The following is a 57671-nucleotide window of genomic DNA, read 5'->3' on the forward strand; positions in this document are numbered from 1 at the left end:
GGCGTCTCTCGCGAGCCCGTAAGAAGCGCGACTACTACGTCCGCTCGCCGTCGGGAGCGCGGACGTTCGACTTGGCGCTGGGGCCGCTCGAGATGGCGTTCCTGGGCACGCTTCCCGGCCGCTCCGCCGACGAGACAGTTCGGGAAGCCGCGCGGCTCGCGGAGGCTGATGGGGGTGGGTGGCCAGCCGAGTGGCTCCGGCTCTGCGGACTCGACGCCGAAGCCACCGCGCTCGACCAGTCGTACCCCACGCCCCCCGAGCCGCTTACCCCGACGACGCCGTCTTGATCACCGCGCGTACCGTCGCCGCGAACGGCGAGAGTGCGGCCTCACCGCCGTGTCCGTCGAGCCGAGGCGCCTCTGGCGCCACCAAACGGAGGGCTCGGGCGTAGCGCTCCGCGAGATCGCGAGCCTTCGATGAGGCCACGTAGTCCGACCATGCCTCGGCGCCCCGCCCCCACTCTGAGACGGCGAGCAGCACTCCAAGCGTCTCGGCCCAGTAGCCCCAGCGGGGACGTGGACCGCCTGCGAGGAGCCCAGACCACCGCGCCGCGTCGGCCACGCGGTACATGGCTGGGGAAGCCCCCGTGGACTCGGCGACTCGGGCCAACACCATCTCGCCCAGCGCGACGCGGACGGCCACGGTCGAATACCCCGACGCCTCCGCCAAATCGCGGACCGTCTGGGGCCGCTCGTTCCCGAGAAGGATGGCGAAAAGGTCGGCCTTCGCGCTCACCCCGAACGCAGCCCGGAGCCGGAGCACGAGCGCCGACGGGTCCGAGAGGTCCGGGCGGGCGGCGCCCTTCCCCGGCCGCGCGTCGAGCCCCTCCGGCCCCGCCAGCCGCTTCCACCGGCGGTCACCGGCCTCGACCGCCGAAGCCGCGAACGCGCCCAACCCGTCGGTGGTCACGGGCTCGGCGGCCCCCTTCGAGAGGGACCGCACGCGCTGGACGCTGAGCAGCGGCGCCCCAACGGACGCCCACCACAGCAGCACATCGCCGAGGCGGCGCTCGTAGGGGACGAGCGCGAGTGAAGCGAGCACGAGCGCCTCGGGGTCGAGGATTGTTCGGGGCCGCGACCCTCCCACCGACGCGCCGAGAGCACCCCACTGGCGCCACACGGCGTCGAGGGCAGCGTCCCGTGCCTGCTGGACGAAGTCGAAGGGGCTGTCGGTACTGGTCACCCGCGTGGGAAAGATTGTCTTTCGACATGAGCAGGATAATCGTTCCTCACCTATGACCCACGGCCTCTTAACATTCCCGCTAAACGCTCTTTCCGGTGCCATTCGCGATGATCGAAGCGAGCGCGAGCGGTGATGATCGGAGGTTCTACGGGTGGAAGTTCCACAGGGGGAACGTGGGCTCTGCGTGTGCACGTGAGCCGCCAGGGGCCGGTACCGCGCTCTTCGGGTGACGCCACTTCCACGAGCCCCCATAAATCATGCTCCGCCCCAGCCTGTCCCTCCGCCTCGCGCGCATCCTCCGCCTCCGGCGCTCCGTCGGACTGGCGGGGCTCCTGGCCCTCGTCGCGTTCGCGCCCGCCCAGGAGGCGAAGGCGCAGTGGGCCGTCGTCGACCCGGCGCACATCGCGAAGTCGGTCATGAACGGCCGCCAGATCGTCCAGCAGCTCCGCGCCCAGCGCGACCAGCTCGTCGCCTTCCGCGACAACGTCCGCAAGCTGCGCTCCTACAACGTCCGCGACGTGACGGGCTTCATGTCGCACCTCGACCGGACGATCTCGTCCGGCGGCCAGCTCGCCTACTCGTCGGCCAACCTCGGGCGCGAGTTCGACCAGGCCTACCGCTCGTTCGACCTCGCCGACCCGACGGCCGAGATCGGGCGGGTGCTCGAGAACCAGCTCTCGGGCTCGCTCAACACACTCCGAGCACTCCGCGAGCACGCGACGCAGCTCCAGACGTCGCGCCGCGACCTCCAGGGGTTCCAGACCCAGGTTCGCTCGGCGACGAGCGCGCAGCAGGTCGCCGAGCTCCAGGGGACCATCCAGGCGTACCAGGCGCAGGAGACCCAGATGCTCCGGCAGGTCATGATGCTCCAGGTCGACCAGTCGGCGCGGGCCGAGGCGAGCGAGGCAGCCGTGCAGGCCTACGCCCGCGAGGTCGGCAAGGCGCAGACGGCGCGGAGCCGCGCGTACGCCCGCCGGATGGGCGGACGCGACTACGGCCGCGGCCCGGTCATCGAGTAGCGCCTGCCCCGAGGACCCGCAACGAGAGAGCCGTCCCCGCTTGGCGGAGGCGGCTCTCTCGCTTCAGGTCCACGGACCTGTCTCCCATGCCACCCAGACGTCGTCCAGACCGCCGAGCATCCCGTGACTCTCCACCGACTCCGCGACTCCGCCTCTCAGCAACCCGACCGACGCAGGGTCCTCACGCGCCGCGTGCTCGGTGGGGCAGGGCTAACCGCGCTGGCGCTCGGCCTCGTCCCCGATGCGGCGGCGCAGCTCCCGCCCCCGGAGGTGCTCGACACGATCGTCGAGGACTTCCGCACGGCGGCCGACTCGGCACGTCCGGCGCTGCTCGCCATCGCGCGAGGGACGTTCGGCGTGTTGGCCATCATCGAGATCGCGCTCAGCGGGCTCTTCTGGACGCTCCGCGCCGAGGGACCGTACAAGGTGCTCACCGGCCTCGTCGTCAAGCTGGGGTGGCTCGCGTTCGCCTTCGGGCTCATCGCGACGTTCGACCGGTGGTTTCCGCCCATCATCAACGGCTTCCTCGCGGCGGGGCAATCGGCTTCGCCCGGCACGTTCAGCCCCGGCGAGGTGCTGGGGCTCGGCGTCCAGATCTCGACGTCGATGGTGGGGGCCATGTTCGAGGAGCTGTCGCTGCTCGACATCGACGGCCCGACGCTGACCAACATCGTGCTTGTCGCGATCGCGGCGCTCGTGATGGAGATCCTCTTCGCCGTCATTGCGGGGATGGTCGTCCTAGTGCTCGTCGAGTCGTTCCTCGTCCTGGCGTGCGGGTCCCTCGTGCTCGGGTTCGCGGCGTTCCGGGGGACGGCGTCGCTGGCGGACCGGTTCGTGGCCTACGTGTTCGCGGTCGGGATCAAGCTGTTCTTGCTCTTCCTGCTGGTCTCGGTCGGGATGGACATCGCCCAGGCGTGGCTCCCCATCATCGAGTCCAATCCAGGCGACGTGGCGCCGATGCTCGCGGTCCTGGGTGGGGCGATCACGTTCGCGCTGCTCGTGATCGTGCTGCCGTCGAAGGCGGCCTCGTTCTTGACACGCGACTTCCAGCCGGGCTTCGTCAAGGCGCTCTCCGCTGTGTAACTGAACCCCTCGCTTTTGCCTCCAGAGGACTGACGAGGGGAAGACAAGGAAGTCGATGTGTCCCAGACTCTCAGGAAAGCTGTCTCGTGAAGCGACTTTCCTGTTCGGGGCCGTTTTCCTGTACAGGAAAACACGGTCTATATGGAAAATGGGATCGAATGGCCTTCACATCCGAGAGTTGGATGAGATAGGGGCTGGATCACGGCACAGCGACGAAGAGCCGAAGCCACGCAGCGAAGAAGGGGTCCTCGAGGCGCACCCGTATGCCACCCTGGTGCTCCTCCTCACGCGCCACACCAGCCTTGACGAGCGCGCCGATGGCCGTCTGCATGGTGCTGGGTGATGCGAGGTTGTAGGCGCGGAGGAGATCGCCCGCGTAGAGGCCTGTCCCGCCCTCGCGAGCAACGGCGAGGAGGGCTTGCTTCTGGGTACGACTGAGCCCGTTCCAGGTCTGGGTGTAGAACGGGTCGTCCCGGCTCACGAGCCGGTCGAGCGTGGCTTGAACGCGCTCGGGTGCGACGAGCTCGCCCTCAGCGAGAGCCTCCGCCCAGGACTCGTGGGCGAGGCGCTGGACGTTGTACGGAACATCCTCGGCGAGGTCGAGGATAGCCTCGACGGCCTCGTCCGATATGGTGAGGCCTGCGTCTCGGAAACCGTTCGCGAGCGCGGGCCGGAAGTCGTCGCGGGGGACGGGACCGACAAAAAGTCGCGCCCCGAGCCGGTAGAAGGGCCGCGACTCGTCGCCGGTCATCTCGGCCAGCATCCGCGTCTTGGAGCCCGCGAAGACGTAGCCCAGGTGGTCGTGGGCCTGGACGGCTGCGCGGACCTCGCCCTCGGCCTTGATGCCGCCGTCCTCCACCACGCGCTGGAACTCGTCGATGACGACGGCGACAGGCTTGCCCGCCGTGGCCGCCAGCGCATCGAGGCCGGAGAGCGCGTCGGCGATGAGTGCGGGCTCCGACGCGCTGGCGGCGGCCGTGAGCGAGGCTGAGAAGGTGTCGGCGAGCGGGCTGTAGGTGAGTTGGGGGCGAAGCGTGCCGAACGCCTCTTGGATCTTCTTCCCTGCCTTCTGGACGGGTCCCGTCAACCGCTTCGCCGCGTCGGCGACGATCCGCTCAGCGAGCGCCGTGAGCGAAGGGTACGCCTCGGCGTTGTAGCGCAAGACAATGGCGCCTGCGGCCTCAGCCCGCTCGGTGGCGGCGCGGAGGATGGAGGTCTTCCCGAACCGGCGGGGGCCGATCAGGAAGAGGCGCTCGCGCCCGCGGAGCGCTCGGACGACAAGGTCGACCTCGTCGGTGCGGTCGACAATCTCGGTGTCGGAGAGCTCGCGGCCGAACTCGAAGGGGTTGGTCATCTCGTTACGTCGATTTACGTTACCCCAATCTACGCAATGCATAGTAGTTGCCCCTGCCGCGCATGCCGCCGTCGAAGGTGACTTCCGTTCTCGCACACGACCTCCAGCCGAGCTTCGTCCACGGGCTGTCGGCCGTGTACGTGTTCTCAAAAGCGTAGGGTCGGAAAGTCCGGATCGGCGACGAGATCGGCGAAAATGGTCCGGTCGAGGTCGCGTGCATTCGCCAAGCCCGTCCCGATGAGAACATCGGAAGGTGACCGGAGCTTGGACTGCGTGAACTGCCAGGTTGCCTGCGTGAAGCGGAGCCACTGAGCGTAGTTGATGGCGAGCGGGTTCCCAGCGTAGACCGCCACCTTTCCCACGTTCGCCGCCGCCGCAATCGCGTGTGCCGTCAGCGCCAGCGCCTGAAACCGGGGGTGCTCGCCCACCTTTTCGGCGCCAGCTATCTCCGCCTGCCGCTGCACGTCCTCGTCGTAGGACCCATCGAGCCGCCGCCGGAGCGCGAAGTAGCCGCGGATTACGGTCTCAGCCGCTGCCACCGATGTGCTCATCGTCAGAAAGTGTCGACTGTCGTACCCCTTGAGGTACATGAACCGCGCGAGCTCGCCGACCGTCCGGTCCTTCTCACCGAAGCTTCCGACGTTGAGAGCCTGGAGGAGCGTGAATCCCGGCGGCTGCACACCCATTGCCGTTGGGAAGTCGGAGAGGATGTGCCCGACGGTCCAGACGAACGCCTCGAGTGGGTTGTACGTCCCTGGCCCGAGGTCCGAGAGGTAGACCGGCATCCCGTCGCGAGAGATCGCCGTGAGCCCCCCCCGCATCACGTCAATCGTCCCTACCGCGAGTCCGATCAGTGGGTCGTGCCCAGGCGTCTGGAGTCTGTGCGTCTTCCCGCCGAACCCCTCGATGTGCTCGGCCACGTCGCCCACCCGGTCAAACGTCACCTTGCACGTCTTCTCCAGCGCCTTGCCTGCCTTCGCCAACCAGTGCTGGCTCGGGTCCTTCTGGCTGTGGAGCCACTCCGTGAGCGGGCTCCCCGTCTGGATGTGCTCCCCGAGGTACGTCATCCCCTTCGGGATGCGTACGATAGTGGAGTCCACGATCGCCGCCGTCACGCCAGCCGCAACGGCGGCGATCACGTCGTACCGGTCAAGGTCGGCCGCGAGCGTGAATCCGCCCCGGTACCGGCGTTCCAGTCGCTCGAGGGTCTCGGCTGGCAGCAGGTCGTCCAAGCTCACCGTCGCAGGGTCGATCCCACGCGCACGAAGCCGCTCCTCGGCACCGCGGTGGACCTCTGCCAACGAAGGGAGTGGGACTTGATCGGCAGCGGACCCTGAGAGTTCCACTCGGCGAAGCGGAGTTGTGGTCCGTTGCGTATCTGGTTCGACGCCCGTCTCAGCTACGAGGCGCTGGACCCGCGAGTTCAGATCGTCGAGGCGGTCAGACGTTTCCCGAGCAGAGCCGAGGTCGGCTCGCGCCTTGGCCCGCTGGCGGTCCGTCTCAGCGTGAAGGTCTACGAGGGAAAGCGTCAGTCCGTCGCTCATGCCGCCTTCTCGCTTTTCATCCACTTGATGGCGTTATCCAGCGCCTCGACCGTCGCCTCCAGATCCTTCAGGCGGGCCGAGTTCTTCTCGTTCAGCTTCTGCTCCTTGTCCAGCGTTTCCTGGACCTCCTGGCGGTCCTTCTCGAGCGCACGGATCGCCTCGCTCGCCTTCTTCGTGTGCAGTTGATTGTGGAGTAGAACCTCGCGGTAAGAGGTCTGGAGCTTGACGAGTTCGGCCTTCGCCCCAGCCGCGCCGAGTTGGATGAGGAAGGCCCCGCCGCCCATCGCCGTTCCTCCCACGGCAATCGCGGTGCCCGTGACGAGGTAAAGCCCGCCAGCCATTCCAGCGCCGCCAGCCGCCAGCGTTCCGCCGCCCAGAAGCGCAAGGCCGTGCGCCGTTGCCGCAGCTCCGGAGAGGCCTGCGGCGGCCCCCAGCTTGGCCGCGAGGATGGGCGCAGCTGCGTAACCGCCGATGCCTACGAGCACGGCTCCGCCGATCCCGATTGCCAGGACCTTGCCGACGTTGAGATTCCGGTGGGCCTTGAGCGCTTCCTTCTTCGTCTTCAAGACGTCATCCACCCGCTCGGTCGGCACCCCGACGCGCTTGGACACCGTCTTGAGCGCATCGCAGAAATTGGAGTCTCCGAACTTCAGCTCGTACGGAGCGAATGGGTTGGAGAACGCAAGATCGATGAGAAGGGTCGTCCTGTGATCGTCCGGTAGGTCTGTTGGCATCCGGCCAACAATCTGCGAGAGCGTCTGAGCGCCGTCGGTCTCCTCAGGGAACGCCTCCCGGATCAGATCTCGCTTGAGCCGTACGACCCTGCCCTTCTTTTTCCGGCGGTCGTCGTTCGTTTCCGCCTTGGCCAGTTCGTTGGCGAGGGAGAGGCCACCTACTGCGATGGCGAATGAGTAGACGTGATCTTCGGCCGAAGGCTTCGCTTGCATGATCGATTGGTTGGACGACTTCGAGAGATGGGCGGGGATGATAATCCCCTTCGCGAGAATCAAGGGGGTCACGCTGGCCGCACCAAGATGAGCCTCGGGAAGGTCCGAGCGCGCTCAGGGAGGAGAAGCCATCCGGGGCGTACTCCCCACTGCCCGTGCCCCTTCCGAGTCTCCGTCGCCGCCCCTCATCCACGAACGGGACCGCCTCGCTGTCGCGGCAGGGCTCGAAACCCGAGGGGTGGGACTACGACGGGAAGACTCCGCCGGAGGTGCTCTGCGGACGGTCCGAGTTCCACCGGGCGTTCTCCGGTCTCGCGCGCGGCAAGCGGAACTGGCAGCTCGCTGCCTTCTTCGCCTTCGCCATGCTCGCGCTCGCTGTCGCCGGGCTGGTGACGCTCGCGGCCCAGAGCCGGGTCGTCCCGTACGTCGTCGAGGTCGACCGGTTGGGCCGGGCGTCCGCGATCGCGCCCGCCGAGGCGGTCCCGGCCGTAGCCGACCGCGTCGTGATCGCGGCGCTCTCGGCGTTCGTCTCCAACATCCGGACGGTCTACGCCGACCCTGTCGCGCAGCGCGACGCCGTCTACCGGGCCTACGCCTACGTCGGCGGCGACGCTCGGGGCTTCCTGGAAGCCTACTTCTCCGACCCGCAGAACGACCCGCGGCGCCTGGGCACGGGCGCCCGACGCAGCGTCGAGGTCGTCGCCGTGATCCCCGTTCCGGGGGCGGCCTCTGGCGCCCGGACCTACCGCGTGACGTGGAACGAGACCGAGTCGTCGCCCCAGCGCGGCGACACCGAGCGGGCGTGGGAAGGCTACCTGTCCGTCGTGGTCGCCCCGCCGACGACGACCGAGGGCATCGAGCGCAACCCGCTGGGCGTGTTCGTGACCGACCTCTCGTGGAGCCCGCTCGCGGGCGCCACCGAGGTGGAGGAGCCCGAGACGCCAGAGGCCGAGCCCGACGAGGCGCCCGCGCTCCGAGGCGTCCTCGCGCGACCGACGCCCGAGGCCCAACCGACCGCACGTCCAGACACTCTCCGCCCCTAGTCACCTAGGGTCTAGGCCCTAGCCAACGCTCCGCTCCATGTCCACCCGATTTCCCCTTCTCGCCGCCCTCCTCGTGTTCGCCGCCTCGGCGTCGGCGCAGCCGTTGCCCGAGGCTACCCCAGACGTTCAGACCGTGGTAGACCTGAGCGTCGCCCCGGCCTCTGGCGTCGCCGAGCGGGCCGTCGGCCGTCCCGTCGGCGACGGGTTCGACGGCGGCGCCGTCGTCGTGACGGCGGGCGAGATGGAGGAGGCGCTCGGCGAGCTCGTCCGCGAGTACCAGCGGACAGGCCGCGCGGGCGTGCTCCGCCAGTCGGCCGTGTGGGTCTTCCCGTTCGGCCACACCCAGCCGGTCCTCGCCTGCGCGCCGCTCCGGGCGTCGGTCGTCGAGCTCGAAGAGGGCGAGACGGTCCTGGGCGTCGTCGCCGGCGACACCGAGCGGTTCGCCATCGACCTCACCACGACGGGGCCGGGCGGGCGGACGCCGCTCGTCGTCGTGAAGCCGCTGGCGTACGACGTGACGACGAACGTCGTGGTCTCGACCGACCGCCGGGTCTACCACGTCACGCTGGACTCGGCACCCCGGCCGAGCAGGGGAGGGGAGCTCAACCCCCAGTCGCGCTACGCCCGCCACGTCCGGTTCTACTACCCCGACGACGCGCTCGCCGCGCTTGCGGCGGCCGAGAGCGGAGCGCCCATGCCAACGGCGCCGCCGTCCTCTGGCGACGGCGTCTCGCTCGACGACTTGTCGTTCGGCTACGAGTGGTCGGGCTCGCCCGAACTCCGCGATCGGCTCGAGCGCGTGTTCGACGACGGCGTCCACACCTACCTCCAGCTCTCGGCCGACCCGAGCGGGGAGGCCCCGGTGCTCTACGTGATCGGCCCAGACGGCTCGCGCGAGATCGTCAACTACGCCTACCGCCCCGGTCGCGCGGGCGCTGGGACCTACGTAGCCGACCGGGTGCTCGACCGCGCCGACCTCGTCGTCGGGGCGACGGTCAAGAAGGGGCCGTTCGGGCTCTTCGGCCGCCGCCAGGTCGAGCGCTTCGTCCGCATCGCTCGCGTCCCTCGGTCCCGCTAGCCGGTGCCGTCCACTCAACCGCTCCCCCCCGATGGCCCACGACCCTTTCGACGACCTCGACGGCTCCTCCCTCGACGGCACGCCCGACGACGCCCCTCGCCACCCGCCCTTGGGCGAGTTCGAGCTGGCGGACACGGCTCCGCCGAGCTCCGACGAGCCGTTTTCCTTCGACGCCGACAAGCCCGAGGCTCCGCGCGGCGACTTCCTTGGCACCGACGACGGCCGCTACGAGCCCGTCCGCGTCAACCGCCGCCTCGTTCTCGGCGGGCTCCTGATCGCAGCCGCGGCCGTGCTCTTGGGCCTCCTCGTGCTCTCGGGCGACTCGGCCACACCCGACGCCGACCTCACGGTCGAGCGGCCCGAGGCGGCGCCCCCGGAGTTCTTGGAGCGGGGCGACCCGTACGCGGCCGACGGCGGCGCCGGGCTCGCGGCCGAGCCGGACGTCGTCTATGCCGACCCGTACGCGGACCCTTACGGCGCGGCCTACGTGACCCCGCCCTACGCGCCGGACTACGGCTCCACAGCCGCTGTCGGCCCGACGGCGTCTGCTCCCTCGTACACGTCACCCTCGTACGCTTCGGCCCCAAGAAACGGAATGACGATGGGGGAGGTCGCGACGCCAGAGGCCGACGCCTTCGAGCGCGCGCTGCTCTCGCCCGTCGTCGCGCGAGCGGGCGAGCTCACGCTCGATACAACCTCGCCGTTCGGTGGGCCGCCGCCAGAGGTCTCGCCCCTCGACCCCGAGCTCCAGCGCGAGGTCGACGAGATCCGCCTGATCGCCGAGCAGTTCGCGCCGCCCGGCGCCGCGCCAGAGGCCCAGGAGCGTGCGCCTCTGGCGACAGTGTCCGCTCCCCCGACCGCGAGCCCATCAGGCGGCCTCGTCGCGCCAGAGGCGCCGCGTAGGGCCTCTGGCGACGCGCCCGGACCCGAGAGCCGCCGGGCGTTCGCGGCGCGCACGTCAACGCTCGGAAAGGGCCGCTACGGCGTCCGCGTCCAGTCGCCCGAGACGCCGTTCGTGTTGCAGGCCGGGACGGTCATCCCGGCCGCGCTCGTGACCGGCCTCGACTCCGAGCTACCCGGCGCCGTCACGGGCCAGGTCACGCGCGACGTGTACGACAGCCGCTCGCAGCGCCACGTGCTCGTCCCGAAGGGGAGCCGCCTCATCGGCGAGTACGACGACCAAATCGCGTACGGCCAGAACCGGGCGCTCGTGGCCTGGACCCGGCTCATCTTCCCCGACGGCCGCTCGGTCGCGCTCCCCGGCCTCGACGCGAAGGACCTCCGGGGCTACTCCGGGCTCCGAGGCCGTGTGGACCGCCACTTTATGCAGACGTTCGGCTCGGCCGTGCTGCTCGCGACCGTCGGCGCGGGAGCCCAGCTCGCACAGCCTGACGGCGGCGGAAACGACTTCGCGCAGAGCCCCCAGGAGGTGATCGCGGGTCAGATCGCGCTCGAGCTCTCGCGCGTGGCCTCGAAGGTCGTCGAGCGCGGCCTCGACGTGCAGCCGACGCTCCGCATCTCGCCCGGCCACCGGTTCACGGTCCTCTTGGCGCGCGACCTCGCCTTCGCCGGTCCGTACAAGACGCCTCCGGCGGAGCTCCGCTTCGTGCGCCCATCGGTGCCACGCCGCAGGTAGCGTGGAGGCGCAGGACACCGTCCCCGGCTCGCGCCCCGGCGGCGCCCTGCTGGCGCTCTTAGCGGTCCCCGTCGGCGTCGCGTCCATCGTCGCGACGCACGCGCTGGCGTGGTACGCCGAGTTCCACCCAGCGCTCGGTGACCCGCTCCACGACCCCGCCCCGCCAGTCGTCGTCGTTGTGTGGGCGCTCACGGCCGCAGCCTTCGGCGGGATCGGCCACACGCTCCTGGTGGACCGCAACCGGGGCGGGTGGGCGCTCGTGCTCCTGGTGATGGTGATGGCCCCGGTCCTGGTCGGGCCGCTCTACCAACCGTCGGACGGAGCGCGCTGGATCGCACAGGCCGTCCGCACGGTCGGAGCGGGTTCGCCGCCCGTCCAGGTAGCCGGGTGGTCGTTCGCGGTGTCGTGGCTCGTCGCGCTCGTGGCGATGGTCGTCCTGACGAGGCCCGAGCCACGCGAGACCTCGTCGAGCCACGGCTCCGCGTCGTGGGGCGACGGGGCCGCGCTGGCGGACGCCACAGGCGGCGTGCTCGTCGGCCGAGGTCAGCCGAAGCACAGTAAGAAGCCGGGGCCGGTCTTGCGCTACGACGGGCCAGGCCACTTGCTCACCGTCGCCCCAACGCGGGCAGGCAAGGGCGTCGGCGCCGTCGTCCCGAACCTCTTGAACCACGGCGGCTCAGTTGTCGTGACCGACCCGAAGGGCGAGAATTTCGCGCTCACGGCGGTGCACCGGCGCCAGAGGCTCGGCCAGCGCGTCGTCGGGCTCGACCCGTTCGGACTGGCGGGCCGCCTGGGCCTCCCCGAGTCCGAGGTCGAGGCGGCGCGGGGCGCGCTCAACCCGCTCGACTTGATCGACTCTGCCAGCCCGGACGCGGCCGACGACGCGGCGATGATCGCCGACATGTTGGTCGTGCCCCAGCCGGGCGGTGGGGCCGGTGCGTTCTGGGACGAGGAGGCGAAGGCGCTCCTGGCGGGGCTCGTGCTCTACGTCGCGCTCTCGCGCGTTAGCGCGGAGCGGTCGCTCCCCCACGTCCGAGAACTCTTGACGCTCGCGCCAGAGGCCTTCGACGACCTGCTCGTCACGATGGGCGGACACCCCGACGCGACCGTGCAGCGGACCTCCAACCGGCTCCGCCAGAAGGCCGACCGTGAACGCTCCGGCGTCGTCTCGTCGGCCCAGAGCCACACACACTTCCTCGACTCGCCCCGGATGCTGGCTGTGCTAGGCGAGAGCACGTTCGACCCGGCAGATCTCGCCAGAGGCGAATTGTCCATCTACCTCATGGTGCCACCAGACCGGCTCGACACGTTCTCGCGGTGGCTCCGGTTGGTCGTCGCGACCTCGCTCGTCGCCGTGACGCGGGCGCGGCCGATCACGGTCGGCGGTGGGGGAGGCCCCGGCGGCAAGGGACCGGGCCGCGTGCTCTTCCTCCTCGACGAGTTCGCCCAGCTTGGCCCGATGGCGCCCGTCCGCCGGGCCGTCTCGCTCATGGCGGGCTACGGCGTCCAGGTGTGGCCCTTCTTGCAGGACCTCGGCCAGCTCAAGCAGACCTACCCGAAGGACTGGGAGACGTTCGTGGCGAACACCGATGTGGTCCAGGCCTTCGGGACGACGGACCAGTTCACAGCCGAGTACCTCTCGAAGATGGCGGGCACGCGGACCGTGTTCTCGCACGGGGCTACGACGGGGAAGAGCCGGAGCCGGGGCAAGAGTCGGTCGTCGGGCCGGAGCGAGGGGGCGTCGCTCAGCGAGCACGGGCGCCCACTCGTGATGCCGGACGAGCTCCGGCTGATGGACGAGGCCGAGCAGCTCCTCCTGGTCCGGGGCCACCGGCCCGTCCGATGCCGGAAGCTCCGGTTCTACGAGGACGCCGAGTTCGAGGGGCTTACACCGTGACACTCAGCACCTCCGGTAACGGCGCTTCCCTCACCTGGCGCCAGGTGCTCAGTACGGGTTGCTGGTGAACACCTCGAACCCCGCAGCCTGCGCGGCCTGGCCGAGCTCGCTGCGGGCGACGACCTCGGCGAGCACGTTGGGGGGCAGGACATCGATTGAACTGTCGGGGCGGCGGTGCCACACGAAGACATTGGCGAGCCGCTGGACGGCATCGGCGCGGAGGTAGAGCCTCCCGTCGCGGAGGCGGGTCTCGGGGCCGGTGAGCATCGTCAGCGCGGGCTGGCCGAGGGCGTCGGCGATGAGCACGGCGTCGAGCCAGACGGCGCCGTCGGCGGGGAAGGCCGCCACGTCGGCGTCGGTGCCGATGCGGCGGTACGAGAACCCGAGGTCGTCCACGGGCGGGACGTCCACGTGGGCCAGGCGGAGGGCGAGCGAGCCGGGGGGCGGGGTGGAGCCGGGGGCGGTGGACGGATCGACCCGGAGCGCGGCGGCGATCCAGTACGGTCCGGGGCACCCGGCGGGGACGGGCGTGGCGAGGCCCTGTGGCTCGGTGCTGGTTTCTCCGCCGGACAGGAAGATCGGGACGCCCTGGCCGGCGACGAAGCCGGTCCGGGCGTCGGCGACGCGGTTGTGCACCGGGTCGAACGCGACGTGGGCGGGCCAGACGACGAGGTAGCTCTCGGACGGCGCGCCCTCGACGTCGGTTTGGAACCGGAGGCACGGGCCGTCCACGGCCAGGACGCCCGCTGCGAGGGCTTCCCCCTCGTCCGCGATCCCGCGAGGGAGCTGGGGGAAGGCGACTGCGCCGGGAGGGGCGGGCTCGGGAGACGGCTGGCACCCGGCGAGGAGCGCGAGGGCGACGAAGGCGAGGCGGGTCATGGGCTCGGGGGGCGGGTGAAGACGGCCCGGCCGCCGTCGCGGCCGTAGGCGACGAACTGGTCGTCGGTGACCTCGATCTCGCCCGTCACGAGCGGAAAGCCGACGTCGGGCGGGGCGCCGTCGGGGCAGGCGGATGCTCAGACCGGTGTGTGGGAGGGGCCGAGTTGGGCGTCAGGTACGGACGACGAGTCGGTGGAGACGCGAGCCGAGGAGTCGGATAGGGCCTCGCGGGGACGGGCGTCGGCGCGCGGTTCCGGGGCGGGTTGCGAGGGGCCGCACGAGGCGAGGGCGAGCGCGACGAGGAAGGCCGTGAGGCGCATGGGGTCAGGGGGCGAGGCGGTGGAGGAACCCGTCGCGGCCGAGCCACCGGCCGTCGGGCGAGAATGCGAGCCAGCCCGAGGCGTCGATCTCGCCGGGCACGTCGGCCACAACGACCGGCGCCGCCAGCGGGCCGCCGGGGACGGGGCGGGTCCAGACGTAGAGCCGCGTCCGGGCGTGGCGGTCGCCCTCGACCCCGCGCGTCGTCGCGGCCACGACGACGGCCGCGGCGACGCGCCGACCGTCGGCGCTCACGGAGACCTGGGACGGCGGCTCGGCGGCGGGGACGGCGAGCCCGACCGGCTGGCGGGTCCCGTCGGCGCCCACAGTCTCGACCCAGGCCGTGCCGTCGGCGAAGGCCCCGACGGCCAGGCGGGGGGCATCGGGGCCGCTCGGCGTCGGCTCCCACCAGAGCCCGACCGGCGCGGCGTACGGCCCCCAGGGTGCCTCCGGGTAGGGCAGGAGCCGGCGCGGCGAGCCCGGCCGCCCGTCGGCGCCCAGCGGGACGGCCCAGACGCCTGCCCGGCGCGGGTCGCCGGAGTCCGGCCCGGCAATGCCATCGACGCCCGCCACGACGGTGCGGCCGTCGGGCGCGAACGCGAGGGGGCCGACCGTCCGTCCGACCAGCCCGAGCGGCCAGGCGCGCCCGGTCTCGACGTCGGCTAGCGCGAGGACGCCCTCGGCGAACTCGCCGCGCTCGTAGGCGACGTACCGGCCGTCGGCCGAGGCGGCGACGCGGAGCCCGGCCACGTCGCGGGCGACGGTCGTGGGCGGGCCGGCGGCGCCGTCCGGCCCGAGCGTGACGCGGACGAGGTGGGCGGGCCACCCGGTCGGCCCGCCGACCAGGAGCGTCGCCGAAGCGGGCGGGCCTGGCGAGACGGCGAGGTCGCTCGCGCCGGTGTTCTGAGCCGAGAGGCCGGCGACGGGGCGGACGGTGAGCGTCGTCGTGTCGGCGGCGACCAGGCGGAGGTCGCGGGGGCCGAGGAACTCGACGCCGTAGACCGTGCGGCCGTTGGGACCCCACGCCGGGTCGGTCCGGATCGGGAGCCGGTCGCCGTAGACGGGCCGCGGGGGCGCGACCGGGCTCGGGCCGGGGTCGCCCCACCCGGCGTACCCGGCGAGTTCGAGGCGGACGGGGAGCCCCGGCAGTCCCAACGGCTCCAGGGCCGCGCGGGCGCGCCGGACGGCGGCCTCGGTGGCGTAGCCGTGGACGGCCTGGCCGGCCTGCTCGTCGAGCCACGACGACGACGACCCGGCGAGCTGCCACAGGACGGCCGAGCGGTCGCGGACGCTGGCGAGCGTCTCGGCCGTGACCGGCGCGCGCTCGACGCGCGTGGGGCGGCCCGCGAACCGCTCCATGCCCTCGCGGGCGAGGACGGCCTGGACGGCGGCCTCTTCGGCCTGGGGGTCGCCGATCCCCGGTGGCCCGAGGAGCACGACGAGCGTGTCGCCGTCCACGGTTACGCCCGCGAAGCCGGGGACGACGTCGCGGGCGAACGCGGCGTCGAGGTCGTCGCGCGACGGGCCGACGTTGGTGTAAGGCGGGGCGGGCGCCCGGTCGGCGACGAGGTCGAGCGTGCCCGCCTCGCCCGCGAGGGTGGGGTCGGCCGCGTCCGCCGCCCGCCCGCCGAGCGCGAGCGCGCGGGGGACGAACCGCTGGGCCTGTGGGTCCCAGACGACGGCGACCAAGCAGTTCGGGGCGGGGGACTCGAGGTCGCTGGCTGGCGGGTCCGTAAGGGCAGCGCGGTAGCGGCCGTTGGCGTCGGCGGAGACGAGGGTGGCGGCGAGGAGGTCGAGCGGCGTGCCGGCGCAGGCGCCTCGGGACTCGGGGTCAGGGGCGTAGCGGAGGCCGACCAGGACCCCGGCGCCCGGCGTGGGCTCGCCGTCGGACGTCGTGACGCGGCCCGTGACCGTCCACGTCTGGGGAGCCGACGGGTCTGGGGGAGCGTCGGCCCCCGCGACCTCAGCGACGGGAGGCGCGGTGGAGGGCGCCGCCGGGGGAGCCGACGACGCGCACCCGGCGAGGGCGGCGGCGAGCGCGAGGAGGGCGGGGCGGGTCATGGGGCGTCGAGGACGGCGTCGAGGTCGCGCTCCCACGTCCGGTACTGCGGTCCGCCCACGCGGAGGCGGAGCCCCGGGCGGTGGGGGACGGCGAGCGAGAACCGGCCGTCGAGGCCGGTCGTGGTACCGGCGACGAGCGCGCCTTCGGCGTCGAGGACGGAGACCTGGACGGCGGGCATCGGGCCGTTGAGGACGCGGGCCTCGCCGGCGACGGAGGCGACGCCGTCGGCCAGGAGGGTGTCGGAGACGACGACCTCGACGGCCATCGGGCCGGAGATCGTTTCGTCGAAGAACACGGCCGGCTGCGGAGCGCAGCCCGCGGCAAGCACGAGCGCGGCGAGGAGGAGGCGTCGGATGGAGGCGGGGGTCAGGGGCGGACGAACACGACACGGCCGCCGTGCTGGGCGTAGAGGGTGAGCCGGTCGTCGGAGACCTCGATCTCGCCCTCGCCGAGCCCGATGAACGCGGGAGCGTGGCGATCGGGGCAGGCTGAGTCGTCGCGGGACGTGGCCGGGAGGCGGAGGTCGTCGCCGCGGACGACGTACTCGCCCGTGAACACGACGCACCCGGCCTCGGCCCGGAACGTCCCGTCGGGCCGGAACTGGACAACGGTCTCGGCGGGTGCGAGGGCTGGGTCCTCCTGCGGGACGGGCGGGGCGGGCGGCAGCGGCCGGGCGGGCAGCAGCTCCCGGGTGGGCGGGGGCGGGGGTGGGGGCGGGGGTGGCGGCGGGGCAGGCGGCGGTGGGCCGGGGTCGTACGGCGGGGCCTGGACCGACCCGAGCCGCCAGCGGCCCCGCGTGAGCGCGGCCCGGTCCACCGGCCGCTCGGGGTTCCGGCCGAAGGCGAGCGTCACGGCGCCGGACGAGTCGAGGAGAGCGAGGCCGCCGTCGGCCAGCCGGAGCCGGACGGCGGAGGCGAGGGCGCCCGTGTAGGCGTCGGCCTGGTCGCCGACCGTGCGGCCGCACCCCTGGAGTGTCTGGATCATGTCGCCGTCGAGCCGGAACCGGGCCTCGGGCAGGGCGCCCCGGGCGGGCTCGACGCGGTACCCGACGCCGAACGTGTTGCACCCGTCGTAGCCGCCCAGTTGGCCGAGGCCGGGCTCGCGCGCGACGCCGGGCGGGGTCGGGCCGAAGGCGAGCGTGAGGCGCGTCCCGTCGATGACGCGCTGGCCGCTGATCTCGGCGAGGTCCCACTCGGACCCGGCCAACCCGCCGAGCGTGTCGGGCGCGGCTACGCGAGCGCCGTCGCCGAGAGGGGGCTCGCTGCTCCCGGCGTCGGGCGTGGGGCCGTCGGCACACGAGGCGAGGGCGACCAGTAGGAAGGCGAGGCGCATGAGCGGAGGGGCCGGGGAGCGGAGAACGCCCGAAGGAGGAGAACCGATGCGCGCGGTCGAGTTGCCCGGCGGGCGGCAGGGTCATATTCGTGCTGACGTTGCCGCTGGAGGCCACCGAGGACCCGCTGTAACGCCGTGGACCGTCGCGGCGGCCCACGAAGCGGAAGCACGGCAGACAGCAGCGGTCGTCCGCGTCGTGAAACGCTCCGTCGCCCGCGGTGTATTCGCGCCCGCTGACGACGTCCTCCCCTCGTTCGCCTGCGGGCAACACCCGACCGTGCCGACCCCCGCCGTTCTCCGTGTCCTCGTCGCGCTCGCGCTGGCGGTCGTCGCCATTGGGGCCTCGGCCCGATGGGACCGCGTGTCCGGCGAGCGGATCGTCTACAACAACGAGTGCGCGTCCGGGCCGGACCCCGCCGCGTGTCTCGAGCCGCGCGAGGTGGCCGGGTTCCCGTTCGCGTTCGTGTTCGACACGCCCGGGCTCACGGTCGAGCACGACGCCCACCCGTACGACGATGAGGTCCGGGCGCTCCCGTACCTCGCGGGCGTGGCGGGCGTCGCGGGGGTCGTGCTCGCGCTCTGGGCCGGGTGGCGTCGGCTCCGGCCGCGCCGTGCTCGGGTCCCGTCCCGCCGCGCGCTGGTCGGAGGCACGGCCGTGGGACTGGCGGTTCAGGGGGCGGCCCTGGCCGTCCGCCAGCCGATCCTGGACCGGGGGGGCTGGACGGGCGCCGAGCGGGCTGCCTACGAGGTCGCCGACGCCGTGCTGTGGCCGTCGTTCGTGGCAGGCTCGGCCGTGTTCGGGGTCGTGGGGATGGCGCTGTCGGCCGTCGCGCTCGCGCTGGGCGCTGGGGCTGGGCTCGCGCTCGGACGCGCGAGACGGGCTGCTCCGGACGTTCCCTGACGAGGCTCCACCTGCTCGGCGCGCTCTCCTCGGCGCGCCCTCCGTCGTCCGTCGTCGTTGCCCCTCGGTCCCCCTCGCCATGCGCTCGCTGTGCTGATCCTGGCCGGGTGCCGCTCCGCAGGCCCCGTGTTCGTGTGCCCGGTCGGGGAGGCCGGGTGGAACGAGGGGCGGCTGGCGGTCGAGGTGGTCTAGGCGACGCCGAAGGTCGGCGGGACGCGACTCGTGGTCATCGTGCGCGACGCCGAGTCCGCGAACGCGCTCCCGGGTGTGAACGCGCTCGTCGTCGGGGCGGAGCGGGGGGCGGCCACGGACGCCGAGGGGCGCTTGGTGCTGGACGGGCTCGGACTCGACCAGCGGATCCTGTTCTCGTACGCCGGCTACGCGCGCTACGAGTTGGCCGTCGCCGAGCTGGCGGAGGCCGCGCGCTAGCTCGCAGATGGAACTGGCGATCCGCGCGTTCTCGCCGTCCACCCGCCCACCGCCCGCATGTCACACGGCTTCGTCTTCTCCTCCCTCGTCCTCGCCCTCGTCGCCAGCGGCTGCACGCGGCACTCCACGGCCGAGGCGAGCGGTGCCTACTGGCCGCCCATCGACCCGGAGGGTCCGCCCTTGGAGGAGTCGGTCGCGTGGCCGGTGCAGCGGGGCCTGACGGCCGACCTCGACGGCGACGGCGTGGACGAGCGGCTGGTCGTCGCCTCCGACGTGACGGTGGGAGCGGACGGCGAGCCGCTGTACGAGGACGGGCACCGGTGGGCCGTGTGGGTCGTCGAGCCCGAGGCCGCGGGCGACTCGGTGCGGACGCAGCTCTACGGCGCGTTCGTCCCGATGGGGCGGGCGGACGTGTACCTGACGGCGCCCTCGGTGGGCGAGTCGCCGAGCGTGCTCGTGTTGGAGCGGGGGGGGACCCAGGTCCAGACGAACGACGTGCGCTACCATGGGCCGGGCGACGCGCGGTCGGTGAGCGGGGGCACCTACCCGGTCCAGCGCGGGGTGGCCTACCCGTGAGGGGGCCTCTTCTGACGCTGGCGCTGCTCCTCGCGTCCTGCGCAGCGCGCACTCCCGAAGGCTGGACGCGCTACGACCTCGCGGACGGGGCGTATTCGCTCGCGGTCCCGCCCGAGGCGGAGCGCGAGGCCGTCCAGGGGATCGACTCCCAGGTGGACCAGTTCACCCTGCCCGGCCTCCGGCTCGACCTCGACTACGGGGCGCACGGGGGAGCGCCCCCGGAGGGCGGGGAGACGGAGCGCGTCGGCGGGCGCACGGTCGTCGTCGCGCGTGAGCCCGGCGGGGTGGGGGCGTGGTTCGAGGTCGAGCCGGTGGACCACGGCGACGGGACGGTCTCGCCGTCCCCGGCGCTCACGGTCCATGCGGTCTGCGAGACGGAGGCGGCGTGCGAGACGGCCCGGCGGATCGTTCGGACGGTCCGGTTCTAACCTCCTGCCCGCAGCGACGGCTGCCCGACATGCGCTACCTGCCCCTCGTGCTCTGTGCCTTCTCTCTCGGCGCGTGCGGCGGCGCCGAGCCCGTCGTCGAGGAGGGCGTGATCCGGCAGGTGACCGTCGTCGAGGTCGAGTACGCCGAGGCCCCGACGGCGTCGGCCGGCCGAGCGACCTACGCACCGGGCGATACGGTCCGGGTCACGGTCGAGAACCGGACGCGCGACGCCGCTCGCTACGCGCCGGGTGGCGGGCGGATCGAGCGCCGGGTCGGGGGGGAGTGGCGGACGTGGGCGCCGGTGTGCCCGCGGCCTGGCGTCCCCGTCGCGCCGGGCGAGACGGTCGGCGCGTGCCTCGACGCGGCGCCACTGCTGCTCCGCGAGGTCGGCTGGCAGGAGCGCTACCGGTTCCGGGTGCCGCCAGCGGCGCCATCGGGGACGTACCGCTACGCCGTGACGGTCACACGGTCGGACCGCTACCCCGAGAGCCCGAGCGGGCTCCCGACGCGCCGGGAGACCGTCGCGACGGCGCCGTTCGAGGTCGTCGGCGATGTCGGGGCAGTGGCCGGGTTCGCCGTCCCGCGGTACCGGTCCGGCCACGGGGGACGCGACGCCCGCGTCTCCGGTTCGCTCGTGGCCGACGGCCCGTGCCTCCGCCTGGCGGGGGGGGACGTGCTCTGGACCGTCGTGTGGCCGACGGGCACGACGGACGCCAGCGCGCCCGGTCGGCGGGCGGTCCGGCTCCCCGGCGGGCACCTGCTGGGCGAGGGCGACCTCCTGGTCGGGGGCGGGTCTTACGACGAGCGCGGGGCGGCCGGCTACCTCCCCTCGTTGGAGGAGCCGGTGCCGACGGCGTGCGACGGCCCGGCCGTGCTCATGGGCGAGGTCGAGGACGCCGGGCTCGTCGTGCCCCGGTTCACGCCGGATCCTGGGCGGTTCTACCCCGAAACGTTCATCGGGGGCCGGATCGTCCGCGACGGCCCGTGCTTGCGGCTCGACGCCAGCCCCCCGTTCACCTACGTCGTGGTGTGGCCGCCCGGAACGACCGCCAGCGCCGACGGCGCCCGGCTGGCCGACGGCCGCGTCGTGCGCGAGGGCGATTTCGTGACGGGCGGGGGCGGGTTCGGCGGCGACGGCGGGCTCGTCGCGTTCCGAAGCGACTACGAGGTCCAAGTCCCGGCCGGATGTCCCGGCCCGTCCGCCGTGCTCGTCCCGGTCGATGAGGTCCGGCCCGGGGACGGCGCGACGGACTACGGCGGGCTGTACTTCCCCCAGCGCACGGTGCCGGGGCCGTCGGCGTCAGCGCGGCTCGAAGGGCGGCTCGTCCAGCACGGGCCGTGCCTCTACGTCGAGGCCGCGGGGTGGGACGAGACCTACCTCGTCGTGTGGGCGGCCGGGTTCATGCCTGAGGGGCGGGCCGAAGGGGGCGGCCCGCTCCGGGTCCGCGACGTCCGTGACGGGCGGGCGGCGGACGTGGGCGGTCCGGTCGTGCTGGGGGGGCGCGAGGCTGGCCGCGACGAGGGGGACCTGCGCTCGCCGTTGCCAGCCGCGTGCCCCGGCCCCGCCTGGACAGCGGGCGAGTTCGGCGAGCCGGTGGTCGGGGAATGATGCGGGCCGTCCTCTACGCCGTCGCGTTCCTGATCGTGGGCGTGCTCGTGACCAAGCTGACGACCCCGAGCGGGGTCGGCGGGTACGAGGGGCGCGAGCGGGCGCTGGCCGAGCAAGCGCTCGACGCGAGCCGGATCGCGACGGGCAACCCGCTCCTGACGACCGCCATCGTAGCGCGGCGCGTGGTGGCTGTCGAGGCCGAGGCGCCCGGCGAGTGCACGGAGCCGGGGTTTGAGGTGAACGGGGCGTACCCCGGCTACCGGGCCACGGTCCGAGCCTACACGCTCTTCCGAGTGCCCATCGCGGGCATCGACGTCACGTGCGGTGGGGCGGTGTGGGGCGTGACGATGGGGCTCAGCGCGTGAGGGCTACCGGCTGGCAGGGGGGCCACCCGTCCAGGCGACGGAAGAGTGGGGGTCGCCGAGATGGGCGGACGGGCGGCGCGTCAAGGTCGCATGGCATCGGGTCCGCCCTGATGGGTGTGCTACCGGGCGTCGAGAGGTCACACAACGGCAACGTGGGGGCGGGATCCCGCGTCGGCGGGGGCGTTGGAGGGCGGTCCCCTCCCACACGCCAGTGGCTCTCGTCACCGACCGGCCCGTCTCGACCCTCGACGTCCCCGCCCCCGACACGTTCGCGGGCCTGGTGCAGGACCACGGCCGGTTCGCGCTCTTCGTCGCCGTCGCGCTGCTGGCCGCCGCCGGGGCGACGCCGTACCCCGACGTCGCCCGGTGGCTCGGGTTCGCGCTCGCCGCGTACGCCGTCGTCGCCAACGACTCGATCCAGACCGTCGGCACGTTCATCGCCTCCAACGAGCGGCGACCGTGGTGGGCGCTGTGGCTGTTCATCGGCGGGGTGTTCCTGGCGACGATCGCCTACGGGTGGGCCACCGCCGAGCCCGTCGGCGACGTCTCGTTCGGGAGGCTGGCGTCGAAGGGGTTCGCCGTCGCGCCGCAGTCGTTCTCGTTCTTGCAGATCGCCGCGCCCGTCGCGCTCCTGGTGCTGACCCGGTTCCGGATGCCGGTCTCGACCACGTTCCTGGTCCTGTCGTGCTTCGCGACCGAGGCCGACGGGCTGACCGCCGTGCTGGCGAAGAGCCTGTGGGGCTACGCCGTCGCGTTCGCGTTCGGGGCCGTCGTGTTCGCCGCGACGGCGCGGGCGTTCCGGCGCTTTGCGGACCGCCCGGCGAGCCGGTGGTGGGGACCCGCGCAGTGGCTCTCGACCGGCGTGCTGTGGTCGAGCTGGGTGATGCAGGACATGGCGAACCTCGCCGTCTATCTCCCGCGCCAGCTGAGCGTCGTCGAGGTCGTGGTGTTCGCCGCGACCCTCTTCTTCGGGTTGGGCGTGCTGTTCTACTTGCGCGGCGACCGCATCCAGCGCGTCGTGTCCGAGAAGTCGTCCGTCGTCGACGTCCGCGCGGCCACGGTCGTGGACCTCGTCTACGCGCTGATCCTGTTCGGCTTTATGGGCGTCTCGACGGTGCCCATGTCGACGACGTGGGTGTTCATCGGACTCCTGGCCGGGCGCGAGTTGGCGCTGATCTGGATGCGGGCCGCGGACCGCTCGCTGAGGGAGGGGCTCCGGTTGGTGGGCCGCGACGTGGGGCTCGCCACGGCGGGGCTCGTCGTCTCGATCCTCATCGCGATGGCGGCCAACCCCGTCGTTCGCGCCGCGATCCTAGGCTAGATGGTTCTCCGGGGTCGTTGCCGTGACCGTCCCCGGCGGCGCGGAGAGCCAGCGGCCACGTCTTCTGGTCCGCCGCGACCTGCTTGCCCGTCTCACGCAACGCGACATCAACGACGGCCTCGAACGTGTACCGCCCCCCGGCCACGTCGGGCGCCGCCCGGATCTGGTCGGCAACGTCGACTGAGAGCAGACGAGGGTCCGCTTACGGCTGCGCCAAGTGAGTGATCAAATCGTCACCGACAGCGGCGTTCTACATCCAGGAACTCGGCTGGCTGTCTACGCCCGGCAACCCCTTCGACGTCGTCTTTCCGCTCGTGTGGATACAGAGGTCAGCGATGCGAAGACCAGGGCCACAGGCAGTAGGTGTTGGCAAGCGCGCTGACGGCGGTGCTAAGTGCGGTCGACATCAGCCGCTGCACGGACACCCGCTCCGGCCGCACGTTCAAAGGGGTCTGCCGCTTCCTCGGGCGGACGGGTCCCACCAGGGGCTGACCACCCATGCCGGAACGTTCGCTCTCACGGTGTGAGCGCGTCAGGGCCGAGGCCGAACATCGCCTCCACCGATACGTGGACGGCCTCGCCCGCCTCGACGCGCGCCTCCGCCCGAGCGTCCAGCCCGCCCGCCGTGAACAGCACGGGCGTCACGCGCTCGACGCCCCCGGCCTCGGCCGCCACGAGCGCCCCGCGCCGGACCAGCGTGTCGAGGTCGCGCCCGTCGGCCCGGCCCCACTTGCACTCGCCGACCAGGAGCCCGCCCTTCCCGTCGAGCGCGACCACGTCGACCTCCTCGGCCGAGTCGCCCGTCCACCAGCTCCCCACCTGCATCGGCGCGAAGGGGAGGAGGGAGAGCGCGCCGTCGTCCCGGACGGCCCTCCGTGCGACCCACTGGCGGCACACGTCCTCGAACACGCCCGCCACGTGGGTCTCGTCCAGCCGGGGCTCGACGGTTTGCTCCCACAGCGCCTCTGGCGGGACGAGAGACGCGAGGCCCTGCCCCCGTACGTCGGCCACGAACCGATGCCAAAACGCGAGGTAGGGGTCGGAGAGCCGGTACTGGACCCGCTTCGGGTTCGGGCGGGGGTACTCCGTGATCGGCGCCATGCGCTCGACGACGCCCATGCCGAGGAGCCAGTCGAGCGGGCGCTTCAGCGCGCTCGTCTGCTTGCCGACCCGGCTCGTGATCCGGCTCCACCGCCGCTCGCCCGAGGCGACGGCCTCGACGACGGAGTAGTGGACGGCGGCGTCGGAGAGGAAGGCGTCGAAGGCGTGGGCGGCCTCGTCGTAGAGCCGCCCCGAGGTGTCGAGCACGTGCCGCGCGACGTTCTCGCCCAGCGTCCGCCCGGGGTCGACGAGCGCGAGGTGGCCGGGGAGCCCGCCGAACACGGCGTAGAGCCGGACCTTGTCGCGGGCGCTCCAGTCCGGCGCGAAGCGGGCCGCGTCGAGGGCGTCGAACGCCCGGACGTCGACGCGCGCTGTGCAGCGGCCGTAGAGGGGCTGGTCGGCCCCGACGAGCCGGTTCATCGCGCTCACGTGGCTTCCGCTCAGCACGAGCGTGACGCGCGTGTCGGTCGCCTGGTGGTCCCACCACGCCTGGAGGATGGACGGGAGGGCGGGGGCGGCGCCCGCGAGGTAGGGGAACTCATCGAGGACGAACGCGAACGGCTCGCCCGCGGCCCGCTCGACGACGTACTCGAGGACGGCTTCCCAGTCGGGCAGCGAGACGCGGCGGAGCGCGGCGTCGTCGAACCGCTCGCCGAGCGCGCGGCTCACGTCGAGGAGCTGCTCGCGCTCGGTCTTCCGCGTGGCCTGGACGTAGAGGCCGCCCACGGCGCGGGCGAACCGCGTGAGCAGGAAGCTCTTCCCGGCCCGCCGACGACCGACGACGAGGACGAGCCCCGGCCCCCGCTCCTCGACGGCCCGGACGAGTTGGGACCACTCGCGGTCGCGGTCGAGGACGTCGGAGGGCTTGGCGATCATCGGGACGTGAGAGCGTCATTCAATGTACTTCCATCGCTGTTACTAACACGGGAGGGACCGTATGGGTCGCTCCAAATCGGCGCAGCCGTCAATCCCCCCGCCCCAACGACTTCGCGGCCGTCTTCGCCGCAGCCTTCGCAGCGGACAGGCCGACCGACCCCACGCGGGCGCCGAGCGCCTTCCCTGCCGCGCCGTCCAGTCGGGCGGGTGTGATCCTGACGCCGGGCGTGCGGGCTGAGCGTTCGCGGAGAGTCTCGCCGAGCCGTTCGAGCCGCGCTCTCACAGCGGCCGGTCCGAACTCGTCGATACCCACCCTCTGAGCTGGCGGCCGGACCCCAGACAGCTCGGACGACACCGCACGGTGGACCTCTCCGGCCCACTTCACCTCGGCCTCGGCCTTCCGGACGGTCTGCCGGGCCACGACGAACGCGCGCCCGTGCTCCGCTGCCAGCGGCGCAGCGGTGCGCGCGGGCTCCGTCGTCGTTCCTCGGGTGAGGCTGTAGCGCGACGTGGCGGGCGTCGCCTTGAGCGCCCCGTATCGCTCGGGGTCGACGGCCGTCCGCTGGGCAGTTCGGTCCACGCCGTTAGACTGGACGTCGCTCAGGAAAGCCTGCGCCGCCTCTGACGGCTTCGCGTAGGTCTCCGCCATTGAGGCCCCGAACGCTCGCTTTGCCTCGGACGCGCGCGCCTGGGCGTCGCCGAGTCCTTTCTGGGCGGCTGAGAGGGCGCTCGCTGCGTTCTCCTCAATCCGGGCGACCGCCTGGAGCGCCTTCTCGCGCTCGGCCACCAGCCGGGCTGTTCGGGCGTGCTCTGTGACCGCGCGTTCCATCCGGTCGAGCCGCCCACCCCGACGGGCATCGCGTGCTCGCGACCGGGCCTCGAACGTGTGGCTCGCGTGGGACGCACTCCTTCGTTCCGCTCGGCCCTTTCCCGCCTCGCCAGAGGCCCTCGCCTCTTTCCGACTGGCGGCGCGCATGGCGGCGCGGCTCCCCGTTCTCAGAACGGTCCGGGCGAACACCTCGTCCGCGTCGCGCTCCCCGTCGGCGACGACCGACCGCCCGACGGCACGGCCCACTCGGCGCGTTCGGAGGGCGCTCCGCTTCAGCACACCCCGCCGCCTCTGGCGAATGCGGCTTCGCGCCCGTTCGGACACCGAGGGAGTCCGACTCACCTGAGGCCTCTGGCGTCCGCTCTGTCGCGCCCCGTGCTCTTGCGGGGACACGGACCGAGACTGGACGCGGCCGGAGCGCTGGTGGGCCGTGAGGCTCCCGAGACGGGCTTCTAACCGAGGGCGGCCCACCGTCCGGCTCACCGACGACAGTTTCGCCTCGCGCTTCCCGTCCGTCACGACGGCCCCTCGGCCGCGCCGCTCGATGCGGAGCCCCTTCGCCTGCAACCGGGCGTCGAGGTCGGCCCACGTCGGTGCCTCCTTGAAGTCGCCGAGCGCGCGGTCGCGGACCTCGCGCGCGAACCCCCGGTCGGTCTGGCCTCTAGCGCCAGCGGCGCGGGCGTTCCGGCCCGTCCACCTCAGCCCGAGCTCTCGCTCCTGGCGCTCGACCGACGCCCGGAGCCGACGCCGGTCGTTGGACGTGGACCACGCGCGTCCGTCCGGCCCGACGCGGTTGACCATCACGTGGACGTGGGCGTGCTCGCGGTCCACGTGCCGCACGACGAGGGCCTGGTGGTCCTCCAGCCCGACGTCGCGGAGCGTGCGGTCGACCGCCGCCCGGACTTCGGCCTCGGTCGGGTTGTCGGACGGATCGAACGCGATCGTGAGGTGGTAGACCGGCTTCTGGGTTTGGGCCGAGAGCCCGGCCTGCTCGCTCATCTCGGCGACCACGCCGGGCACGTCGTCCGCGAACACGTTCCGCGTCTCGATCCACCCGACGCGCTCCTCGCCCCCGCCGAGGTAGCCCGACAGTTTCGAGAAGCTAGCCTGGGTACTGGCGCTCGCGACCACGGCTTACTCGAGACCTGTCAACACTCGGCGGAGGTGGTCGAGCGAGTCCGCGAGCTCGGCTTCTGGCGGCGCCGCGCCCGACGTGTTCGCGGTCCGCGCGAGTTGGTTGAGGTTGACCCCGATCCGCCGAAGGAGCACGCGCGTCTCGCGGTCGGCCCGCGCCGTGACCGGGCGGCCGAGAGAGCGTCGGCGAACGTACTCGGAGACGGTGATCCCGGCCTCGGTCGCGGCGGCCCGGAGGTCGGCTTTCTCGGCCCCGCTCACGCGGACCTCAACCTTCTCGCCACGACGGACGCCCGGCGGTCGGCCACCTTTTTTGCGAGGCTTCCGAGCGGTGGTGGGGGCGGTCTCGGGAGGGGGAGAGGTGCTGGCGCCGTCCGTCATCGCGCCTCCTGGTCTCGACTCCTTGAGCCCGCCGGGAACGGCGGTGCGAATGCGGCCCGAGCCCGTGGTAGGAGACCTACGCGCGACCTGGCCGGTCGGGGTTCTCGTCCTGACGAGAACATAACTTGCCAGGAACCATCGGCCTCCCGCGTGTGGCGCTCGCCAGCGCGGAGGAAAACGGCCGGATCGAGCGGTCGGCCCGAGGCGTCGCGGACCTCGAAGTGGAGGTGGGGACCGGTCGAGGTGCCGTCTCGTCCTGGCACGCCACCGCTGGCCCCGAGCGGCTGGCCGCGCCGAACTCGGACCCCTCGCCGGAGCCCCCGACTCGTCGAGGACAGGTGCGCGTAGAGGCTCCGCCGATGGACCGTTCCGAGGGCTCCCGTGTGGTCGACCTCGACGACGAGCCCGTACCCGGACCGCCTGCCCACGGAGCGAACGACGCCAGAGGTCACGGCCCGAACGGTCGTGCCGAGGGGGACTGCCAGATCGACGCCGTCGTGGTGCCGGGTCCGACCGGAAACCGGGTGCCGTCGCCATCCGAACGGCGAGCTGACGGGGCCTCTGACGGGAGGCGAGATCGACGCCACCGGGCGCCGCGTGACCCGCTGGACCGGAGGGGCCACTCGGCGCGGGACGGTGAGATGCTCCGGGCGTCGCGAGTCCTGCTCGGGAGCCTCGATCTCAGTCAGACCCAGAGCCGCCGTGACGGGCGCGAGCTGGCGGAGGGCCTCGCCGTTCGGTGAGCTGGCGAGTGGGACGGCCACCGCTGCGACGAAGACCGCGAGGTGGGCGATTCGCCGGAGCCGCTGGCCGGAAGGGGGGCGGGGTGGAAGCACGGAGACCGGGCGTCATGACACGTCACCTCGCACAGCGCGCCCGAGCTTCGGGGCGGCTCACGTGCCCTGACGAAAACTGCTCTCGGGCGTAGCGGGCCGCGCTCGACACGCGGATTTGACGTCTGAGCGTTTCTCCACCCGTTCCAGACACCGACGGCGGCGGTTCCTCGCGCCTCAGCGAGACCAAAGGCACCCCTTTCCAGGGCGAAGGGTACCAGTTTACAGGGCGCCCCTCCGAGACCATCGGGATCGCGCCGTCCGGCACCGGGAAGGCCGATCCTCTGACCTCGCCCAAAGGCGTCGGGGTTGAGAGGTACCGGTTTGCGGGGCCAAAGGTACCCGTTTACAGGATGGTGTCTCCAAAGGCACCGGTTTACGGGGGCAGACCAGCTCAGACGCTGCCGTAGTGAGCGCTCGACCCTCGAAAGGTCCCCGTTTACAGGAGAGTGCTCGGGAAGCACTCGTAGCCAGGGCGACGCACCGGCTACGTCGGAAGACGTACGGTCTTCCCCGCAAACGTCCACCTATCGGGCGGGGACCCGGATACGGTGCCCGTCGGAACCGTCGTCGACGGCCTCTGGCGTCCAGGTCTCGGATGCTGAGGCGGCGGCACGCGCCCGTCCCCGGTCAGGGGTTGGGGGACACGACAGTCGATTTCCGGCATCGACGGTAGCCGTCGGAATGGTGGAGTCCGGACTGACCAGCGTGAGCCTCCGGCGGGTCGGGATGCGCTCTGGACGTGGGGGCCTTTGCCTTTCTCCACTCTCATCCTCAACGAACGCGACCCCGCGTCGTCGTTTAATAACCTTTAGAAGATGTTTAATACGTTTAGGGGTGCTCATCCTGTTGCGGCGCAACGAGATCCGGGGGCAAAGGTGGACGTTTGCGGGGTGATAGGTGGACACCTGCGGGGCGTTAGGTGGACGTTTGCGGGGCGACAGGTGGACGGATGCGGGGAGATAGGTGGACGTTTGCGGGGAGCGGCGCTGTCCGCGCTGGGTCGCGTACAAAAGGACGTGGAATCGGCCCTGATAGCACCTGTGGGCCGATCTATCGGAAAGCGTCTCCGTTCGCGTTTGTGGCCCCGAGAGATAGGTGGACGTTTGCGGGGCGTTAGGTGGACGTTTGCAGGGAGCGGGGTCTGGTTATGACGAGCGCTTTCTCCCAAATCGCCCCGCATGAGGCCTTAAAGACCGATTCTAGCCGCGTCGGTGGCTCGCGTTGTCAGGACTCCGCAGTGTCCGTACCCTGCAAGCGTCCACCCGTCCGATCCAAGGGGGCCGACCGCCTCCGGAGCCTTCTAGCCGGTCACGTGAACGGAGCCGAAATCAAGAAACACGTCGGGGCCGTCCACGTCCGCGGTGCGCTCTCGCTCCTCGAGCGGAAGGTCTCGAACGTCCTGCTGCTCAACGCCTACGACGAGCTCGACGACCCGACGGTGGCTGAGCACTCGATCAACTTGCCCGTGCTGGCCGACGTCGTCGGGTTCGACTCGAAGGACTCGAAGAAGCTCAAGAACGCCCTCCGCGCGCTCGTCGATTACAAGATCGAGTGGGACGTGCTGGGCGAGGGCGACGACGAGGGCGAGTGGGGCGTGAGCTCGTTCCTGGCCTCGGCCCGCGTCGAGCGCCGGACCGGCGTGTGCACGTACTCGTACCCGGCCCCGCTCCGGCGGCGGCTGGCGAACCCCCAGATCTACGCCCGGATCAACCTCTCGGTCCAGACCCGGTTCGCGAGCACGTACGCGCTCGCGCTTTACGAGAACTGCCTCCGGTTCCGGAAAGTGGGCTCGACGGGCTTCCTCGCGCTCGAGACGTGGCGGGGGCTCCTGGGCGTCGAGGAGGGCGAGTACGAGGAGTACAAGTACTTCAACAAGCGCGTGCTCAAGCCCGCCGTGTCCGGGGTGAACGCGCACTCCGACATCCGCGTCGAGATGGTGACCCGGAAGGAGGGGCGCCGGATCGTCGCCGTCAAGTTCCTGGTGTCCGAGGCGCCGGAGGGGCTCTCGGGCGACCCGTCCGACGTGGCCGAGGCGCTCGGGGCGGCGGTGCTCCCCGACCCCCGCGAGCTGGCGCCGGAGCCCGCCGAGCTGCTGGCGCCGGTCCAGCTCAAGCTCGTCGAGTTCGGGCTCTCCGACGCCCAGGCGCTCGACCTCTCGACGGAGTTCGACGCCGACCGTGTCGAGCGCAACCTGGGCTACGTCGAGGCCAAGCTGGCCGCGGGCGACGACGTCAAGAACTTGGCCGCGTACACGGTCGCCGCCGTCCGCGGCGACTACGAGCGCGGCGACCGCGCGGCCCGGCGGAAGCGGGGGGAGGCCAAGGCGAAGGGTCCGAAGGCGTCCGATCAGCCGGGGCTCTTCCCCACGGCCGAGGTCGTCGCCGTCCGCTCCCTCGGGGAAGAGGACGCCGCCGAGGGCCGCCAACTCGACGCGGCCATCGCCGCGCTCTCGGACGCCGACCGGGCGGTGCTCGACACCGAGGCGGTTGCCCTGCTCCGGGAGCAGGGGAGCGGGTGGTGGCGCGAGGTTGAGGGGGCCGTGGAGTCGGGGGAGACGGAAGGGCTTGGCATCGCCGTCCGGTCCGTGCTCCGGGTGGCGCGCCGGGACGTGATGCGGGAGCGGGCCGCGTGAGACCGACCCCGCGCGTGCCGGTCCGAGAGGCGTTCCCGGAGCTCGGGTACGGCGTAGCCGACACGGTCCGAGCGCTGAGGGATGGGCTCCCAGCCTCGCGCGCTGACGCATTGGCGTCGGCGTTGGATCTCCCGGTGTCGCGAGTCGCCGAGCTCCTCGGGGTGTCCGCCTCGACGCTCTCCCGACGCCGACGCTCGGGGCGGCTGGGCCGGTCCGAGAGCGAGCGGGTCTACCGCTTCGGGCAGCTCGTCGAACGAGCGGCGGAGGCGTTCGGGACGATGGAGGTCGGTTCCGAATGGCTGAAGCGGCCGAACTGGGCGCTCGGCCGTGAGGCGCCTATCGAGTACGCCGACACAGAGCCCGGCGCGCTCCAGGTCGACCGCGTGATCGGCCGGATCGAGCATGGGATTCCCCCGTAGCGGGTGTCGACCCGCACGGCGAGTGGCCGCACCGGGTATTCCACCCTGGGGTGATGTTTCACCGTGCGGTGAAACCTGTCAGCGGGCAGAAAACGGTGGTCGGGACTTGCAGACGATGTGGCTCACCGTCAAGTCGTGCGCTCGGAGGCGCGCAGGCAGGACCGGGCGGCCTACTTTCGCACCGTGTACGACGACGAGAACCGAGCCACCGACGCGGCGTGCCGCGAGCTCCTGGACCACCTGCTCCAAGACGAGCGAGCGTGGATGGACGAGATGGCGCCGGGTGGCGTCCCGTCCCACGGCTTGGCCGCGCTCATCAATCGAGGTTCGCCCGAGTTCTCGGGCCGTCCGCTCCGGGTCCGGTGGCTCGGGCTCCTGGGCGAGGTCTTGTGGGACGTGTTCTCCGACAACCACGACGTGGTCGGGCCGGACGGCGAACTCTATGATCTTGGCTCGTTCCGCGGGAGCGCGGATTTCATCGCCGACGTCGTGAACGACCGGCTCCCAGACGACCTCCGGGCCGGGCCGTCTCGGAGCGAGAGGGGATGGGGAGTCCGGGGCGTGGGCGCGTTCGTCTACCTCGACTTCTACATGGGGACGCTCGGCGCAGACAAGGACCGAGTCCGCCCGTTCTACGTCCGCGTGTTCGAGCGCCTTCGGGAGCGGGGGTGCGACTGGCGGTACGCCTCGCCGTCACTCAGAGCGGTTCGGCTGACCCCAGCGGACTCCGACGACGATCCCGCGACCTACGACCCGCTGGCTGCTCTCGCTGAGGCGGCTACCCGTTCTGAGAAAGACGCCGCATTCGAGAAGCTGTCTCGGGACCTTGCCGAGGCCAATGCCGAGGCGTTCGAGAAGTCCGTCCGTGATCCGCCGCCAGTCGTCCGGTCCTACATAGAGGTGTTCGGTGAGCGTCCGCGATACGTTCGTCGCTGACAGCACCGGCGTATTCGATCCATCGACCCCTTCAGCCTCATGCACTCGACGACTTACACGGCGAGGCTCGACGCGGAGCGTCGGCTCCCGCTTCGCGGAGACGCCCTCCACGCCCGATACTGGGTCCACCACCGCGTTGACGGCGTGATCGAGCTCCGCCCGGAGGTCGACGGCTCGCAGGTCTCCGCCCGCACGCTCCAGACCATTGGGCGGTCGGTGGAGTCGCTCGGCAGGGGAGAGGCGTCGGAGCCCGTCGATCTCGGTGAGGTGTTTCCCGACGACGGGGGGCACGGCTCCCTTCCTCCCAGCATCGCTCATCCGGAGGTCTCTCCCGGAGCTCGCCCTCACGAAGACATCGCCCAATGCGTGCTCGCCGCGCTCCATCGGTCCGCCGCGCGAGCCCGCCGTGTCGCGGCTCAGACCGGGACCCGACTCGTTGTCGTCCGCGACGGCGAACTTGTCATTGAGCTTGTCGAGGCGAAACTCGTCGGGGTCCGTAAGGGCGAAACCGCTTCGCCACCAGGGCACACGACGGATTCCTGAACTCGTCGGCCAGCACGAACCTACGTCCCTCGCACGCTCCTCCTCCGACATGGTCTTGCTCCGAGGGACTCGCCGACTGCTGAAAGGAGCCAGCGCTCTTCTCAGCGATGGACCGTTGCCAGAGGTAGGACCGCTGACGACGTGGTACGCCAACGTCGTCCCACTCCCGTACCCGGGACGCTCGCTCGTCCTCTTCACGGCCGCAGACACGATGCTGAGCGTCGTGGCCTCGGGCCGGTCGCTCCGGACGACGATCCCCGTCTTTCAACGTCGGGTCCCGATCCTTCTCCTGCGCCTGGGCCTTCCTGGAGCGTGGATCCAAGCGCGAGCGGACAACCTCGCTGACGTCTACATCGCCCGCGCAGGAGCCCAGACGCTCGACCGGACCGTGCTCGGGACGATGACCGACGCGAGCTACCAGATCTGGGCCGAAGCTGAGGCGGTAGGGACGTTCGACGAGCTCGACCTCGACCGCGTCGAAGACAGACTGGCCCAGGTCCCACTCGGCGCGCTTCGGTCGGAGCGGTCGTCGCTTGGGTCTCCAGCAGACGCCGTCGCTGAACTGGCCAGAGCGTGACGGTCGGGCAAAGCCCTCCGCCCAACGGCGGGATTTTTACACGGACCTGCTCACGGAGTCTGGGCGCGTGCTCCCCGATACCGCGCGCTTCTGTTTCGATTGTGCAGAAGGGTCCGGTTGAGGCCGTACTGGCTGCCGAAGAGGAGTAGAGAGGTTTGCAAGGTGGTAGTGTGGGACGCTGCAGATCGGTAGCGTAGCCTCCAGCCATTAACCGTCCTCTCCATGCTTGAGCCCCGCCGCGACGACGAACGCGCCGAGCTCGTCCCACTATCGCAGGTGTTACGTTACGTCGGCACTAAGGAGGGATAGCCGACGTATCGTGACACACGCTGACCGCCTTCTCGACCTCGCCCGCACGCGCAGCGTTCTTCGCTCGAAGGACCTCGGGCCTCTCGGCATCCCTCGCCAGACGCTCGCCCGGCTCCACAGGCGGGGTGACCTCGAGCGTGTCGGTCGCGGACTCTACGTCCTCGCCGGTGCTGACGTGACCGAGCGCCACACGCTCGTTACCGCCGCGCGCCGCGTGCCCCACGGCGTCGCCTGCCTGCTCTCGGCGCTCCGGTTCCACGACCTCACAACGCAGGCTCCCTTCGAGGTGTGGTTCGCCATCGAAGGCAAAGCGCGTCGGCCGAAACAGGAGGCGATCCCCCTTCGTGTGGTGTACATGTCCGGCGGGGCGTTCACCGAAGGCATCGAAACACACGAGCTGGAGGGGATCGAGGTCCGGGTGTTCAGCGCGGCGAAGACGGTCGCCGACTGCTTCAAGTACCGGAACCGGGTCGGACTCGGCGTCGCCATCGAGGCCCTCAAGGACTACCGCTGGAGCCCGACATTCGACGCCGACGCGCTCTGGCATTTTGCTCAGGTCTGCCGCGTCTCGACGGTCATGCGTCCGTACCTCGAAGCCGTAGTGTAGCTCGCGCCGAGCGGTGTAGCGGCTTGCCTAGGAGGGTGCTTGCTAGTACAATGGCATGCCACCGTACAGGCAAGCATGGCTCTCCCCATCGTCAACCGCTCCGCCGAGCTCTCCCGGCTCCATGCCCTGGCCGACGCCAGCGAGCACCGCCTAGCCCTCGTCACCGGTCGGCGTCGCGTGGGCAAGACGTACCTGCTCGCCAATGGGTGGGACGACCGGGCGGTCTTCTTCTTCACGGCATCCAAGACGACGCCCGAACTCAACCGCCGTCAGCTCGTCGAGGCCGTTGCGGTGTGGAGTGGCGAGAACGTCCGTCCCGAGGACTACCCTACGTGGCGGACCGTCTTCCGGCTCCTCCTAGAGCTCCGGGCTCCGCAGCCTCTCGTCGTGGTGCTCGACGAGTTCCAGTACCTCGGCGACGACGAGGCTGGGGCGGTTGAGGTGGCCTCGGAGCTCAACGCGGTCTGGGAGGCGCCCAGGCCCGAGCGGTCGTTCTTGATGGTCCTCTCGGGCTCGGCCGTCGGCACGATGGGCGCGCTCGCGTCTGGCGGCGGCCCGCTCTACGGCCGGTTCCAGTGGCAAGGCAAGCTGCGGCCGTTCGGGTACTGGCACGCCGCCGAGCTCGCGGGCCTGCGCGACCTCCGCGAGCGGGCGCTCGTTTACGGCGTGTTCGGCGGGACGCCGCGCTACCTCGCCGACATCGACCCGGCGCAGAGTGTCGCTGAGAACGCGACGCGCCTGCTCCTCGACCCCGGCGGGGAGGTCCGGCTCCTGGTCGAGACGGCGCTCGAACAGGAGGAAGGCCTGCGCGACGTCGCCAAGTACCGGGCGATCCTGCACGCGGTCGCGAGCGGGCAAACGAAGCGGAACGAGATCGCCGCCCGGGCCGGGCTCCCCGTCGACGGCGCGCTCCGGGACAAGCTCGACCGGCTCGTCGACCTCGGCTACCTCGAGACGCGCCGGAACGTCGACGCCAAGCCGAACGCGGCGGCTCGCTACGGCGTCGCGGATGCTGCGTTCCGGTTCTACGAGCGGTTCGTGGAGGCCAACCGCTCCCGGCTGGAGCGGCTCCCGGCCGCTCAGGTATGGGACGAGTCGGTCGCCCCACAGCTCGACGTGTACATGGGCCACGAGTTCGAGCGCGTCGCGGTGCAGGCGTACGACCGTCGGGCGGCGTCGCTCGGTCTGCCGACGGTGGCGGAGTGGGGCCGGTGGGAAGGGACGGATCGAGACCGGCGTCCCATCGAGGTCGACGTCGTGGCCCCGCTCTTGGGCGGAGGCGTCCTGACAGGCGAGGTCAAGTGGAACCGGGAGCCTGTCGGGGTTGGGGTCCACACGGGTCACCTCGACAAGCTGCGTCGGATGGCCGAGGCGGGCCGGGCGTGGGCGCACCAAGCGCTCGGCCCGGACGGCTTGCTTTTGTACGTTTCGGCGAGCGGGTTCGCCGATGGGTTCCAGGAACGCGCCGAAGAAGACGGCCACCGGGTGGTGTGCTGGGCGATCGAGGATCTGTATAAGGACTGAGCAGGAGCCTCCCGACGGGGGTGGCCGTCGGCTCGACGGAAGAGTGCGGCCGGAGACCTACTCGCTGCCCTCCGTCTCCGAGTCGCCGTCGGACCCGAGCCGCCCGATCGCCGCGCGGACCTCGCGCTGGTAGGCTCGTCGGCGCTCGGCGTCCTCGATCCCCCGGGCGATCTGTTCTTCGCGGGGGTCGGCCGCGGACCCATACGTGAGCGAGCCGAGCAGCCCCGCGAGCGCCCGCCCCCGCTCGGTCTCGGCCTTCGCGTACCGGGCGGCCCGCTCATCGACGTAGGCCTCGACGTCGGCCCGGAGCTCGTCGTCGGTGGCGTCGGCGAGCGAGAGGTCGACGCCGGGGAAGCGGCGGACGTGCTCCCAGACGTGGACCGGGATGGGGACCATGACCCGGTCGTACGACGCCTCGAACTGGGCGCCGTCGAGCTCGAGGTACACGAACCGGTCGTCGAACACCTCGTGGTAGAGGTGGAACGTGGGTCCGTAGGTGATGGTGGCTTTCGTCGACATGGGTTGGGAGGGGCGCGGTCGGCGAGGTTGAACCGCGAGACCATGATCCGTTCCGGGAAGGCGCGCGTGCTCGGGGTCCTCCCGGAGAAGGTGACAGGGGAGGACGCGACGTCGGTTCTTCGCTCTCGCCGCTCACTCGTCGCCTGAAACGAGATCGTCGTCGCCCTCTCCCTTCGACTGAGCGTCGAGGCGGCCGACCTCGCGGGCGATCCCGGCGTCGAAGTCCTCGGTCGTCGGGGCCGGTCCCTCAAGGGCATAGTCGGCGAGGACCCCACGAGCACGGGGTGCGCCGTCGGGGTGGCGGCCTCCTTCGAGGTCACTGGGAGAGGTCATGATGGTCTCTGGTCGAGTCCGCCAGACCGGCGGGAGCGGTCGAGGCCGAACGCGGCCACGACGGCGGCGCGGACGGCGCCGAAGTCCTGGGATCCGTCGACGGGGACGGACCCCCGGAGGTCCCGGAGGGACTGGTGAACGGCCTTGGGGACAGTGATCTAGCCTCGGCGACCGACTCTGCTCGAAGGCATCTCGTGACGGGTGCTTGTCAGGCAGCACGAAAATGTACGTCGAGCGGCCATCTGCCTTCCCTACAGCGCCGGGGAGCAGAGGGCGGTCTGGATTGTGCTCTGTTTTGCCTCTGTGGCGGCAAGAGAGCCCCTCCTGGTGCTCTCCCGCAGGGAGGAACTGGATGAGCACATCTTATTTGCTTCTGGGGCGGCAAAACTGGTAGGTTGGCAGCCGGGAGAGACCTCCTGCAACTGTTTATTGCCGCTCTAGCGGTACGCCCGTGTGCATCGACGACCCCGGACCCCTCCTCCGCTACCACCGCGAGCGCGCCAGCCTCTCGCGCCGCGCCCTCTCGGCCCTCTCGGGCGTGAGCGAGACGGCCATCTACGACGCCGAGCACGGCAAGCCCACCGTCCGGCTCGACACGCTCCTCGCCCTCCTCAAAGCCCTCAACCTCTCGCTCCACGTCGAGGGACCCCTCGTCGCCGAGTACGAGCGGACCCTTGCCCCCTCCGACGATGCCCATGCGTAGCGCCCGCGTCCTGATGCACGGGGTCCCGGCCGGATGCCTCACGGAGGGGGAGGGGGGGTACACCCTCACCTACGAGCCTGGCTACGAAGGCCCGCCCGTCTCGCTCACGCTCTCGGTCCGCCCCGAGCCCTACCGATTCGACCGGTTCCCCCCCTTCTTCGACGGCCTGCTCCCCGAGGGATGGCAGCTCGAGGCCCTCCTCCGCCAGGCCAAGCTCGACCGCTCCGACCTGTTCGGCCAGCTTCTCGCGGTCGGCGAGGACCCCGTCGGCGCGGTCTCCGTCTTCCCCGACGTCGCTGAGGCCTCGCCTGGGGCCTCCCCGTGAACGACGCCCCCGGTCGGTGCCCGCTCACCTACAACCCGCTCGGGTCGGGCGAGCCCCTCTACTCGGCGGCCGGACTCCGCCGTCTGTCCCGGACCCTTACCCACCTCGACCCGCTCTCGTTCACGGCGGCCGGGCTCGTCCAGGAGGCCGCCGCGCGGGCTGACCGGATGTCGATCGGGGGCGTCCAGCCCAAGGTCAACGCTGTCCTCCGTCCGGCCGAGGGTCGCTTCGAGGTCGTCACGGTGGGGGGACGGTGGATCCTCAAGCCCGACAACCCCGCCTACCCCGAGGTCCCCGCCAACGAGGACCTCGCGATGCGCTTGGCGTCGGCCGCCAGCGTCGAGACGGCCGACCACGCGCTCGTCTACGCCCGTGGCGACGACGATCCGGACGCCCCCGGCGCCCTCGTCTACGCCGTCCGACGCTTCGACCGCGTCGGCCGCGGCGACAAGCTGGCCCTGGAAGACTTCGGACAGCTCCTCGGCCTTGATCGCGAGACGAAGTACGATGCGTCGATGGAGCGGGCTGCCGCGGCCGTCGAGGCGTTCTGCACGTTCCCAGCGGTCGAGAAGGTCGAGCTCTTCCGGCGGACGCTCGTCGCCTTCCTGACGGGCAATGAGGACATGCACCTCAAGAACCTCGCAGTCCTCACCGGACGCGACGGGCTCCGCCGGCTCTCGCCGGCCTACGACCTCGTCGCCTCGGCCGCCGTGCTCCGTGACCCCCAGGAGCTCGCGCTGCCCATCGCTGGCAAGCGCTCGAACTTGCGCCGCGAGCACCTCGTCGACTATTACGGCCGCGAGCGCCTTGGCCTGACCGAGCGCGTCGTTGAGAGCGTCCTCGCAGACATCGCCGATGTCGGCCCGGCGTGGAATGATCTCATCGACCGATGCTTCCTTTCAGACGCGATCCGCGACCGGCTCCGCGAGACCATCTCGGAACGTCGCCGTCGTCTCGGGCTGGTCGGGCCGACGGCGAGGTGAGCACGGGGCGTTGACCAGAGCGCAATAGCTGTTATTGCAAATACTCTCGGGTGGCCGAGCTCCACCGCGGTTGCGAATGACCCGAAAGAGTTCTCTGGCGAACGCGACATAAGGGGTCTTATGTTACTGACCCCGACCCGATCGACGACGTACGAGTGGAACAGAGTGACAATGCAATAACAGTCGTTGACCGTGCCGAGCCGCTGGCAGCCACGGTCCGCCAGTCGGGCGAGACCGCTCCCGTCTCGCAGGCCGACGACGACGGGCACCTCGTCCGGCTCTGGCTCCACGGGAAGTCCGCCAACACCCGCGACGCCTACGACCGCGACGTCCGCGCCTTCGTCGACTTCGCCGACGTCCCACTCGCCCAGCTCACGCTCGGCCACCTCCAAGGCTGGTCCGACGCGCTCTCACGCGCCGGGCTCGCGGCCTCGACCCGGTCGCGGAAGCTCTCGGCGGTCAAGAGCCTGCTCTCGTTCGGCCACAAGCTCGGCTACCTCATATATAACGTGGGGGCCGCCGTCGCCTTGCCGAAGCAGAAGGACACGCTCGCAGAAAAGATCTTGCCCGAGGCCGCCGTCCACCGCGTGCTGGCGGTCGCCGATGCCGTCGCGACGGAAGGCTCGTTCACCGACCGCCGGAACGCGCTCGCGCTCCGGCTCTTCTACGCGAGCGGCGGGCGGGTCTCTGAGCTCGCCGGACTCCGCTGGCGCGACTGCGTCGAGCGGTCGCTCGAGCGGGGGCGACCGACCGGACAGGTGACCCTCTACGGGAAGGGCGGCAAGACGCGGCGCGTGCTGCTCTCGGCCGACACGTGGGCCGTCCTCGAAGGCCACCGCCAGCGCGAGACGACGGGCGGCGTCGCGAAAGGCGGGCACCCCGTGCTCCGTTCGCGGAAGGCGGGAGTGGGCGGAGCGCCACGTCCACTAACGAGGCAGCAGTTGTGGCGTGTCGTAAAGGACCTGGCGAAGCGCGCGGGGCTGCCCGGCGCCGTCTCGCCCCACTTCTTCCGCCACGCCCACGCCAGCCACGCTCTCGACCGTGGGGCGCCGCCGCACCTGGTCCAGCAGACGCTCGGCCACGCGAGCTTGCAGACCACGAGCCGGTATGCGCACGCCCGGCCCGACGACTCGTCCGCGCGGTACCTCGGGGTATAGCTTGCCAAGCGGGACTACACTGTGCACTTGATTGACCTTCTCGTCGTTTGCCGTTTCGCGCTTCACGGCGCACTAGCATTCGTTCTGTTCGTAGGCGTGAACTGGCTCGGCCCCCGGTCGAAAGCGTTCGGGTACGTGAGTCTCCACGCCGTGCCTCGGGCGTCGGACCCGCCGAGCACTGTATTCAACGTTGTGTTCCGGGCGGCGGCTCCAGTGGCGCTCGTGCTGCTGACGGCGACGGCGCTATACGCCGTCGGATGGGATCCGATGGTTGAGGGCATCTGGGCGGTCCCGGTGTACTACTTCGGAGGAAGCCTCGTCTTCAACCTGGCTCTGGGCCGGTGGCTGATCTTGAACTGGGTCCGAGAGCTTGGCCAGGCGGCGCTGTCGATCGGCACGGTGGCGCTGTTGTACAAGCGGGTGATCGAGGACCGCGACACCCTGATGCCTGACGCGGAGGCAATCGTCGCAGAGTTGTGGATCATCGTCGCCCTGTTCATCTACGCAGTGCTCAACGGCGTCAAGTTTGAGTGGAAGGGCTCTATCGAGCGCTCCGACCGATACATCGAGTCTGCGTACGAGCGGTATCGAGCGACGTGGGGCGAGGTCGTCTCGGCGGAGCTTCCGGTGAAGGGAGCGGGTCCTGACCCCTTCGTGGAGTCCGTCGTCTACGCTGTGATGATCTACGAGGGGTTCAATCGGCCGCCGCGCGTCCAGCGTGCAGAACGGTGGATTCAGCGTGTGTGGCCCGGTCGACCGAGGACGCTCGGGCCGATGCAGGTCAGGTCTGCGATCCCGATGACCGACGAGCAGAGCGTGCGGGTAGGGGTTCGGCGTGTGGCGGCTGTAATCGCCGAAGCGCAAGATTCCCCGTCGTCGTATCAGCCGTCGATGTACGACGTGGCTCATCAGGTGTACCAGGACTACAACCCCGGCGAGCGGTACGCGGAGGACGTGGCGGCCGTGCACGACGTATTGATCCGTCAGCACTACCCGGCGTTGGCCGAGGCGTTGGAGGGCTCGTACGGGTCGTACGCGAGGTAGTGCTGGAGGAGTGCTCGGGTGAGGGCGGGCCGGGCGGGCGGCATGGTAGCGCCCCATGAGATCGACGCCGCGAACGCGGTAGAGGTGAGACAGCCGAGCGCGCTATGCGGACAGCTCCGAGTTTGTACTAGTGGGAGAACGAACTGAGGGCAATCATGGCAGGATCCAATTGGGGAGAATGCCCTCTTAACTATGCGTCCTGCTTACCCTGGACAAGCCAGCGTGATCGACCTCTCACATAACAGACCTTCAATGCACACGCCACCCACGCGGGGCCTTCTTCCGCATCTCGACTTCTTTCAGCTCACTGCTGATGCGTTTGAAGAGCTTTGCCTGGACCTCGTACTGGACGAGGGCGAAGTCGAACGAGCCGTGCGCTACGGTGTAAAGGGAGATTATCAGGACGGCATCGACATTCTGGCCGTGCTCGAATGGGGCAAGCAGCGGGCCTACCAGTGCAAACGCGAGAAGCGGTTCGGCCCGGCAAAGATCCGCGAAGCGGTCTCACTCTTCTTAGATCATGGCCTAGCTGACAGCGTTGAGGCTTTTGTTCTCTGCACAGCCGAGCGCCTCAACTCGCGGCAGCGTCTGAACGCTCTCACCGAGGCAGGCGAGCGGCTCGGCGAGGTCCGGTTTGAGGTTTGGGACCAGGCGGAGTTGTCTCGACGCCTTCGCAACCGCCGGGATCTCGTCGCCCGAGCGTTTGGTGAGTCATGGGCCGAGGCGTTCAACGGCACCGTGACCGGATGGGACCGCGCTCACGGCATCGAAACCCGCTACCTCGTCTGCATGAGCTCGGACGTCACGTTCGACATCGCTGCGGGCCGTCTCGACGGCACCCCGTTTGAGGATGGGACCCTGTTCTTGTCGCCCGCAGGGCGCTACCAGTCAGCGCTTGCTCGTGCGCTCGGGAGCGAAGGGCGCCGAGAATCAGAGTACGGGCGCGGCTTCAGGAGTGCGAACGCCTACCAACGTGCACACCCGGACGCGAAGGTTGAGCCGTGGGGTGGAGAGCACCCCACGTTCACCCGTACGCCGAGCGCGACAGAGGTACAGAAGCATTTCAAAGACCCGATCACCCGATCATTCCTCGACGCAGGGGTCCGCCTCGACCGCCTTGCCCAGGTCACAACGCAGTTCGAGTACTGCGGCTCCGGGCGTTTCGAAGAGTCGCACGCGGTCGCGCCTCTGTGGTCTCTGCACCTGCAAATCACCAATCGATCGGCCGAGGCCGTCCACCTCGACCGCCTCCGTGGCAGTGGGCGGAGCGGGCGCAACCAACCTTACGAGGCGCTCGAGCCGGGAGTAGGACAGTCGTTGGAAGCCGTCGGCCCCGGCTCCGCGCTTGCCCCAGGCCAGACGCTGTTGGTCCCGCTCGCAACTCTGGTCATCCCCTACACAGCTTCTGGTGTCGATCATGGCCACGACTGGGATGAGATCGGGGACCGTCTGTGGTTCGACAGCTTCGCGGACCTCTCCGAGCAACTTGCCGAAGCCTGGGTCATCGGACCGACGTTCTGGCCCGAGGAGATGTCGATTCAGTCTCTCGACGGCGACTCCACGGCGGAGATAGCAGTCAGGGCGTTCGAGCCCCGGCGGATCGGGATACTTGACGTGGAATGGGGCTTCGGGTCGTGTCCGCACCTGTTCGTCGAGCTCAACGACGGGGTCCAGTACGTCCGGCCTCTCTTCACCGCAGTACCCGGCGCTGAGTGCACGGAGCATGCCCTAGCCCCTCCAGGCGCGGTCGCCTTCTTGCTCGCCGAGCTCGAACACGAGACAACGTACCTGACGTCGGTGTTCATCGACGGTCAGCCTATGCCGGCCCCGCCATTGCTACGCCGAGGCGATCGACTGCGAATGCCGGTGTCGCCGGGCAGCGACGCGGTGTTCGTGGGGCACTACGAAGCCGCGCGTACGGCTTATCGCCCCGAGCTCGCCCGCCGACTGATCTCAGCATTCGTCGGTCACGCTCACCAGTCAGCTTCCGCTGAGTTGGATCGCACGGATCGACCATTCGGCCCCGTTGTATCCTGAGTGGCGCGCCGCAATCTATTTTCCGTCCCCTTGCTCTGACCCCATGTCGAAGTCCCATCGCACCGTCAAAAGCTCGTCGAAGGTGGGCGCCGTGAGTCTGGCGAAGGCGTTGTCGGCCGCGAAGCGCGTACGCGACGGTCGGACGTCGAAGATGGCAAAGTCCACGTCGCTGTCCCAATTCAAGAGCGCACCGGCGCTGGTCAAGAAGTAGCCGGTGGCGGCCTACACGCAGGGCGTCTTTGTCAACTGCCCTTTCGACCCGGACTACGCGCCGGTCTTCGACGCGGTGGTGTTCGCGGTCCACGACGCCGGCTTCGTGGCGCGGTGCGCGCTGGAGGAGGACGACAGCGCGCGCGTCCGGGTCGAGAAGATCTACGACATCATCGGCGCGTGCCGGCTGGGCGTCCACGACGTGTCGCGGACGGAACTGGACCCGGCGATGGGCCTACCGCGGTTCAACATCCCGTGGTCTCGGAGCCAGTCGCCCACGAGCTTTTGACGGACGTCCTCTTCCGTCATTTGACGCCGTCCCGGGCGGCTGAGCCGTCCCGGAGAATCTTCGCGACTCGCTGTGTTTGCGAACGGGTGATCGTGGCTCTAGATCTGGGAGCTCCGGTGGACTGCGAGCGTGTGCTTCGTTTTTCCTGCCTTGCGCGGGGGATGACCGGTGCTGACGGAAGCAGCAGAGTGGGGTGTCCTTCCCGTCGTTGAGGAGCCCAGAGCGGCGCAGCGGAAGGTCGCCTCGCTAGAGTCGGTCTAGGTGGTCTTCCAGCGAGGCGATGATGGCTCCTGCTCCATGGAGACGCAGTTGCTGCTGAGGGCATGGGTGAACCGTTCGTACTTGCTCAGACGGGAAGCCGTGGCTTGGGGCGCCACCGCGAGGATGGCCTGGACGGCGCTCCTGAGGGCCGTCGGGTCGTCGCTCTCCACCTCGGCCTCGAAGATGGTGCGTCCACCGGGAAGGCGAACGCGGTCGAGCTCGACCGCTGCCCCCTTACCGAGCGAGACCACGACTCGGAGGGTTCGCATCCAACCCACGCGGTCGAGGTGCTGCACCCCCAGGTCTCCTAACAGGCCGTGCAATGGTTCTGGGAGATCGTGCTCGACGTCGAGCCGTGGGGCGAGGCGGCAAGAGGCCCAGGAGGTTTCGGACGCGGTACGCGTGGCGCCGTTCTGGCATGTGGGGACCTTGAGAGTCGCCTCCGTGTCCCCACCTGCCGTGTGGCGGACGCGGAACGTGATAGCCCGGTCCGCTAGGGTCCCTTGAGCGTCGTAATAAACGTTGAGGAGGTCGATCCGCTGGATGAGCTCTCCGGACTGGCGGAGCCGCTCGTAGTCATCGGCCGACAGCTCGAGCTTGGCCTCAATCTCAGTGTGTGTCATTGGGGATCGTCTAGCGTGAGCGCAGCCGCACGCAAGGCTTTGAGCGTGGTCTCGTCGTCCCCAGAATAGTACAGCCGGCCGATGCTCACCTCTTCCTGTGCGAGGACGCGGAGTGTGGGGAGTTCGTCGGCCCACGAGCGGCCGAGAACAAGACCGTACACGCCATCTGAACCCCGGTGGAGGATCCGGGCTACGTCTTTGCGGTCGATGTCCTTGGTGGCCTTGGGGTCGACGGTGTCCAGATGGAGAGAAGCGTCGGGGTGGGCGGCCACGAGTTGGCGCCTGTGCTTTTCTAAGCGCTGCTTGACCGCTTTCTGGGTTGCCGCTTTTCGGTCCGTCGGCTTCTCGCCCCTGGCAGGAGGTGTGCCCTCGCTGTCCTCGGCTTTCTTCAGGATGACCTCCACATCGTCGCTCACGTCGACCTGGGTCACCTCGTCTACGCGCTTCCAGAGCTGCCGCCGAGAGATCTTGCGCGCGATGTCTCGCAAGTCCTTGGAAACGGTCTCGTCACCCTTTAGGACACGGATGAACGTCTCGTCGCTCAATTCCAGGTAGGTCTCGACGAGGTCGTCGAGAGTTGAGGGGGTGAAGAGGTCCAGTTCGTCCCCTGCTTGCTTGGCGATCGCTTCCAGCATTGCCGAGGTGGCTCGGTTGGTTTTGTGGTAGTAGACCTGGGTGAAGAGCTGGAACCTGGCTTGGACGAAGTTCTCCACCGCCCGAATGCCGCTGCGCTTGACGGCGAGACGGAGGGTCGTGGAGTCGTGCGAGGTGCAGACCAAGAGCGAGCGCAGAACGCGCTCTCGGTCGTACAGGCCGTAGGTGACACCGATGGACCGGCTGTCGCGCTCGAGGTAGTCCATCCGGTCCGCGTCGAGCGGGGCCGATGCGATGAGATCGTGGAGGAGGGGGACGTAGCGTTTGAGCCCTTCGGACAGACACAGCTCCGGTCTTTGGAGTATGGCTGCAGCGACCACTCCTGGGACGTGCTGCGCATCGACGCCTGTAGCGTTGGTAGCCACCTCCCCGTCCTTGAGGAGCTGATCCCAGATGACCGCGAACAGGATGCAGGACATCTCCTCGTGCTCGACACGGGGTCGGTCTGCCTTGTTCGGATCGTCGCTCTGCCCGATGTTCTCAGCTAGTCCGCGGACCGAGGCCAGCCGCTCGTCCGTGCGGACGATCTCGATGACGGGGCCTGTTTTAGGGGCGAAGCTGTCGAAGGTGTGGGAGAGGGGGCCATGTCCGAGATCGTGCACGAGCCCGGCGAAACGCACCACGCGAATAAGCGCCGTGAGCACCTCCTCATCGAGAGTGTGAAGGGCGACCGCCTCGCCTTCTGCTGCCTCTCCGACAGATCGCGCACGCCCCTTCTTCGACGCGGCGTACCCGTTGCGGAGGAGGCTCTCGACAATGGTTTGCGCGATGTGAAGGACGCCGAGGCTGTGCTCAAATCGCGTATGCGACGCCGCTGGGAAGACGTAGTAGAGGAGTCCGTTTTGACGGATGTGATGAAGCCGCTGGAAGAGCGGATGGTTTAGAACCGCGCGCTCCTCGTTGGAGAGCCGGACGATCCCGTGGACGGGATCGAGAATAGCGTTGGTGTAGCGGAGCGAGTCGGGGAGTCTCATGATCGAGGAGGCATCGTCTGAGACCGAGCGAAGAACTGAGGGCGGCGGCCCCAGGGTTACCGGTCGAGGGAGAGGGCTTTGGTGGCGGCGGTGCGGAGGTCGCCGAAGAAGATGGGGTCCACGGTCTCGAGGACGTCGGCGTGGACCTCGAAGAAGCTCCGCTTGTTCTCGATGGGGATGAGCGCGCGGCGGGCCCCGTTGTCCATCGCCACCTGGAGCGGCTCGACGAGCGAGTGGACGGGCTTGACGTTCCCGCCGATGGAGAGGTCGCCCAGGACCAAGAGGCCCGCCAGCGGCGGCGCCTTCTGGAGCGCGGACACGGCGGCGACGACGAAGGCCACGCCGATCTCACCCGCGACCCGGTTGCCCAAGAGGTCGACGGCCTCGACGTGGAGGTCGGTGACGTCCAAGAGCCGGTCGAGCCCGTAGGCCGTCTTGTTAGCCCGGAGGTAGCTGTGGGCGCGGGTGACCGACTCCTTGGTGATGCCGCTGAGGCCTCCGGCGGGCTTGAGCTTCCCCGTCCCGCTGGCGGGCGTGACCTCCAGTCGGTAGAGCCCGACCGTCCCGTCGGTGGCGACGGCGCCGGCGTATACGGTGCCCGGCGAGAGCGGGTCGGCGGCGATGAGGTCGCGCCCGCCCTGCTCGGGGACGCCGACGAACCGCTCCTCGCCCGTTTCGTTGAGCGTGTAGCTGAACGAGGTGTGGTAGTACTCGAACGCCCCCATCTTCTTGAGCTGCTCCTTGACGCGGCGCCGGCCCTCGATAGCGAGCTCCAGGAGCGGTTCTAGGTCCTCGGCGTTCGGGTCGCCAGCGGGGTGCAAGATCTTGACCAGGCCCGAGACCGTGCGGCGGACGGCCTTCCGGTCCCGGGCGTTGAGGTGGGAGCCCAGCGCGGCGTGGCGGTCGAGGAGCTCGGTGTAGTTCGACTTGCGGAGCTCGCGGAGCGCCTCGGCGAGGTAGTCCACGACGAAGCCGTAGTGGTCGGTGAAGTGCTCGTTCCGCATCTTCGGCACCTCCCAGCCCGGGAGGTAGGCGTGGAGCCGGTCGATGAACGCCATGTCGTCGCGGATGGCGTCGGGGAGCGGGGCGAACAGGTGGCCCGTCTGGACCATCACGTCGACGGGCTGCTGGGTGTTGCCGAAGAAGGCGAGGCTGGCGTAGCCCGCCATCGCCTCCTGCCCGCGCTGGAACTGGCCGGACTCGCCGTAGGTCTTGAGCGTGGTGACGACCTCGAGCGGCATCTTCTGGAGGTCGGCCACCTCGTCGAACCCGACGACGTCCCAGATCATGACCATCCCCTTCTGGCGGCCGTTCATGTGGCCGAACAGGTTGGCGACGGTCGTGGGGCCGGTCAGGAGCGAGGCGTAGGGCGAGATCTCCTGGACGGCGTAGCTCTTGCCCGTCCCCCGCGGCCCGAGCTCGATCAGGTTGTAGTTCCGCTCGCACAGCGGGACCAGCCGGGACAGGAACAGGAGCTTGGTCCGGAGCTCCATCTCGTCGGGCTCGTAGCCCATGCTCCGGAGCATGAGGTCGGTCCACTCGGCCGTGGTGAACTCGGCCCGGAGCGCGCGGTACTCGGCGAGGTCGAAGGAGGCGAGTTGGATGGGCGTGAGCTTCTCGATGACGAACGGGTAGCGCTCGTCGTCGGGCTCCCACGCCATCTCGACCTGGGCCCAGATGCCGCCGGTCAGGAGCCGGTCGAAGTCGCGGACGTAGCGGTCGGGGATGCGGACCTTGGTGTGGCCGAAGTTGACAACCTCGGCCCAGTAGGCGCTGTCGACGAGCTTGACCTTGACCTTGTCGATGAACGTGTGTCGGCCCTTCTCCTTGACGCGGCTCTGGGCTTTGGTGGCCTCGTCGGGGCGGATGTAGTGGGTAGCGAGCGTGTCTTGCACGACGCCGAGCCCCATCTGGATCGCCATCTCGTCGGACGAGGCGCAGTACTTGCCGAGCAGGTACTCCAAGACGAAGACCGGCACGTTGGCGCCGACCTTGACCTTCCGGACGAGGTCCTTGCGGACGACCTTGCCGGCGAAGACGCGGGCGACCTTGTCGTCGAGCGCGTCGCGGGCGGGGGGGGCAGGCGTCATGGGCTAGACGGACAAACGGAGCGGGATGGGGTCGGACTGGGCCAGGCGGCGGCCGGTCTCGGGGTCTTGGACGGCGACGCAGACGTCGGCGACGTCGTCGCGGGCGAGGAGGAGGCCGACGGTGGCCTCGCCGTTGGGCGGGAGCGTGACCGTCCCGTGCTCGCGGTCGAAGTCGGCGCCCATCGCCATGCCGGCCTGGCCGACCTCGGCGCCGCCGTGGAGCAGGACGACGCGGACGGTGACGGGCTCGGCCGCGAACAAGTTCGACGGTCGGACGCGGACGCCGAAGGTCCGGTTGGTGATGGCCGTCGGGAGGTCGGCCAGTTCCACCTCTGCCGAGGTGCTGGCGGCGGGGGCCTGGGTGGGGAGCCGGAACGTGAGGGCTGGCACCACCATCTCCTGGAGGCTGGGGCCGCCGTGGTGGTAGCTGAGGTCGCCGCCGGCCTTAAAGACGGCGGCGCCGGGCGGGAAGCAGACGTCGAGGTCGGCGTCGTAGCCGAGGGCGGCGGCCGAGACGCGCAGGGCGCCGGGGGGCGTGGTGCCTCCCCTCCCGACCCAGCAGCGGCGGCCGAGCTTGACGGTCTCGCCGCCCGGGGCCTCGACGGCCATGTCGGCCCCCTTGCGTGACGCGAACAGGTGGCCGTGGTCGGCGACGACGACGAAGCGGGCGACGCCGGCCTCGGCGAGCTTGCGGACGGCGCGGGCCAGGTTGCTCACGACCGTGCCCATGACGTGGCGCGCGAGGTCGAAGCCCCCCTCCCCCAGCGCGTCGATCTCCTGGGAGCGGACGACGACGAGCGGGGCGCCCTGGACGGCGGTCGCCAGCTTGGCGGCCGACTGGCGGAGCAGGTCGTCGAGCGTGAGGTCGGCGGCGTCGGGGACGCGGGCCTGGAGCAGCTTCTGGCGGGCGGGGAGCCCGGGGAGCGGCGTCTCGCCGACCGACGGGGCCAGCTTGCCCTTGACGGCGCCCAGCCGGAACGAGGCGCCGGCGCCGGGCAGCAGCGCCGCCATCCCGACGACGGTGACCGAGGGGAGCGCAGCGATGGCCGGCCGCAGGCGGAGGTCGAGGGCGCCATCGAGCCGCTGCGCCAGCTCGGCGGCCATCTCGTAGCGGAGCGCGTCGGCGACGAGGTAGGCGACGGGCTCCGGGGCGCCGTCCACGAGCGTGGCGTAGACGGAGGTCTGGGCGAGCGGCCCTTCGACGGACCAGCCGTGGGCGCTGAGGGCGTCGGCGAACCGCTCGGCGGCGCGGTGGACCCAGCGCGCGTAGCGGTCACGCAGGCGGAAGAGGGCCTCCTCGGCGGCGGGGTCCTGGTCGAGCCCAGCGACGTGGGCTTCGAGCTGGCGGTGGAGCGTGTCGGCGCGGTACCACGGCGCGTCGCCGTCGGCGTAGGCGGTGACCCAGGCGGCGGGGGTGCCGGCTTGGGTCTCGACGGCCCGCTCGACGCGCTCGAGCTCCGTCCCGAGTCGGGCCAGGAGCCGGCAGGTCTCCCACTGCGCCTGGTGCTGGACGTCGTGGCGGGCCCAGAAGCTCGCGCCGTGGACGTCGGCGAGGGCCAGGGCCTCGCCGAAGGCGTCGGCCGCCAGCCGGGCGGCGGTGTGGGCAAGGACGGCGTCGGACTCGAACCGGAACGTGTCCACGCGGCCGAGCGCGGCGGGGTCGAGGTCGGCCTGGGCGAGCGCGAAGTCGGCCGCGACGGCGTCGGCGGCCTTCTGGTAGGCGGCGGGGTGCCGCTGGCGGAGCCGCTCGACGAGAGCGCGGGCGCGTTTGGTATGGTCAGCGGTGCGGGGGGCCGGGACGTCTGCGATGGCGAGGGGCGGGTCGCCGTCGAGGTCGTCGCGGAACTCGGCGAGCAGGGCGAACCGGAGCGCCTGGTGGCGGAGCGCGGCGGGGTCCGCGTCGGCGGGCGTCTCCAGGCCGAGCCGGGAAGTGAGCAGGGCCGCGAGCTCGCCGCTGGCATCCTTCGCCTGGACCGCCGCGTCCGAAGCGAGGTCGCCGAGCCAGCGGGCCAGGAGCTCGTCGCCGTCGGGCGTATCGAAGACGGTCCGGAGCATCGACGGGGCCGACGCCTCGTCCTGCTGGCGGAGGACGTCGGCGACGTCGGCGTAGGTCAGGCCGTCGGGCAGGAGGCCGTCGATCTGGCCGTCGGTGAGCGAGCGGCGCAGCAAGACGCGGGCAAGGCTGGCGAGCTGGGGCTCGTAGGTGACGCCGCCCTCCTCCAGCTCGGCCAGGAGCGACTCGTGGGGGCGGGGCTTGGGGGCCGGGACGTAGACCAGGAGCGGGTCGGGCCGGGCGGCCGAGACGACGGGCTCGACGGCGGCGCGGAGCCCGAAGTAGGACCCCTCGAACCGGGCCACGAACGTATCGAGCCCGCCCAAGACGGCCCGGGGGAGCGGGTCGCCGGGCTCGGGCGCCAGCTCGTCGAGGAACGGGCCGAACTCGCCGCGGGGGTCGTAGAGCACGACGACGCGGCGGGCGTCGAGGTGGCCGCGGAGGGTCTGGGCGAGGTGGTCGTGGAGGAGGTGCATGGGCTAGGCGTCGGGCGTGGCGGGCGGGCGGACGCCGGTGAAGCGGTAGACGCGGCGGGCCACCTTCTGGCCCTTGCCTTTGGCGCCGAGCGAGAGCGCGGACTCGTCCACGGTGGCCCCGACGCTCCCCTCCCCCGTCACGTCATAGAACTCCTCGATCTCGACCTGCTCGGCCGTCCGGATGCGGTCGGCGATGGCGAGCTCCTGGGCGACTTTGGCCTGGCGCTCGGCCATTCGCATCTCGATCTCCTGGCGCCGTTCGAGCCGTTCGAGTTCCTGGAGGTCGTCGTTGTTGGCGGCGCTCTCCGACGCATCCGACGCCCTGGTGAGCGCGCGGTAGATCCCGTAGTACGGGACGACAGCCTGCATGAGCGCGTCTTTTTGCTCGTCGGTCATGGCTAGCGGGGCGCGAGGAGGTGGTCGCGGGCGGCCTGGACGGCGGGCGACTGGCGGTCGGCGACCAAGCTGGCGACGGACTCGGTAGGCTCGTCGTGCGGCTGGAACGAGTCGTCGGGCTGGCGCTCGAAGAACACGTCCTCCAGGCTGTGCGCGAGCGCGAGGTCAGCGCGCTCGGCACAGAGGGGGACGACGCGCTCGGGCCAGAGGTGCATGGCGAGGTGCGACCAGTCGTAGTCGCCGTGTGCGAGCTCCTTCCACGCCTTCGCGAGTTCCTTTTGCCAGGGGCGGTAGAGCGTGAACAGGCGGTGGAGCGGGGCGAAGTTGATCAGGACGCCGTCGTCGTGAACGGGGCGCCAGAGGGGGGCCGTGGCTTCGATCTCGTCGCGGAAGAGACGGAGCTCGGCGACGGCGTCCTGTTGTACGGCGACCCTCTTCCGGGCGGCGGCGGAGGTGTCCGCGCCGAGGTCGTTCTCGAGTTGGCGGAGCTGGCCCTCCTCGTGGGCCACCTTGCCCCGCGCTAAGTCGAGCGCGCGGTAAAGCGTGTCGCGGTTGAGGCGCGGGTAGTAGAGCCAGAGCGTGTAGCTGCCGGACGGCGTGGAAAGCGGCCAGTAGATGGGCGCTTTCCGGCGGCTCTTGCTGTACTTGCGGCGGTGGGACTCGAAGAACGAGCTACCGCGGTGGAGGTAGGCGCGGAGGGTCTTGGCGCCGAGCATGGCGACGAGGGCGTCGCGCTCGGCGGACGGGTCGTCGTAGATCTCGCCAAGCGCCCCTTCAATGCGGGCGACGATGTCTCGGGGATGGCCGGGGTCATCTACGAGGAGGCCGTCTTCGGGAAAGGCAATCGGGTAGCCGTCTGGGGGCGACGCGGCGGGGAGGCCGTCCTCGCCGACGAGCATCCCGGGTGGGCAGGCCGGGAGCGGGGCGAACGGGTCCGGGATCTCAGGGGGATCGGCGGTGCCGGCGGCGTAGCGGACGTCCCACCGGCCAAAGGTGCAGCCGAGCGCGTAGGAGATGATGTTGTGCGCGTAGGCGTCCGCCTCGATGGCCGCCTCATCGTCTTCATCCTCGTCGCCGCTGGCGGTGGCCTCGTCGTCGTCGCCGAGGCCGACCATTGCGGCGAAGCGAGTGGAGTCGACGTTGTACATCTGGTCAACGCCCTCGTCGAACGCTGCTAGCGTCTCGGCCAGGAGGGCGTCGCGGTCCTGGAGGAGCGCCTGAGTCAGTTCCAGCCCGTTAGTGGCGGAGGTTCCGACCACCGGCGCGTCGAAGACGGAGTTGACTTCGTTGAGGTGGCTCGCGGCGATTTGCGATTCGCGGATCATCCGAGCGGAACGCGCCTCCAGATCTTCCGCCAGTTCGGCATCGTGTTGCCAAGGCAACCGCTTCAAGATCCCTGTATTGAACTCGGATGCGTTCGCCTGAATGTGGATCAGCGCGAGAGGGAGCCGCGCGTTCAGCCAGCCAGTCAAGTACTGCGGAGTGATATCAGACTGGCTCAGCACTGCTGGCCCCTTTGCTCCTATGACACATCCTGCTGGCAGAGCGCGCGCACTGAATCCCCGCGCGCTCCGCTTCGAGTACGTAGATCCAAGCCTCCGCCAGTAGTCAGAAGCTTGCCGGACTTGCGCAGTCGACCCATTCTTTGATCGATTCACCTGTTGCATTTCTTCGCCCTGCCGATTCCAGCCTAACAGAAGGTGTATGTCGCTGTAGAAGCGCGCGAAGGCTCCACCTTTCGCGAAAGGCTCCCATCTCTGCTGATCTCCAATACTTCCACTGGCAGCCTCCCATCTCAAGCGTACGAAGCGAGGATCATCGAAGGATCTCATTCCCTCTCTTGCTGTGGCAACATCAGGCTCAAGTACCCGGCTTGTCGAAATCAGCTTGGAGAGTTTTCCCGGCAAAGAGTAGAGCAGCTTGTTGCTCGGAATACTTTCGAAGACCTCGTGCTCGGTCACGAAGCGGGTGCTGTCATCTGGCGCCAGCGCACGGTAGTCAAGGTTGTTCAGGAACTCGTCGAAAGTCGCTCCTTGGGCATCAAGAGCAACGAGATCCGACTGCTCGTCCTTCGAGATCACGTAGGCACAAGCCTCCACGAAGGCGCTGTCCATTACACCGATCCCGAGATCGAGGAGGAGTCGCATATGGCCTAGCAACTCGTTTTTCCGCCACGCCGAGAGCTTCTTCGTGAGGAGGAAGGCCCGCGAGGTGATGGCTCCGACCAACCCGCCCCGCGTCAACAGATCCATTCCCCGCGAGACGAACGCCGCGTAGATGTCGACGAACGTGGAGCGGTAGCGCCCGTGCCGCATCCACTCGTAGACGGGCTCGGTCGCCAACCCGAAGGGAGGGTTCATCAGCACCACGTCGTAGCGCTGGCGGCAGACGTCGACAAAGGCGAACCCCCGGGCGGCGTCGTCCGCGAACAGTCGGCGGCGGTGGCTCTCGGCCTGCTCCCCGGCTCGCGCGTAGGTGTTGAGGGCGCGGTAGACGCGGTCCTCGGCGTCCTGCCAGAACGCCTCGGGGTCGGCGGGGGCGCCGTCGAACAGCCCGGGCGCTTGGGCCGCCATGCGCGCCGTCTCCACCTCCTCCCGAACGACGGTCTCGATGGGGAGCAGCGTGCCGGCCTCGTCGGCCATGTCCATCTCGCGGAAGACGCGCTGGACGAGGGGCCGGAGCGGCGCCGGCTCTAGCTGGTTCAGGAACTCGTCGCGGAGGTCGGGCTCGCCCGGCATCGGCTCCGCCACGACGAGGTTCGTCTTCGTGACCGTCTCTCGGTCCGCCTGCTTGACGCCGAGGCGGGTCCACTCGGCTTGAGCCCGCATCCAGAGCGCGAGCCCGGCCACCTGCGCTGTCCGCGGGTCGATGTCGACGCCGTGGAGGTTGTGGGCGAGGATGAGGCGCGGGAGCGCCCTGTGGAGCGCGTCTTGGGTCGGGTAGTCGTCGCGGAGCGTCCGGCCCGTGAGGTCCGAGGCCGGCTGCTCGTCGGCCTCCCACGCTTCGCCGTAGATCGTCGCCAGGAGCTCGAATGCGTAGAGCAAGAAGTGACCCGAGCCCGCCGCCGGGTCAAGGACCTTGAGGTCGCGGGGGTCCTTCGGCGCCCGGGGCGGGATGAGTGCGCCGTCGTGGTCGTCCGGGGCGTCTTGCTCGAACCGCTCGTCGGCGCGTCTAACGAGGTAGGCGCAGTCGTCGGCGAGGGCCGTCTCGCCGCGCTGCATCTCCCACCAGATCCGCCCGAGCGTGTTGTCGACGAGGAAGCGGACGACGTAGTCGGGGGTGAAGAACTGGTTTCGGAGGGCGAGTTCGTAGCTGTTCCGAGGCGCCGCGCTCTCGTCGCGAATCCGGCGCCGCTCCTTAGGGTCGTTGAAGTACTGGTAGACCCACCCGATGGTCTCCTCGTCGGCCCAAGCGTCGGCGAGGGCGGGCGCGTTGAGCGTGTCGAGGAGCTTGAGGAGCGCCGGGCGGCGCGGCCACATCCGGCCGGCGGTGGCGCGGCGGTCGAACAAGACGCGGACCTCGCGGCCGAGCTCGTCGAAGAGGGTCTCCAGAAACAGCCGGTACCCCTTGTCGGGGAGCGCGCTGAGCCCGGGCGCCAGCAGCGTGAAGTCGTTCTTGAACCCGGCGCTTTCCTCCCCTTTCGACACGGCTTGTGGGATGAGGTCCCGGGCCTCGAGCATCTTGAGAGCGACGAAGCGGTTGAGCGTGGTGAAGGCGGCCTCCCGGCGGAATGCGGCGACGGCCTCGGCAGGCGTCTTCCCCGCCGCCCGTTCGTGCTCGATAGCCTCGACGACCCGGCGGCGGAGGCCGCGCTGGGCGTCGTCCAAGTGAGCGCCGGGCTCGTCGGCAACGGTCCCGTCGTCCAAGACGTCGTAGAGCCCTTCTAGCTGGTCGCCCACCTCGTCTTCGAGGAGGCGGCGGGCCTTCTGGGTGGCGGTCTGGAGGGCGTTGCGGAGGTCGGTCGTCACAGGCTTACTGGAGGAAGAGCGTCTTACCGTCGGCGAGGGCGTCCAGGCACGCCTGGCGGAGCGCGCCCAGGGCGGCGTCGAGCTCGGCCGGGTCGTGGATGCCGCCGGTCGCGTACTGGCCGGCGCGGACGTGGACGACGCGCCCGCCCTCGACGCGCCGGATCACCTCCTGCTGGGCCCGGACCAAGCGGCCGGGGCAGGCGTCGGTCTCGGCGCGGAGCTGGGAGAACGGGGTGTCCGGCGCGGGGTCCTGGGCGTAGGCCGCCAGCGGCTCGGCGACCGACTGGCGGTCGTCGTCGGCCAGGGCGTCCCAGCCCGGCGTGTCGCGGAGCGCGGCGAGCGCGTCGCCGTAGGCGGCGGCGCGGTCGGTGCTGGCCTGCTCGAAGCGAGCGTCGTAGGCCGACCGCAGCGTGCCCGCGTGCCGCTCGATCTCGGGGAGCGACTGGAAAAAGAGCTCGCGGCGCAAGAGGTCGTCTAGGTGCCCGGCGGCGTCGGCGACCTCGGGTGGGAGGTCGGGCTCCGCCCGCAGGACGGGGGCCTGGGCCTGGAGCGTCTGGCGGGCGCGATCGAGGATGTCTAGGCGGGGCTCGGTGAGGGCGGCCTCCAGGTCGGCCGCCCGCTTGACGGCCTCGGCGATCTGGTGGTGGGCGCTCAAGAACGTGAGGACCGCCGATTGGCCGGAGCCCGAGCGGACGGCGCGGAGTTGGTCGAGTGCGCCGGCCAGCACGTCTCGGCCGGGGAGCGCGTGCTGGGCGAGCCGGGCGGCGGCGTCGGCGATCTCGGGCTCGACGCGGTCGGCCTGGGCACGGAGCGTGCGCGCGACGGCCTCCTCGGACAGCTCGTCGACGCGGACGCCGAACGTGGCCTCGACGTGGCGGGCGGCCTCGACCAGCTTGCGGCCGTCGAGCCCCTCTTTGGGCCGGAAGGAGGCCTGTCGGAACAGGTTGTTGTTGGGGAACGCTGTGCGGGCTTCGGTGCCCGTGGCCCCGTCGATCTCCTTGCCCTGGCTGGTGGCGACCACGGCGCCGGCGCGGACCAACGAGACGGCGAGCAGGCGGACGACGTCGAACTCCCAGCCGTAGGGCTCGGCGGCAAAGTGGTCGGTGAGGGCGCGGCCCGTCGCGGGGTCGCCCAGGCTGGCCTGCCGCGTGACCACCGCCAGCACCTCGTGGAGCGGCCCGCCGTCGGTGACGAACACGGGCGTGCCGTCGGTGTCGCGGAGCAGGCCGAGGTCGGTGAACGTGGCGGGCAGACCGCGCAGACTCTCCGACGACAGGAGCGTCTCCAGGTCGCGCCGGCCCACCTGGACGGCGGCCTCGGCGTAGCGGTCGTAGACCTGGGGGAGCGCCTGGGCCACGAGCGCCTCGGCGGCGCGGCGGACGTCGGGGGCCTTGGGGTCTGGGCTGCGGTCGTTGCCCCGGAAGTAGGCCCCGCCGCCCAAGAGCGCGCGCGCGAGCCGGGCCTGGAGCTCCGATTGGGCGCGCGACAGGCGGGCCTTCTCCTCGGCCACGAGCGCCAGCTCGTCGGGCGTCTTGGCCTGGCGCTCGCGCCGCGTCAGGATGTCCCGAGAGCGGTACGCCTCGTCGGCCGCGCGGACCAAGGCGGGGTCGAGGGCGGCGGCCCAGACGACGGCGCCGGGCTCGGCCTGGCTCCGGGCGCGGGCTTGGGCCTTGGCGTCGTCCAGGCGGGCGGGGTCGTCGAGCTCGACGTAGACCGGGAGGTCGCCGTCGACCAGCCGCTCGCCCCCCACCACGAGCCCGGCCTTGAACAGCCGGGTGCCGTGGAGGGCGTGGCTGGGCTGGGGCTTCCAGAGCGCCTCGGCGGCCGTCTTGTACAAGCGCGCCGAGTCGGCGGGGCGAGGCTGGGCGCCGGCCCGCTGGCGCTCCCAGTCGTCCTCGGCCGGGGTGGGGATGCGGTAGCCGTCGTCACCTCGGCGGACCTGGTGACAGGCGACGAGCTCGTCAAGGGCGTCCTGGACCTGAGGGAGAACGCTGTCGGCGTCGACCTCGGGGTAGAGCGAGGCTGCGACGTTGTCGGCGGTCCGGTGGACGGACTGGACGTAGGTGAGCAGGGCGACGGCCTTGGCGGCGTCCTGGGCCAGCGGGTGCTCGACGGTGTCCGGGATGGCGTCGATCTTGCCGCGGATCTCGGATGGGATGTTGCCGGCGACCAGGTCGTAGACCAGGTCGAGCGTCGCCAGGCGCCCGATGGGCTTGGAGGCGAGGTCGGTGTCGGGCCGGACCAGGAGCTGCTGGGCGAGCTTGATGATGGTCCGGTTGGCGCCGCCGACGTGCTTGGAGGCGCCGCCCTGGGTGCGCAAGCCCGAGACGACGCCGATGACCAGGTCGACGTGGTACGGCAGGAGCGGGTAGAGCTCGACGAACCGCTCGGCGGTGAGGTCGGGGAGCCGGATGTCAGCCGAGAGCTGGGTGTTCTTGGCGAGGCGGCCGTGGTGGTCGGCGTAGAGCGCGCGCAGGGTGTCCTGAGCGTCGGCGTTCTTAGACAGGACGCGCTTGGCGGTGACCTCGGCGATGTCGGACGGCTCGAGGTGAACCTGCGTCGGGAAGCGGTCCATGAGCCGGGCCAGCTCGACGCGCGTTCCGTCTAGGCCGCCGACGACCTCGGAGAGCTTCTCCTGCGACGTCACGACCAGCCAGAACCGCCCGCGCCCGACACGGCCTAGGGCCTGGACCAAGGCCTGGACGTCGAGCATCTTCTGGACGTCGCGGGCGACGAACTGGCCGACCTCGTCGACGACGAACGCGAGGTTGTGGCCCGGCCGGCGGCGGTCGACCAAGAGCGCGGTCCGCTCCGCCAGCAGGGCCGGCGTGATGTCGGCCCGGCCCAGGCCGCCCGTCTGCCAGCTGT

48 protein-coding genes and 1 pseudogene (1 of these 49 running past the window's edge) are annotated in these 57671 nt (G+C 70.6%); 28 read left to right on the forward strand and 21 right to left on the reverse strand.

The features are described from left to right. Positions 1–287 (forward strand): annotated as a pseudogene (locus RM540_RS06475) (conjugal transfer protein TrbE); the annotation flags it as partial. On the opposite strand, the gene RM540_RS06480 reads toward RM540_RS06475, so the two are convergent. Continuing rightward, complete coding sequence (locus RM540_RS06480) at positions 265–1182, reverse strand: hypothetical protein (RefSeq protein WP_311662736.1); 918 nt, start codon at positions 1180–1182, stop codon at positions 265–267. The pseudogene RM540_RS06475 and the gene RM540_RS06480 sit on opposite strands and share 23 nt — an antisense overlap. Positions 1183–1439: 257 nt before the next feature. On the opposite strand from RM540_RS06480, the gene RM540_RS06485 reads away from it, so the two are divergent. Further along, entirely contained in the window at positions 1440–2201 is a 762-nt protein-coding gene (locus tag RM540_RS06485; protein ID WP_311662737.1) for a type IV secretion system protein, read from the forward strand. A 123-nt stretch (positions 2202–2324) separates the two neighbouring features. Further along, complete coding sequence (gene trbL, locus RM540_RS06490) at positions 2325–3284, forward strand: P-type conjugative transfer protein TrbL (RefSeq protein ID WP_311662738.1); 960 nt, start codon at positions 2325–2327, stop codon at positions 3282–3284. A 199-nt stretch (positions 3285–3483) separates the two neighbouring features. Here the strand turns inward: trbL and RM540_RS06495 are convergent, their stop codons facing one another. From RM540_RS06495 to RM540_RS06505, 3 genes are all read right to left on the reverse strand, one after another. Then, a complete protein-coding gene (locus RM540_RS06495) occupies positions 3484–4638 on the reverse strand; it encodes an AAA family ATPase (RefSeq protein WP_311662739.1) in 1155 nt (384 codons plus the stop codon). 146 nt (positions 4639–4784) lie between these two features. Continuing rightward, the gene (locus tag RM540_RS06500) at positions 4785–5870 is read right to left on the reverse strand and encodes a hypothetical protein (RefSeq protein ID WP_311662740.1); all 1086 of its coding nucleotides are present in this window, start codon (positions 5868–5870) and stop codon (positions 4785–4787) included. Positions 5871–6178: 308 nt separating this feature from the next. After that, a complete protein-coding gene (locus tag RM540_RS06505) occupies positions 6179–7192 on the reverse strand; it encodes a hypothetical protein (protein ID WP_311662741.1) in 1014 nt (337 codons plus the stop codon). Positions 7193–7284: 92 nt separating this feature from the next. On the opposite strand from RM540_RS06505, the gene RM540_RS06510 reads away from it, so the two are divergent. Genes RM540_RS06510 through RM540_RS06525 form a run of 4 tightly spaced genes read left to right on the forward strand, consistent with a single transcriptional unit; the run spans position 7285 to position 12783 of the window. Continuing rightward, positions 7285–8172: a VirB8/TrbF family protein gene (locus tag RM540_RS06510; RefSeq protein ID WP_311662742.1), complete on the forward strand. Its 888-nt coding sequence runs from the start codon at positions 7285–7287 to the stop codon at positions 8170–8172. Positions 8173–8209: 37 nt separating this feature from the next. Then, positions 8210–9250 (forward strand): TrbG/VirB9 family P-type conjugative transfer protein, encoded by a 1041-nt coding sequence (locus tag RM540_RS06515; RefSeq protein ID WP_311662743.1) that lies wholly within the window; start codon positions 8210–8212, stop codon positions 9248–9250. 31 nt (positions 9251–9281) lie between these two features. Continuing rightward, complete coding sequence (locus tag RM540_RS06520) at positions 9282–10886, forward strand: TraB/TrbI/VirB10 family type IV secretion system protein (protein WP_311662744.1); 1605 nt, start codon at positions 9282–9284, stop codon at positions 10884–10886. Position 10887: 1 nt separating this feature from the next. Continuing rightward, a complete protein-coding gene (locus RM540_RS06525; RefSeq protein ID WP_311662745.1) occupies positions 10888–12783 on the forward strand; it encodes a type IV secretory system conjugative DNA transfer family protein in 1896 nt (631 codons plus the stop codon). 48 nt (positions 12784–12831) lie between these two features. On the opposite strand, the gene RM540_RS06530 is transcribed toward RM540_RS06525, so the two are convergent. The 4 genes from RM540_RS06530 to RM540_RS06545 form a co-directional block, all read right to left on the reverse strand. Then, positions 12832–13662 carry a hypothetical protein gene (locus RM540_RS06530; RefSeq protein ID WP_311662746.1) on the reverse strand — a complete coding sequence of 277 codons (831 nt, stop codon included), beginning with the start codon at positions 13660–13662 and terminating at the stop codon, positions 12832–12834. Positions 13663–13986: 324 nt separating this feature from the next. Continuing rightward, positions 13987–16041, reverse strand: a complete 2055-nt coding sequence (locus tag RM540_RS06535; protein WP_311662747.1) for a hypothetical protein — start codon at positions 16039–16041, stop codon at positions 13987–13989. Further along, on the reverse strand, positions 16038–16337 hold the full coding sequence (locus RM540_RS06540; RefSeq protein WP_311662748.1) for a peptidase associated/transthyretin-like domain-containing protein: 300 nt from the start codon (positions 16335–16337) through the stop codon (positions 16038–16040). Before RM540_RS06540 ends, RM540_RS06535 begins: the two co-directional genes overlap by 4 nt. Positions 16338–16408: 71 nt before the next feature. After that, the gene (locus RM540_RS06545; protein WP_311662749.1) at positions 16409–17374 is read right to left on the reverse strand and encodes an META domain-containing protein; all 966 of its coding nucleotides are present in this window, start codon (positions 17372–17374) and stop codon (positions 16409–16411) included. Positions 17375–17651: 277 nt separating this feature from the next. On the opposite strand from RM540_RS06545, the gene RM540_RS06550 reads away from it, so the two are divergent. The 7 genes from RM540_RS06550 to RM540_RS06580 all read left to right on the forward strand — a co-directional run bounded on the left by RM540_RS06550 (position 17652) and on the right by RM540_RS06580 (position 23004). After that, positions 17652–18275 (forward strand): hypothetical protein, encoded by a 624-nt coding sequence (locus RM540_RS06550; RefSeq protein WP_311662750.1) that lies wholly within the window; start codon positions 17652–17654, stop codon positions 18273–18275. A 231-nt stretch (positions 18276–18506) separates the two neighbouring features. After that, the gene (locus tag RM540_RS06555) at positions 18507–18704 is read left to right on the forward strand and encodes a peptidase associated/transthyretin-like domain-containing protein (protein ID WP_311662751.1); all 198 of its coding nucleotides are present in this window, start codon (positions 18507–18509) and stop codon (positions 18702–18704) included. Positions 18705–18761: 57 nt separating this feature from the next. Then, the gene (locus tag RM540_RS06560) at positions 18762–19280 is read left to right on the forward strand and encodes a hypothetical protein (protein WP_311662752.1); all 519 of its coding nucleotides are present in this window, start codon (positions 18762–18764) and stop codon (positions 19278–19280) included. Then, positions 19277–19708 carry a hypothetical protein gene (locus tag RM540_RS06565; protein WP_311662753.1) on the forward strand — a complete coding sequence of 144 codons (432 nt, stop codon included), beginning with the start codon at positions 19277–19279 and terminating at the stop codon, positions 19706–19708. The genes RM540_RS06560 and RM540_RS06565 overlap by 4 nt, the downstream gene beginning before the upstream one ends. A gap of 29 nt (positions 19709–19737) precedes the next feature. Beyond that, positions 19738–21318 (forward strand): hypothetical protein, encoded by a 1581-nt coding sequence (locus RM540_RS06570; protein WP_311662754.1) that lies wholly within the window; start codon positions 19738–19740, stop codon positions 21316–21318. Next, positions 21315–21683, forward strand: coding sequence for a hypothetical protein (locus RM540_RS06575; RefSeq protein WP_311662755.1), 369 nt, complete (start codon positions 21315–21317; stop codon positions 21681–21683). The genes RM540_RS06570 and RM540_RS06575 overlap by 4 nt, the downstream gene beginning before the upstream one ends. 211 nt (positions 21684–21894) lie before the next feature. Continuing rightward, positions 21895–23004, forward strand: coding sequence for an inorganic phosphate transporter (locus tag RM540_RS06580; protein ID WP_311662756.1), 1110 nt, complete (start codon positions 21895–21897; stop codon positions 23002–23004). 516 nt (positions 23005–23520) lie between these two features. Here the strand turns inward: RM540_RS06580 and RM540_RS06585 are convergent. From RM540_RS06585 to RM540_RS16485, 4 genes are all read right to left on the reverse strand, one after another. Next, positions 23521–24981 (reverse strand): ATP-binding protein, encoded by a 1461-nt coding sequence (locus RM540_RS06585; protein ID WP_311662757.1) that lies wholly within the window; start codon positions 24979–24981, stop codon positions 23521–23523. Positions 24982–25069: 88 nt separating this feature from the next. Further along, entirely contained in the window at positions 25070–26941 is a 1872-nt protein-coding gene (locus RM540_RS06590) for a relaxase/mobilization nuclease domain-containing protein (protein ID WP_311662758.1), read from the reverse strand. Positions 26942–26944: 3 nt separating this feature from the next. Next, on the reverse strand, positions 26945–27325 hold the full coding sequence (locus RM540_RS06595; RefSeq protein WP_432280803.1) for a plasmid mobilization protein: 381 nt from the start codon (positions 27323–27325) through the stop codon (positions 26945–26947). Beyond that, complete coding sequence (locus RM540_RS16485; protein ID WP_432280804.1) at positions 27322–28161, reverse strand: M23 family metallopeptidase; 840 nt, start codon at positions 28159–28161, stop codon at positions 27322–27324. The genes RM540_RS06595 and RM540_RS16485 overlap by 4 nt, the downstream gene beginning before the upstream one ends. A 1312-nt stretch (positions 28162–29473) precedes the next feature. Here RM540_RS16485 and RM540_RS06600 point away from each other — a divergent pair. From RM540_RS06600 to RM540_RS06630, 7 genes are all read left to right on the forward strand, one after another. Beyond that, the gene (locus RM540_RS06600; RefSeq protein WP_311662760.1) at positions 29474–30793 is read left to right on the forward strand and encodes a replication initiation protein; all 1320 of its coding nucleotides are present in this window, start codon (positions 29474–29476) and stop codon (positions 30791–30793) included. Between the two features lie 14 nt (positions 30794–30807). Next, entirely contained in the window at positions 30808–31212 is a 405-nt protein-coding gene (locus tag RM540_RS06605) for an Xre family toxin-antitoxin system antitoxin (RefSeq protein ID WP_311662761.1), read from the forward strand. A 183-nt stretch (positions 31213–31395) separates the two neighbouring features. Beyond that, complete coding sequence (locus RM540_RS06610; protein ID WP_311662762.1) at positions 31396–32148, forward strand: hypothetical protein; 753 nt, start codon at positions 31396–31398, stop codon at positions 32146–32148. Positions 32149–32187: 39 nt separating this feature from the next. Then, complete coding sequence (locus tag RM540_RS06615) at positions 32188–32691, forward strand: hypothetical protein (protein ID WP_311662763.1); 504 nt, start codon at positions 32188–32190, stop codon at positions 32689–32691. A 49-nt stretch (positions 32692–32740) separates the two neighbouring features. After that, positions 32741–33268 carry a DUF6933 domain-containing protein gene (locus RM540_RS06620; protein ID WP_432280805.1) on the forward strand — a complete coding sequence of 176 codons (528 nt, stop codon included), beginning with the start codon at positions 32741–32743 and terminating at the stop codon, positions 33266–33268. A 316-nt stretch (positions 33269–33584) separates the two neighbouring features. After that, positions 33585–34184 carry a type IV toxin-antitoxin system AbiEi family antitoxin domain-containing protein gene (locus tag RM540_RS06625; protein ID WP_349256301.1) on the forward strand — a complete coding sequence of 200 codons (600 nt, stop codon included), beginning with the start codon at positions 33585–33587 and terminating at the stop codon, positions 34182–34184. A gap of 75 nt (positions 34185–34259) precedes the next feature. After that, entirely contained in the window at positions 34260–35708 is a 1449-nt protein-coding gene (locus RM540_RS06630) for an ATP-binding protein (RefSeq protein ID WP_311662766.1), read from the forward strand. Between the two features lie 57 nt (positions 35709–35765). On the opposite strand, the gene RM540_RS06635 is transcribed toward RM540_RS06630, so the two are convergent. Further along, positions 35766–36227, reverse strand: coding sequence for a hypothetical protein (locus RM540_RS06635; RefSeq protein WP_311662767.1), 462 nt, complete (start codon positions 36225–36227; stop codon positions 35766–35768). A gap of 132 nt (positions 36228–36359) precedes the next feature. After that, a complete protein-coding gene (locus RM540_RS06640) occupies positions 36360–36560 on the reverse strand; it encodes a hypothetical protein (RefSeq protein ID WP_311662768.1) in 201 nt (66 codons plus the stop codon). A gap of 451 nt (positions 36561–37011) precedes the next feature. On the opposite strand from RM540_RS06640, the gene RM540_RS06645 reads away from it, so the two are divergent. The 7 genes from RM540_RS06645 (at position 37012) to RM540_RS06675 (ending at position 43308) form a co-directional block, all read left to right on the forward strand. Beyond that, complete coding sequence (locus RM540_RS06645; RefSeq protein WP_311662769.1) at positions 37012–37263, forward strand: helix-turn-helix domain-containing protein; 252 nt, start codon at positions 37012–37014, stop codon at positions 37261–37263. After that, positions 37256–37588: a HipA N-terminal domain-containing protein gene (locus RM540_RS06650; RefSeq protein WP_311662770.1), complete on the forward strand. Its 333-nt coding sequence runs from the start codon at positions 37256–37258 to the stop codon at positions 37586–37588. Before RM540_RS06645 ends, RM540_RS06650 begins: the two co-directional genes overlap by 8 nt. Continuing rightward, the gene (locus RM540_RS06655) at positions 37585–38571 is read left to right on the forward strand and encodes a type II toxin-antitoxin system HipA family toxin (RefSeq protein ID WP_311662771.1); all 987 of its coding nucleotides are present in this window, start codon (positions 37585–37587) and stop codon (positions 38569–38571) included. The genes RM540_RS06650 and RM540_RS06655 overlap by 4 nt, the downstream gene beginning before the upstream one ends. Before the next feature lie 155 nt (positions 38572–38726). Beyond that, a complete protein-coding gene (locus RM540_RS06660) occupies positions 38727–39728 on the forward strand; it encodes a tyrosine-type recombinase/integrase (RefSeq protein ID WP_311662772.1) in 1002 nt (333 codons plus the stop codon). A 27-nt stretch (positions 39729–39755) separates the two neighbouring features. Next, positions 39756–40772: a hypothetical protein gene (locus RM540_RS06665; RefSeq protein ID WP_311662773.1), complete on the forward strand. Its 1017-nt coding sequence runs from the start codon at positions 39756–39758 to the stop codon at positions 40770–40772. Positions 40773–40994: 222 nt separating this feature from the next. After that, positions 40995–42809 (forward strand): hypothetical protein, encoded by a 1815-nt coding sequence (locus RM540_RS06670; RefSeq protein ID WP_311662774.1) that lies wholly within the window; start codon positions 40995–40997, stop codon positions 42807–42809. Between the two features lie 214 nt (positions 42810–43023). Next, entirely contained in the window at positions 43024–43308 is a 285-nt protein-coding gene (locus tag RM540_RS06675) for a hypothetical protein (RefSeq protein ID WP_311662775.1), read from the forward strand. Between the two features lie 257 nt (positions 43309–43565). Here the strand turns inward: RM540_RS06675 and RM540_RS06680 are convergent, their stop codons facing one another. The 7 genes in view from RM540_RS06680 to brxC are tightly spaced (at most 56 nt apart) and all read right to left on the reverse strand, a layout consistent with a single transcriptional unit that may run on beyond the window. Further along, positions 43566–44192: a CYTH domain-containing protein gene (locus RM540_RS06680; protein WP_311662776.1), complete on the reverse strand. Its 627-nt coding sequence runs from the start codon at positions 44190–44192 to the stop codon at positions 43566–43568. Next, positions 44189–45820 (reverse strand): HD domain-containing protein, encoded by a 1632-nt coding sequence (locus RM540_RS06685; protein ID WP_311662777.1) that lies wholly within the window; start codon positions 45818–45820, stop codon positions 44189–44191. Before RM540_RS06685 ends, RM540_RS06680 begins: the two co-directional genes overlap by 4 nt. Positions 45821–45876: 56 nt before the next feature. After that, positions 45877–47910 (reverse strand): protease Lon-related BREX system protein BrxL, encoded by a 2034-nt coding sequence (brxL, locus tag RM540_RS06690; RefSeq protein ID WP_311662778.1) that lies wholly within the window; start codon positions 47908–47910, stop codon positions 45877–45879. Positions 47911–47913: 3 nt separating this feature from the next. Beyond that, on the reverse strand, positions 47914–50439 hold the full coding sequence (locus tag RM540_RS06695; protein WP_311662779.1) for a PglZ domain-containing protein: 2526 nt from the start codon (positions 50437–50439) through the stop codon (positions 47914–47916). 3 nt (positions 50440–50442) lie between these two features. Further along, the gene (locus tag RM540_RS06700) at positions 50443–50835 is read right to left on the reverse strand and encodes a hypothetical protein (protein ID WP_311662780.1); all 393 of its coding nucleotides are present in this window, start codon (positions 50833–50835) and stop codon (positions 50443–50445) included. A 2-nt stretch (positions 50836–50837) separates the two neighbouring features. Then, positions 50838–54803, reverse strand: coding sequence for a BREX-1 system adenine-specific DNA-methyltransferase PglX (pglX, locus tag RM540_RS06705; protein WP_311662781.1), 3966 nt, complete (start codon positions 54801–54803; stop codon positions 50838–50840). A gap of 4 nt (positions 54804–54807) precedes the next feature. Further along, positions 54808–57671, reverse strand: the 3' portion of a protein-coding gene (gene brxC, locus RM540_RS06710; RefSeq protein WP_311662782.1) for a BREX system P-loop protein BrxC. The gene runs 685 nt beyond the window's last position; the window shows 2864 of its 3549 coding nt (coding positions 686–3549); its start codon lies off the right edge, out of view; its stop codon occupies positions 54808–54810.

It is taken from the genome of Rubrivirga litoralis (assembly GCF_031846415.1).
Lineage (GTDB): Bacteria > Bacteroidota > Rhodothermia > Rhodothermales > Rubricoccaceae > Rubrivirga > Rubrivirga litoralis.

Excerpts from the sequence above, each read along its gene's own strand:
- RM540_RS06485 (WP_311662737.1), top strand. The coding sequence starts at position 1,440 with ATGCTCCGCCCCAGCCTGTCCCTCCGCCTCGCGCGCATCCTCCGCCTC.
- RM540_RS06495 (WP_311662739.1), bottom strand. The coding sequence starts at position 4,638 with ATGACCAACCCCTTCGAGTTCGGCCGCGAGCTCTCCGACACCGAGATT.
- RM540_RS06515 (WP_311662743.1), top strand. The coding sequence starts at position 8,210 with ATGTCCACCCGATTTCCCCTTCTCGCCGCCCTCCTCGTGTTCGCCGCC.
- RM540_RS06520 (WP_311662744.1), top strand. The coding sequence starts at position 9,282 with ATGGCCCACGACCCTTTCGACGACCTCGACGGCTCCTCCCTCGACGGC.
- RM540_RS06530 (WP_311662746.1), bottom strand. The coding sequence starts at position 13,662 with ATGACCCGCCTCGCCTTCGTCGCCCTCGCGCTCCTCGCCGGGTGCCAG.
- RM540_RS06535 (WP_311662747.1), bottom strand. The coding sequence starts at position 16,041 with ATGACCCGCCCCGCCCTCCTCGCGCTCGCCGCCGCCCTCGCCGGGTGC.
- RM540_RS06545 (WP_311662749.1), bottom strand. The coding sequence starts at position 17,374 with ATGCGCCTCGCCTTCCTACTGGTCGCCCTCGCCTCGTGTGCCGACGGC.
- RM540_RS06560 (WP_311662752.1), top strand. The coding sequence starts at position 18,762 with ATGTCACACGGCTTCGTCTTCTCCTCCCTCGTCCTCGCCCTCGTCGCC.
- RM540_RS06570 (WP_311662754.1), top strand. The coding sequence starts at position 19,738 with ATGCGCTACCTGCCCCTCGTGCTCTGTGCCTTCTCTCTCGGCGCGTGC.
- RM540_RS06575 (WP_311662755.1), top strand. The coding sequence starts at position 21,315 with ATGATGCGGGCCGTCCTCTACGCCGTCGCGTTCCTGATCGTGGGCGTG.
- RM540_RS06585 (WP_311662757.1), bottom strand. The coding sequence starts at position 24,981 with ATGATCGCCAAGCCCTCCGACGTCCTCGACCGCGACCGCGAGTGGTCC.
- RM540_RS06595 (WP_432280803.1), bottom strand. The coding sequence starts at position 27,325 with ATGACGGACGGCGCCAGCACCTCTCCCCCTCCCGAGACCGCCCCCACC.
- RM540_RS06615 (WP_311662763.1), top strand. The coding sequence starts at position 32,188 with ATGCACTCGACGACTTACACGGCGAGGCTCGACGCGGAGCGTCGGCTC.
- RM540_RS06620 (WP_432280805.1), top strand. The coding sequence starts at position 32,741 with ATGGTCTTGCTCCGAGGGACTCGCCGACTGCTGAAAGGAGCCAGCGCT.
- RM540_RS06630 (WP_311662766.1), top strand. The coding sequence starts at position 34,260 with ATGGCTCTCCCCATCGTCAACCGCTCCGCCGAGCTCTCCCGGCTCCAT.
- RM540_RS06635 (WP_311662767.1), bottom strand. The coding sequence starts at position 36,227 with ATGTCGACGAAAGCCACCATCACCTACGGACCCACGTTCCACCTCTAC.
- RM540_RS06640 (WP_311662768.1), bottom strand. The coding sequence starts at position 36,560 with ATGACCTCTCCCAGTGACCTCGAAGGAGGCCGCCACCCCGACGGCGCA.
- RM540_RS06650 (WP_311662770.1), top strand. The coding sequence starts at position 37,256 with ATGCGTAGCGCCCGCGTCCTGATGCACGGGGTCCCGGCCGGATGCCTC.
- RM540_RS06680 (WP_311662776.1), bottom strand. The coding sequence starts at position 44,192 with ATGACACACACTGAGATTGAGGCCAAGCTCGAGCTGTCGGCCGATGAC.
- RM540_RS06685 (WP_311662777.1), bottom strand. The coding sequence starts at position 45,820 with ATGAGACTCCCCGACTCGCTCCGCTACACCAACGCTATTCTCGATCCC.
- brxL (WP_311662778.1), bottom strand. The coding sequence starts at position 47,910 with ATGACGCCTGCCCCCCCCGCCCGCGACGCGCTCGACGACAAGGTCGCC.
- RM540_RS06695 (WP_311662779.1), bottom strand. The coding sequence starts at position 50,439 with ATGCACCTCCTCCACGACCACCTCGCCCAGACCCTCCGCGGCCACCTC.
- RM540_RS06700 (WP_311662780.1), bottom strand. The coding sequence starts at position 50,835 with ATGACCGACGAGCAAAAAGACGCGCTCATGCAGGCTGTCGTCCCGTAC.